Consider the following 57671-nt stretch of genomic DNA (forward strand, 5'->3'; position numbering starts at 1 on the left):
GCAAGTAGTCTGAGCGTGCGTTCCTGATTTTTTCGTGGATTCTTGCCACTTCCACCTTTTGTTTTTGGTAGTTTTTTGCATCATCAAGTTTGCATGTTCTCTTTAATGCTGATTCTTTTCGTCTTTTACTAGTTTCTTTTCCAGTTTGCGGAAGTGTTTTTGATTTTCGAATACGGTTCCGTCAGAAAGGATCGCAAAGTGTTTTAGCCCAACGTCAACACCAACAGAGGAACCCGTTTTCGGTTTTGGCAGAACCTCTGTTTCTGTCAAAACCGAAACAAATTAGTTACACTTGGATGACGTCTAACCGTCGCATTAAGAATACGTCCTGTTACTTCACGGCTTTTTGCAAATCGGACAAGGCCAAGTTTAGGCAGCTTGATTTTATTTTCAATTATCGCAATGTTTCCATTGGTATGTTTTGTTGTATAGGACTGCACGCTATTCTTTTTAGACTTAAAACGTGGTGCTTTGTTCTGCTTTTTAAAGAAACGTGTATACGAATCAGAAAGATTTTTTAGTGATGTATGCTTTGTTTACGATCAACGATAGTGCCTCCTTTGACAGGAACGTATGTTCTTATAATAACATAAGAGGGAACGTTTTGGCTACCTCCAACCGAAATTCATCTCCCCCTTATCGTTGGGCTAAGCCCTTCTCACGATTGAAGAGGGAGTCTTCTTTCGGGATGAAGTCCATAATAAAATGGAACTGACAAAATAAGATGAAATAAGTGCAGTCGCAAGCTGTCTTCATCTTAAGTTTGTCAGTTTTTTTATTGGCCGAGAAACATATATTTGTCTTCTTAAGCATAAGTTGTGATGAAGAAGAATGGCATAATTGCCTGCTAATCATATGCGATAAAGTTTCAAGCATAGGAGGGGGAAAGGTTGAAAATCCACATTGTTCAAAAAGGCGATACGCTTTGGAAAATTGCCAAAAAATATGGGGTAGATTTTGAAGAACTGAAAAAGATGAACTCTCAGCTAAGCAACCCTGACTTAATCATGCCTGGAATGAAAATAAAGGTTCCAAGCGGCGGAGTTCCTGTTAAAAATGAAACACAGGTTAACTTTTCAGGGAAAAAGGAAATGCCGAAATCCGAGCATCCTTTTGCAAAAGAAAAACCGAAACAAGTGATGGATGTCACAGATACCAAACCGAAGGAAGTTCCGAAAGAAAAGCCTTCGGTGCCATATGTTCCTCCAGTGCCGAACATTAAACAGCCAGCATATCCAGAGCTAGATATTAATAACTACTACATGCTGAATATGGCGATGATGCCGCAGGCACCGCAGCCGCAGCTTCCGCCAAAGCCGTCAAATGTTCTGCCTGAGATGATGAAGCCAGCCGAAAAGCCAGCTCAAAAACCGGCTGAAAAACCGGCTGAAAAGCCAAAATCAGTTTCACCTGCTAATAAAGAGGAGGCCACAAAGGATATGGAAAATAAGCCGAACATGCCGCAGCAAGGAGTGATGGGGGCTTATCAGGGCGGTCAGGGTCCACAAGGATTTCCTGGCGGCCAGGGCGGAGCTCCGTATCAGAACCCTGGTGCAGTCGCCGGTGCCCAGGATCAGGCACCTGGAGGTCCAGGCTTCCCGGGCGGGGATGACTGTTATCCAGTTTCACCAGTGATGCCGGGACCAGGATTCGGTCCAGGATTTGGCGGTCCGGGATTTGGCGGCCCAGGATTTGGAGGGCCAGGATTTGGCGGACCTCAAATGCAGCCATATGGTATGCCGTTTCAGCAGGGCCCTGGCATGGGAATGCCGCAGCAAATGCCATTTGATGAAGATGATGATGACGATGATGACGTAATGGGAGCATATATGCCTCAGCAGCAAATGCAAATGCCGTATGGTCAGCAGGGGTTCGGAGGCCCTGGATTTGGCGGTCCGGGATTCGGTGGCCCAGGATTTGGAGGCCATGGATTTGGCGGTCCGGGATTCGGTGGCCCTGGTTTTGGAGGCCCTGGATTTGGGGGGCCAGGAGGATATCCGCCGGGCTGCTATCCGATGTCTCCGCCGATGCCGGGTCCGGGATTTGGATTCCAGCCTCAAGTTCAAGGAGCGTTCAGCGGCGGTCCAAATATGCCGCATGGTGTAGCCGGTGCATGGGATCAAGGGATGATGAACAATATGCCTCCGCAAGTAAGCCCTGCAATGGATAAAGAAGATTGCGGATGCGGCGGACCTGGGCAAGGCTATGGCGGGATGCCGGGACAATTTGGTCAGGGCGGTCAATTCGGCGGAATGCCAGGACAGTTTGGTCAGGGCGGTCAATTCGGCGGAATGCCAGGACAATTTGGTCAGGGCGGTCAATTTGGCGGAATGCCGGGGCAGTTAGGTCAGGGAGGTCAGTTTGGCGGAATGCCGAGACAGTTTGTCCAGGGCCAATTTGGCGGAATGCCGGGACAGTTAGGTCAGGGAGGTCAGTTTGGCGGAATGCCGGGACAGTTTGGCCAAGGCGGCCAGTTCGGTGGAATACCGGGACAAAACGGCGAGGATGGTCAATTTGGGATGCCGAGATTTGATGATGAGGACGACGACGATTGATATAGATCTAAGAGACGAGACATATTGTTCGTCTCTTTTTTTTATTGTTAATTCCGTGTGCACGTCCAGGCGCTTTGAGTCCACTTTTCACGCTCTTTCATGAAATAGAGGAATCATACAGGGGCTTTAAGTCCACTTTCCACGCTCTTTTATGAAATAGAGGAATCATACATGGGCTTTGAGTCCACTTTTCACGCTCTTTGATGAAATTGAGGAATCATACATGGGCTTTGGCTGAACCACCTGGTAGAGAATTAATCAAAAATCGTTTCGCGATTAAGCTTTATAAAAAGGTATTTTACAAACAAATGTGGGTTTATTGCAAAAAAGCTGAAGCCGCAATTAAAAGCAGGCTGGCCGAAAAAAATTAATTGATGGACCTTGCATGCAAAATAAGATTAGATCCTTGAAAAAGATTCTCCATTTATTTTTCCCCAATTCCATTCAGGTCACCCTCAAATAATAAATTGTCTCCATTATTTTAAGAACTTACCGTTAACTAACAGATTAATGCTTCTCTGAACGAGCAACCTATACAAGAGCGTAATTTGCTCGCTACAGGAAAATCAGGGGGGTTTTAATATTGAGGCATAAAGTTACTGCATTTGCTGCAATTGCAATAGCTGCGACTGGGCTTGCAGGCTGCAACAATAATGAAGGCGCACTTGACACGAGATATGATGATTCAACAAGACCTATCGGTTATTATTCAGATGAACACCGGAATAACAACAACGATGGCGTGGATAACGTGGATAACGATGGACCTCTGACAGAAATGATGGAAGGCGACATGAATGATAATTACTTCACTAAAGTAAATGATCGTGATACCGCTTTTCATAATGGAAGAATGGATAATCCAACAGCCCCGCTTTCTAATAAAGACGGCATGATTGAAAAAGACAATCGTTTCAGCAGAACAGATGAAAATTATCATGGTCAGGTAAAGCAAGTCAATTATTACAATGACCAAGATGAAGCAATTGCAAAAAATGTTTCTGAAAAAGCTGCAGATGTCAAAGATGTCGATGATGTCCGCACGGTTGTAAATGGTGATCAGGTGCTTGTTGCCATTGATACGGATGATAAAAACGACAAAGACATTAAAAATGCCGTTTTGAATGCAGTGCGTCCGGCAGCTGAGGGCAAAGATATTAAAGTTGTCACTGATGAAGGCACATTTACACGTGTCAGAACGATTAATGACAACATTGAAACAGGACAGCCGAAAAATACAATCAATGAAGATATTAGAGATCTTTTTGATGATATGGGCAATGTCATGAAAGAGCCATTTCAGCAAGCAAGATAATGAATCAAAGGGGGTATCTTTTACAGATGCCCTCTTTTTTATTTTTCGTAAACTTGCTGCCATTAAATAAAATTGTTTATACCCTAAGAGGATCTGCGCTGAAGGAACTTGACTCCTGCGGGAAATAGAGGGAAATGGGAGACCCCGCAGGCAAAGCCGGAACGCGGAAAGCAAGTTTCTGTAGCGAAAAGTAACGGACACCATCTATAATCCAAAACAACAATCTATGCGAAAACAGCCTTTATTTTTCCACGACTTGAAGAAAGAAAAAAACATGAAAGGTTAAAATTTCTATTTTTGGTCAAACTAGAAATGACGAATACTTGCCTTTATGGTAAATAGCTCATGATATGGGGTGTATGTGATGATGTCGTCTCATCGTTTACTGATTGGTGCCTTTGCCTGCGTCATAGTCACATTATTTTTCATCATTCCTTCTTTCCATCAGAAAGAATCCAGTGCATCAGAGAATGCAGCAGAAACGGAAAATGAAGTCTATGAAGTAAGCGGTCCGCTGACCGTTACAGTGGTGCTCGAACGAATCTATTTGGATGGTGAAATCAGTGAAGAAGTGAAAAACGAAACCATTCTGGCAATGGAGGATTTTTGGGCGAAATATGAGGATTGGCAATTAATTGATCAGGACGATCATCAGATTATTTTTCAAAAAGAAGTGGATGATATCTCCCCTTTACTAAAAGCAAACGGGTATTTCGGCATTTCATCAGAAGGTGTCTTTTCTATTTTTAATGGAAAGCCTGATGATGCTTCGGAAATTATTCAGTCATTCTTTCAAATTGATGTTAAAAAACTTGAAACACGAAAGCATGATGAATTAAGGCAGGGAATTCGCATAGAATCAAAAGATCAGTACTTAAAGGTCATTCAGTCATATAAAGCCTATTCATCACCAGCAGATGTGAAATAAAGAAAGCTAGTGCAAAAGCGCTGGCTTTTTCTGTGTTTTTAAGGATTTTCATTTTTGGGGATTATTGCTGACAGATAGATAGTCATTAATGGGTTGCTTGCCCCGTTTTGTTGCATCAGAAAAATAACAATCCATAAGAAGACTGCTTTTTTAATGATTTATACTACAGGCAAAAGAAAAAATTATGATACAATGAGGTACAGTTGTAAAGAGGTGACTAACGTTTTGATTGAATTTATAAAAGGCTATATTGATTTTGTTACTCCGGAATATATTGTCATTGACCATGGCGGAATCGGTTATCAGGTGCACACTCCAAATCCATTCAGCTTTCAGCGCAATCGATCTTCAGAAGTGACGATTTATACATATCAGCATGTCAGAGAAGATATCCTCGCATTATATGGTTTTCATACAAGAGAAGAAAAAGCATTATTTATGAAGCTCCTGAACGTTACAGGAATCGGACCAAAAGGAGCGCTTGCCATACTTGCTTCAGGAAATCCTTCGCAAGTAGTCGGGGCGATTGAAAATGAGGACGAGAAGTTTCTTGTTAAGTTTCCTGGCGTAGGGAAAAAGACTGCGAGGCAGATTATTCTTGATCTAAAAGGAAAGCTTGCCGATGTAGCAGGGGAGCTTGCTCCGGATTTGTTTACGCATGAAGAGCATGAACAAAAAGAAACAGCATCAAAAGCCCTGAATGAGGCACTTGAAGCTCTAAAGGTGCTGGGATATGCTGAACGCGAAATTAATAAGGTTATTCCGTCTCTTATGGAAGAAGAGCTATCAACAGATCAGTATGTGAAAAAAGCTTTGCAAAAGCTATTAAAGTAAGGTGAAAAGACATGGATGAACGTCTTGTATCAAGTGAAGCGGACTTAGATGAAGGTGCAATCGAGCTAAGGTTAAGACCTCAGACTTTATCTCAGTATATTGGACAGGATAAAGTAAAAGAAAACTTGAAAGTCTTTATTGAAGCCGCTAAACTCAGAAGCGAAACACTGGATCACGTCCTTTTATATGGTCCTCCGGGTCTTGGAAAAACAACGCTTGCAACGATTATCGCAAACGAAATGGGCGTAAATATCCGCACAACATCAGGACCAGCTATTGAAAGGCCGGGAGACCTCGCTGCCATTTTAACAGCTCTTGAGCCCGGGGATGTCTTATTTATTGATGAAATCCATCGTCTTCAGCGCTCTATTGAAGAAGTACTGTATCCGGCGATGGAGGATTTCTGTCTTGACATTGTGATTGGAAAGGGCCCATCTGCCCGTTCTGTCCGCCTTGATCTGCCGCCGTTTACTCTTATAGGGGCCACCACACGCGTTGGCTTGCTTACGGCTCCGCTTAGAGACCGGTTTGGTGTTCTCAGCAGGCTGGAATATTATAATGAAGAGCAGCTGTCTCTCATTGTTGAACGGACCGGAGACATATTAGGGATTGGCATGGAAAAAGAAGCTTCGCTGGAACTTGCAAGAAGATCAAGGGGTACGCCTCGAATAGCAAACAGGCTATTAAGACGGGTAAGGGACTTTGCCCAGGTGCTTGGCGAGCCGACTGTATCGGGGAGCCTTGCTAAAGAAGCATTGGAAAAACTTCAGGTCGACAGATTGGGCCTCGATCATATCGATCACAAGCTTTTAATGGGGATAATTGAAAAGTATAAAGGCGGTCCAGTCGGAATTGATACGATTTCAGCTACAATCGGAGAAGAATCACACACGATTGAAGATGTATATGAGCCGTATCTTTTGCAAATCGGTTTTATACAACGCACTCCAAGGGGTAGAATGGTAACGGAAGCAGTTTACCATCACTTTCAAATGGAGGCTCCAGAAAAATGACCCAATTCCCCAAAATCCTGATGATGATGGGCGCCGTTCTTTTTTTCGCAGGATTATTCATGCAGCTCATTGGAAGGCTGCCTGGAGATTTTGTCTTTAAAAAAGGCAGCACAACGTTTTATTTTCCGATTGTTACATCAATTGTAATCAGTATCTTGCTGACGATCTTGTTTAATGTTTTCGGACGGTTTAAATAATAGAAAAGGTGAAAAACAATGAAAGTAGATTTATTTGATTTTAACTTGCCAGAGGAACTAATAGCACAAGTGCCGCTTTTAGAAAGGGATGCTTCTAAACTGATGGTCCTGGATAAAGAGACTGGCTCGATTCAGCATGAACAATTCAGATCAATCATTGATTATTTTCATGAGGGAGACTGTCTTGTTCTGAATAATACCCGTGTTCTGCCTGCCCGTTTAATTGGGGAGAAAAAAGACACGGGGGCTAAAATTGAACTGCTTTTGCTTAAGCAAGAGCAAGGAGATGTTTGGGAAGTTCTCGCGAAACCGGCAAAACGTGTGAAAATCGGCACGGAGATTGTATTTGGAGACGGTATTCTGCATGCTGTTTGCACAGGGGAGTCTGAACACGGCGGGAGATTGCTTGAGTTCAAGTATGAAGGGATTTTTTATGAAGCTTTAGATTCTTTAGGGAAAATGCCGCTGCCTCCATATATTAAAGAGCAGCTGGATGACCAGGAGCGGTACCAGACTGTCTTCTCTAGAGAGAGAGGATCAGCTGCAGCCCCGACTGCAGGACTGCATTTTACAGAGCATATCTTAAATCAATTGAAAGATAAAGGTGTTCATATTGTCTTTATCACTCTGCACGTCGGTCTTGGAACATTCCGGCCAGTAAACGCTGATGTAGTTGAAGAACATGAGATGCATGCTGAATTTTATCAAATGAGTGCAGGAACAGCCCAGCTGCTTAATCAAGTGCGCGCTGAAGGCGGAAGAATTATTTCGGTAGGGACTACTTCAACACGCACTCTTGAAACCATCGCTTCAAAAAATGATGGAACATTCATCGAGGACAGCGGATGGACAAACATCTTTATCTATCCCGGCTATGAATTCCGTGCAATTGATGGAATGATAACAAACTTCCACTTGCCTAAATCATCTTTGATTATGCTGGTAAGTGCGCTGGCTACAAGAGAGCATGTCATGAATGCCTATGAAACGGCAGTCAAGGAAAAATACCGATTCTTCAGCTTTGGCGATGCCATGCTTATCATCTAAAGAAAAACAGCCTTGAAGGAGGAAAAAAGGTGTCATCACCAATACGTTATGAATTAATTAAAACCTGTAAACAAACCGGTGCAAGACTCGGCCGTGTTCATACACCTCATGGGTCGTTTGAAACGCCTGTGTTTATGCCGGTAGGGACTTTGGCTACTGTAAAGACAATGTCTCCGGAAGAACTCGTGCAGATGGGTGCAGGCATCATCTTAAGCAATACGTATCATTTATGGCTGCGTCCTGGTCATGAGATCGTCAAGGAAGCGGGCGGGCTTCACAAATTCATGAACTGGGACCGTGCGATTTTAACGGATTCTGGCGGCTTTCAGGTCTTCAGTTTGAGCGAATTCCGCAAAATAGAAGAAGAAGGCGTGCATTTCAGAAATCATCTGAATGGCGACAAATTGTTTTTGTCTCCGGAAAAAGCGATGCAGATTCAAAATGCTCTTGGTTCTGATATTATGATGGCATTTGATGAATGTCCTCCGTTCCCTGCTGAATATGACTATATGAAAAAATCAGTAGAGCGGACAAGCAGATGGGCAGAGCGATGCCTGAATGCTCATGAGCGTCCGCAAGATCAGGGGTTATTTGGAATTGTACAGGGCGGAGAATACGAAGAATTAAGAAAGCAAAGTGCCCGAGACTTAGTTTCAATGGATTTCCCTGGCTATGCTGTCGGCGGTCTTTCCGTTGGAGAACCCAAAGACATTATGAACCGTGTGCTGGAATCAACAACTCCATTGCTTCCGTCCAATAAACCTCGTTATCTGATGGGCGTCGGCTCGCCGGATTCTCTAATTGACGGGGCTATCAGAGGAATTGATATGTTTGACTGCGTACTGCCGACGCGAATTGCGCGTAATGGCACATTGATGACAAGCAGCGGGCGTTTAGTTGTAAAAAATGCTAAGTATGCGCGTGACTTCGGTCCGATTGATGAGAATTGCGACTGCTACACTTGCCGCAATTACAGCCGTGCTTATATCCGACATCTAATGAAGTGTGACGAGACTTTCGGGATCCGATTAACTTCTTACCATAACCTTCATTTTCTGTTAAAATTAATGGAGCAGGTCAGACAGGCAATCCGTGAAGACCGATTAGGCGATTTCAGAGATGAATTCTTTGAACAATATGGGTTTAACAAGCCGAATGCTAAAAACTTCTAACACTTGAAAGGGGTGAAAAATATGGAATTATTGACTACGGTTGGCCCGTTAATCTTAATGTTTGCGATCTTTTACTTTTTATTGATTCGTCCTCAGCAGAAACAGCAGAAGAAAGTGCGTGAAATGCAGGACAGTCTTTCAAAAGGCGACAAAGTCGTAACGATTGGCGGTATGCATGGCCACGTTGATTCAATCGACGAAGAAAAAGTAATCATCAAAGCTGGTGATGGCTCACGCCTCACATTTGACCGCCGCGCTATTCGCGACGTTGTTGAACAAAAAGGCATCACGATGGAAAAAGCCTAATACATAAGGCATGAACAAAAAGAAGCGCAGTCTTTGCGCTTCTTTTTACTTTTTCTGCTTTATTTCGAGGAACCCGACAAATTCACTCCCATTACTCCGCCGAGCATGGCTATAGCAAGGAAACCGCCATGATACATCGTCTGCTCCATTGTAAATGTTTTTCCGTAGCCTAAAAATTGAAATAAAAAGATAATTAATGTATAAAGGACGGCTGTTGTGCCCCCAACCAGCCATCCGCGCTCTTTTCCTTTTCCTCCGGCAATAAAACCTCCGATGAAAACGGCTAAGAATGAGAGGCCCAGTATAAACCATTTAATGGAATCTTCCGTTAAGCCAGTGAATTTAAGCAGCAATGAAAAAAGTAAGCTTGTTGCAAGTGCTGCCAATAAAATGCTGGATAATCCGTAAAGAATGGCTTTACCCCATCTTCGCGTTTCGATTGCAATCTCCCCCTTATCCCAGTCAGCTTGTTTTTGCTCGTCTTATTACCATCCTATTCACATCAAAAGAAAATAGAATCAATTTGCTTTACATGAAAATGATTTATCCGTTCAAAATAAACCTATCTATGTGAAGCAAAGGGTGATATTTGGTGGAAGAGTCATTAATCATAATAGCAAGGACGTTTTTTTTATATTTCATGATTGTTATTATCTTCAGACTGATGGGGAAAAGGGAAATTGGCGAATTAAGCATTCTTGATCTTGTTGTCTTTTTAATGATCGCTGAAATGGGAGTCATGGCCATTGAAAATACGGAGGATCCGTTAATACATACCATCATTCCCATGTTTCTGCTGCTGGGCATTCAGATTGGCCTTGCCTATCTATCACTAAAAAATCATAAAGTAAGAAAACTGCTGGACGGAAAGCCGACAATCATCATAGATAGAGGCAAAATCAATGAACATGCCATGAAAACGCAGCGCTATAATTTTGATGATCTTCTCATCCAGCTTAGGGAGAAGGAAATAAACGACATCAGCGAAGTGGATTTTGCCATTTTGGAACCATCAGGAAAGCTTTCAGTTATAAAAAAAGAACATGATCATGAACATCAAGAGCTGCAGCTGCCGTTAATTATTGACGGATTGATTCAAGAAGAGAACTTATTTCGGATTGGCAAGACTAACTTGTGGTTAAGGCAGCAGCTTAGAGATCTTGGCTATATAGATTTAAAGAATATTTCCTTGTGTACACATAATAAGGGTGCGTTTTTTATCGATTTGGTAGATGAAAAATAACGATTAACGCCGCGGTACCAGCTTAGAAAGTGTGTTTCCCAAATAGGGAATTCTCTCTAAGTCTTCTTTGTGAACTAAGCGGAAGATGATCAGAAGGATGCAGTAAACCGTAAAAGTGAATATAACCGAAATAATTAATTTTTTCCCCATGCCGAGAGACAGCAGCCGGTAGAAATAAAAGCCTGCTATGCCGGAGAGAATCATTGTCAAAAAGCACTTGGCATATTCTCCTATCCGAATAGAGAGAGAGATTACCTTCATGACGGTTGCTAAATGAAGCAGCGTGACAAGCATAATCCCTGCTACAATGGCGAGGGCGGCTCCCATGATTCCAAGAGATGGCCGCGTTGCTAAAAGAAAGATCAGGGCTGTTTTAATAGCAGATCCGACAAAGCTGTTAATCATAGCTGCTTTTGCCAAGTTTAGAGCCTGCAAAACGGCTTGAAGAGGTCCCTGAAAATAGTAAAAAATAAAAAAGGGAGCCATAACCTGAACAAAGATGGCGGCGTGGCTGCTTCCGTACATAACCGTCATCATTGGCCCCGCATAGATATATAAAATAACTACGGCGAACCCGCCTGTCACAAGAGACAGTCTGAATGCCTGCTGAAGTCTGTGCTGGACAATGTGCAGCTTTTTTTGTGCCATGGCCTCGCTGATTGCAGGGACAAGTGCAGTAGACAAGGAATATGTAATAAATGACGGAAGCATAAGAAGCGGTAGGGCATACCCTGTCAATTCACCGTACTGTTTGGTTGCCATCGCTGCTGTAAATCCTGCTATAGCCAAGCTTTGTGCCACAACAATCGGCTCAAAAAACCAGGCAATGGAACCGATCATGCGGCTTCCGGTTGTCGGGAGCGCAATGCTCATTAAGTTTTGGAAGGTATCTTTTCCGTCGTGCAGAGATTTAAAGAACTTCCTTCGGATTTTAAATTTCTTTTTCATTTTAAACATTGAGAATAAATAGAGGAGGGAGATCAGTTCTCCAATGACGGCAGATGCCATGGCTCCTGCTGCTGCGTACTCAATTCCATATGGCAGGAATGTTTTTGTGAAAACCGCGATTAATGAGATTCGGACGATTTGTTCAAGTACCTGTGAGATCGCTGCAGGACGCATATTCTGCTTTCCTTGAAAATATCCTCTGAGAACGGATGAAATGGCGATAATTGGAACAACCGGTGTTATGGCAAGAAGAGGATACAGTGTTCTTGGGTCAGTCAGTAAAGAATTTGATAAATAGGGAGCGAGAAGAATGATGGCCGGAGTAAATAAAAGACTGAGTGTTCCTGTTATGGCAAGAGACACAATCAGGATTTTTTTGATTTTCCGCTGATTTCCCTCAGCTTCTGCTTCCGCAACTAATTTTGATATCGCAACAGGCAAACCGAACTGGGTAATCGTAATAATCAGAACCAGTGTAGGCATCGCCATCATATACAGCCCAACGCCTTCCTCCCCGATAAAACGAGCCACAACAATCCGGTTTATAAAGCCAAGAACCCTTGTAATCAGACCGGCCGCAATCAATATTAACGTTCCCTGTAAAAATGTTTGCTTTGACATGGCTTTCCCTGCCTTCTCAAATAGCTTGTAATCATATACAATTACTATATGCGCTATGATTGGCCAAGCATGACAAGTATGTTCAAGCAGAGGCTTATTCAAAATAAATTATCCCGCAAATGTTCAGGTAAAGGAGCGTGTCATGATGGAAAAAGATGAAATCGAAAAATACCGCCATCACGTAAAGCCGGCGCTAGTCAGCAAAGCAGAAGAATTTAAAATCCTTGATTACGGCGAGGTGACAGTAGAAGAGCTTTGGAATTTCCTAAGAAATAAAAAGTGGAAGAAAAAGAGTGAGCTGATGGTATATGAAATGGTTGCTGATATTATGGCAATCAAGCCAAACGAATTCATGACATTTGCTACGATTGAATCTTATAAGGCGGGCAGCTGGTTTGAAAGCGAAGAAGGCAAAAAGCTTGGTATAAGTGAAGGATAATACATATTCAATGGTTTTTTTTTTAAGGAGGAAACAACATGATAAAAAAAGGACGCATTATTGCTTTTTTCTTACTCGTCCTTTGCGTAGGCAGTTTGATTGGGGCTTTTGGAAACAAAGCCGCAGATAATATTTTGCTTGGACTAGATCTGCAGGGCGGATTTGAAATTCTTTATGATGTAGAGCCTGCTAATGATGGCGACAAAATTGACCGCAATGCTCTTGTCAGTACAGTGAATGCTCTGCAAAAGAGAGCGAACGTGCTTGGAGTCAGTGAACCGAACATTCAGATTGAAGGCGAAAACAGAATCAGAGTCCAGCTTGCCGGTGTAAAGGATCAAAATCAGGCAAGGGAGATTCTTTCAACACAGGCAGAACTGACATTCCGTGATGTAAACGATAAAGTCATGATGAATGGTTCGGATCTTGTGGAGGGCGCGTCTAAGCAGACGTTTGATCCCGATACACAAGAACCAATCGTGGCAGTTAAACTGAAGGATGCTGCCAAGTTTAAAAGCGTAACAGAAAAGATCGTAGCTATGCAGCCTGAAAATCAGCTTGTCATCTGGCTTGATTTTGAAGAAGGCGACTCGTATAAAAAAGAAGTTGTAAAAGAATCACCTAAATTCTTATCTAATCCGAATGTAGGCGAAGTCTTCAACACAACTGATGTAACCATTACTGGACAATTCACAGTTGAAGAAGCCAAGGATTTGGCGAATCTTCTAAATGCAGGATCTCTTCCTGTTAAACTCGATGAAACGTACTCTACTTCCGTAGGAGCTCAGTTTGGTGAAGAGGCACTGCAGAAAACGGTTCTTGCCGGTATTGTCGGCATTGGCATCATCTTTGCCTTTATGCTGTTTTTCTACAGATTGCCTGGTATTATCGCAGTTGTTACACTAAGTACATACATTTATCTCATTCTTCAAATATTCGATTGGATGAATGGGGTATTAACATTGCCTGGTATCGCTGCCTTAATTTTAGGAGTAGGGATGGCGGTTGATGCCAACATTATTACTTACGAGCGGATTAAAGAAGAAATCAAGCTTGGCAAATCAGTCCGATCTGCTTTCAGAGCTGGAAGCAGACGTTCATTTGCAACCATCTTTGATGCAAATATTACAACGATGCTTTCAGGAGGGGTACTGTTCTTCTTTGGAACAAGCTCGGTTAAAGGCTTTGCAACAATGCTGATATTAAGTATTCTTTTGAGTTTTTTAACATCTGTCTTTTTATCAAGAATCCTGCTGTGGCTCCTTGTAGAAAGCAGATGGCTGGATAAGAAACCGGGATATTTCGGCGTAAAAAAGAAAGATATTATTGATTTGAGCAAGTCCACTGAAGATGTAGACGCTCCTACAAGCTTTGATAACGTGGATTTTATTAAGCATCGCAAAAAGTTTTTTGCTCTATCTGGCCTGCTCCTTGTAGCCGGAATTGTTCTTTTGCTTGTAATGAGGCTGAACCTTGGCATTGATTTTGCCAGCGGCACACGTATTGAGGTGGGCTCAGATCAATCATTAACAGCTGAAGAAGTGGAAAAGGAATTTGCTGAACTTGATCTTGAAGCAAAAGACATCGTTCTCTCAGGCAATAATAATCAAATTGCTGTTGCAAGACTTATCGGCGTCCTTGATAAAAATGAAATTGCCGAAGTGAAGGATCATTTTAACAAAGCATACGGAAAAGAACCGAGCGTTAGCACAGTTTCGCCGACAGTCGGAAAGGAACTCGCCCGAAATGCAATGTACGGAATTTTAATTGCATCAATCGGCATAATCATTTATGTTTCTATCCGCTTTGAATTTAAAATGGCACTTGCATCGATTATCGCGCTTTTACATGACGCATTCTTTATTATTGCTTTCTTCAGCATAACGAGGCTTGAAGTGGATATCACTTTTATTGCAGCCATTTTGACGATAGTAGGATACTCGATTAATGATACGATCGTTACCTTTGACCGGATACGCGAGCTTTACAAAAAGACAAAAGTGAAAACATACGATGATTTAAAGAGCATTGTAAACCGCAGCTTGCAGCAGACGTTTACGCGATCTTTAAACACTGTTTTAACAGTTGTTATCGCAGTAATTGCTTTGCTGATTTTCGGCAGTGAGTCGATTCTGAACTTCTCAATTGCCTTATTGGTAGGGTTAGTTTCAGGAACATATTCCTCCTTATTCATCGCATCGCAGCTTTGGATGATCTGGAAGTGGAAAGAGATTCAAAAGAAAAGCAAGATGAAAAAAGTGCAAGAACATGATGAACCAGTCGTATAAATAGGGGTTATCCGATAAGTCTTTAATATGAAGCAGGCAGGAAAACAAATGTTTTTTCCTACCTGCTTTTTTCTGTAGGCTCTTTTCGTAAACTTTGTTGTCCTTAGACTAAATGTTATAAAACATAAGTGGATTGTAGCGGAAGGCACTTGACTCCTGCGGGAAAATAGAGGGAAATGGGAGACCCCACAGGCAAAAAGCCGAGGAGGCTCCCACCCTCCCAGCGGAAAGCAAGTGACTGGAGCGGAAAGGAACGAGCAATATTTATAATCAAAACCAACAATATATGCGAAGACAGACTTTCTGGAGAGCCCCTTTAATTTTGACCGTAACTGGTTAGGATAAGAACATGCTAAAGAACATCCCTTTATCATAATTTGTTTTAATGAATGCCAAAAAAGGGTAAATGAAAAGAGATTTTTCAGAAGGGGGAAAGAAAATGAAGAGACAATGGAGCTTTATATTTGCGATCCTTTTTGCACTTATTGTTGCAATCTTTGCTGTCATAAATGTGGATCCTGTTGAAGTGGACTATTTATTCGGCGAGGCCGAATGGCCGCTGATTCTAATTATTCTCGGTTCCGTTCTGCTTGGAGGCCTAATGATTGCTTCTGCAGGATTAACAAGAATTTACGCTCTACAGCGCAAAGTGAAAGTCCTTGAAAAAGAAAAAACAGAATTATTGAATGAAAACGAATCGCTGAAAAAAGATCCGCGTGTTCATGAAACGAACAGCAGTGCACATGGCGCCAAGCAAATTGGCCAAACATCTGAGGAATTATAATTTCCAGTTTGTCACCCCTTACCTACTCTAGTATAATAGTGTGGTTAAGGGGTGATTTTTTTGCTGAAAGCGAAGACTAGATGGGATGTTTCCAAACCCCATCCGGATAAAGCTGATGAATTGATGAATACAATGAAAGTTACGCCTCTGGTTGCTTCCCTGCTGCTAAATCGCGGAATTGAGACTGCTGAACAGGCCGACCAATTCCTGAATATTGAAAAGCATGGTTTTTTTGATCCATTTATGCTCCTTGGAATGGACAAAACGATTAAGCGTATAAACGATGCGATTGCAGATCAAGAAAAGATTTTGATTTTTGGAGATTATGATGCAGATGGAGTGAGTTCTACGACCGTTCTGCTTGAAACGCTGAACTCCCTCGGAGCTAATGCTGATTTTTATATACCTAATCGATTTACTGAAGGCTACGGTCCTAATGAGATGGCTTTCCGACATGCTCATGATGAAGGCTTTTCTTTAATCATTACTGTGGATACAGGGATCTCGGCCGTGAATGAAGCGGCTCTTGCAAAAGAGCTTGGAGTTGATCTGATCATAACCGATCATCATGAACCAGGACCGGTTCTTCCTGATGCGTACGCGATCATCCATCCAAAGCAGCCTGACTGCCAATATCCTTTTAAAGAGTTAGCTGGTGTTGGCGTTGCTTTTAAGCTTGCCCATGCACTGCTTGGGCAAGCTCCGGAGCATCTGCTTGAAATTGCTGCAATAGGAACCATCGCCGATCTTGTTCCGCTTCATGGAGAAAATCGTCTGATTGCACGTCTTGGAATTCAGCAATTAAAACGAACAGAACGAAAAGGCTTAAAAGCGCTGCTCAAAGTAGCAGGAGCTGAAGGAAAAGATGTCAATGAAGAGACGATCGGATTTGCGATCGGACCGCGGATAAATGCCGTAGGAAGGCTTTCGTCTGCTGATCCGGCCGTTCATCTCCTTATGACAGAAGACGCTGAGGAGGCTCAAAGTCTTGCAAAAGACATTGACCTTCTCAATAAAGAAAGACAGAAAATTGTCTCGCAAATTACCGAAGAAGCAACCCAACAGGTAGAATCCATGTATCCGATTGAGGAAAATCCGGTGCTTATTCTTGCAAAAGAAGATTGGAACCCCGGGGTTGTCGGGATAGTAGCTTCGAGAATGGTAGAGAAATATTATCGGCCTACAATTATCTTAAGTATTGATCACGGCAAGGGAATTGCTAAAGGATCTGCAAGAAGTATAGCCGGTTTTGATTTATTTGCTAATTTGTCAGCGTGCCGGGAGATACTGCCGCATTTTGGAGGACATCCAATGGCTGCTGGAATGACTCTTAACATAGAAGATGTTGATCAATTAAGACAGCGTTTGAATGCTCTTGCAGCTGAGAAGCTGACAGAAGAAGACTTCATTCCCCTTAAAAAAATTGATGCGGAATGTGCTTTAACCGAAATCACTACGGACTCCATCGAAGAAGTCGGAATGCTTGCTCCATTTGGAATGAGCAATCCCAAGCCTCTCTTCCTGCTTGACTCCGTTCAACTGGGATCAATGAGGAAAATAGGTTCAGATCAAACACATTTAAAGCTTGCGGTGGAACAAAATCATCAGCAGCTCGATTGTATCGGATTTGGATTCGGGCATCTGCACGATCATATGGCACCTCTTGCAAAAGTGTCAATGGTTGGAGAATTATCCATCAATGAATGGAATAACTTCCGAAAACCGCAATTCATGATCCAGGATCTAGCTGTCAATGAATGGCAGCTGTTTGATGCTAGAGGAACCCGCAATCTTCAGAAAGCTGTTGAAAAAATGAATGACAAAAAAAATGTCCATATTGTTTTCCAAAAGGAAACACTCACTTTGCTTGAAGGGCTGGACCTTAATCTTTTATTTTTGGAAAACGGCCAAGAAGCAGAAGGTTTGGATTTAAAGGATAAATATGTCACGTTCATTGATACGCCATCTTCAATAGACCATTTGAATGTTCTTTTTGAACAGACGCGTCCTGACCGGATATATGCTATTTTCCATCAGCATACGGAACATTTTTTTGCCACAATCCCGACAAGAGAACACTTTAAATGGTATTATGGATTTTTGAAACAAAAAGGGACATTTGACTTAAAAAAACATGCAGAAGCGCTTGCCAGACATAAAGGCTGGTCAAATGAAACAATAGATTTCATGTCACAGGTGTTTTTTGACTTGGAATTTGCTACAATAGAGAATGGCATTATTTCTGTCAATCATCATCCGCCAAAAAGAGATCTAGCCGAATCTACTGCGTATGCTTCCAAGCTTCAGCAATTAGAGCTTGAAAATACGCTGCTATATTCGTCATACCAGGATTTAAAAACATGGTTTGATGAAAGAATGAAAATATCGTCAACGCTTGTCAATGCATGAGGAGGACAAACTTAATATGGATTTAAAGAAATATGTAACAGTGGTTCCGGATTATCCGAAGCCGGGCATTCAGTTTAAAGATATTACAACACTAATGGACAATGGGGATGCTTACCGCTATGCAACAGATCAAATTGTTGAATATGCGCGCAAGCAAAACATTGATATAATTGTAGGACCGGAAGCACGCGGATTTATCATCGGCTGTCCTGTTGCTTATTCGCTTGGAGTAGGCTTTGCGCCTGTCCGCAAAGAAGGCAAGCTTCCCCGCGAAGTTGTTCGCGTAGAGTATGGTCTTGAGTATGGCAAAGATGTGCTTACTATGCATAAAGATGCCATCAAACCAGGTCAGCGCGTGCTGATTACAGATGATCTGCTTGCTACAGGCGGAACAATCGAAGCAACAATTAAATTGGTAGAAGAGCTTGGCGGAGTCGTTGCCGGCATTGCTTTCTTAATTGAATTAAGCTACCTTGACGGACGCAGCAAATTGGATGATTACGATATTTTGACACTGATGAAATTTTAATCACATAGGGAAAAGCACTCGGGAATGGGTGCTTTTTCTATATTAAGGCACGTACCAGCCATTAATTGGGCACAGAAAAGTCAGTATTTCTCTTTACTTCTTCTGTGTTTTTCATGATAATAGGTACAATAAAGTTTTCATTGTAAAGGTGATTCCATGGCTAATGAACAAGTACTGACTGCTGAGCAGGTCATAGAGAAGGCAAAACGATATTTAACGGATGAAGACTTGCTTTTCATTCAGAAAGCCTATGATTTTGCGGAAGAAGCGCATCGTGAACAATACCGTAAATCGGGTGAACCATATATAATTCATCCTATACAGGTCGCAGGGATTTTAGTTGATTTGGACATGGATCCGTCGACAATCGCGGGTGGATTTTTACATGACGTCGTAGAAGATACGGACGTCACACTTGATGACTTGAAACAAACATTTAATGATGAAGTCGCCATGCTAGTGGACGGGGTTACAAAGCTCGGAAAAATTAAATATAAATCTCACGAAGAACAACAGGCTGAAAATCATCGTAAAATGTTTGTCGCAATGGCACAGGACATTCGTGTGATCTTAATTAAACTTGCTGACCGTCTTCACAATATGCGCACACTTAAGCATTTGCCGCAAGAAAAGCAGCGGAGAATCTCTAATGAAACGCTTGAAATTTTCGCACCGCTTGCACACCGTCTGGGGATTTCAAAGATAAAGTGGGAGCTTGAGGACACAGCTCTGCGCTATTTGAATCCGCAGCAGTATTACCGCATCGTGAATTTGATGAAGAAAAAGCGTGCTGAACGCGAGCTTTATTTAGAAGAAGTCATTGGCGAAGTGAAAAATCGGGTACATGAAGTAAATATTAAAGCTGATTTTTCAGGCCGTCCAAAGCATATATACAGTATTTACCGAAAGATGGCCCTTCAAAATAAGCAATTCAATGAAATATACGACTTACTTGCTGTTCGGATTGTTGTAAACAGCATTAAGGATTGTTATGCGGTCCTGGGCATTATCCACACATGCTGGAAACCGATGCCAGGCAGATTCAAAGATTATATTGCCATGCCGAAGCCCAACATGTATCAATCCCTTCATACTACAGTGATTGGTCCTAAAGGGGATCCTCTTGAAGTTCAGATCCGCACGAATGATATGCACACGATTGCAGAATACGGGATCGCTGCGCACTGGGCTTACAAAGAAGGCAAAGAGACAGAAGAGCAGTCAACACTTGAACAAAAATTAACATGGTTCCGTGAAATTCTCGAGTTCCAAAATGATACAACGAATGCGGAAGAATTTATGGAGTCATTAAAAATCGATTTGTTTTCTGATATGGTGTTTATTTTCACGCCTAAAGGCGATGTGATTGAAATGCCTTCAGGCTCTGTTCCGATTGACTTTGCCTACCGCATCCATTCCGAGATCGGCAACAAGACAATCGGTGCAAAAGTAAACGGCAAAATCGTTACCCTGGATTATAAATTAAAAACCGGCGATATCATCGAAATCATGACATCGAAACATTCTTACGGCCCTAGTCAGGATTGGCTTAAGCTTGCCCAAACGTCTCAGGCGAAAAATAAAATCCGCCAATTCTTCAAAAAGCAGCGCCGCGAGGAAAATGTAGACAAAGGCAAAGAGATGGTAGAAAAAGAAATTAAAAATCTCGAATTTGAATTAAAAGAAGTCTTAACGAGTGATAATTTAAAGCGTGTAGCTGAAAAATTCAATTTTTCAAATGATGAGGATATGTATGCAGCTGTAGGCTATAACGGCATCACGGCTGCACAGGTTGCGAATCGCCTGACTGAAAAATGGCGCAAAAAACGCGATATGGAACAAGAGAAAGATATTTCAGAAGTCATTTCTGAAGTGCGTCCATATTCATCTAAAAAGCGTGACAGCGGGGTCCGCGTAAAAGGAATTGACAACCTGCTGATCCGTTTATCAAAATGCTGCAATCCTGTACCAGGTGATGAAATCGTCGGTTTCATTACTAAAGGACGAGGAGTATCTGTTCACCGCGACGACTGTCCAAATGTGCATACAGAAGAAGCACAAGCCCGTCTGATCCCGGTTGAATGGGAAACACAGCTTGATGGCCGCAAAGAGTACAACGTTGAAATCGAAATACTCGGCTATGACCGAAGAGGACTTTTAAATGAGGTCCTTCAGGCTGTCAACGAAACAAAGACCAACATTTCGTCTGTTGCAGGCAAATCTGACCGCAACAAAGTAGCTACAATCAACATGGCAATTGCCATTTCCAACATAAGCCATCTTCACAAAGTTGTGGAGAGAATTAAGCAGATTTCTGATATTTATTCTGTAAGAAGAATCATGAACTAGAAAGGGTTTTTCTGTCTTGAAGATTGTTGTCCAGCGCGCTAAAGATGCAGAAGTAAAAGTAAATAACGAAACAGTCGGCAAAATTTCTGAAGGATTTATGCTTTTAGTAGGAATCACACATGAGGACTCTGAACAGGATGCTGACTACCTTGCAGATAAAATTGCCAATCTGAGAGTTTTTGAAGACGCGGAGCAAAAAATGAATCTTTCCCTGATTGATGTGGGGGGACAAGTCTTATCCATTTCTCAGTTCACTCTCTACGGAGATTGCAGAAAAGGAAGAAGGCCGAATTACATGGCAGCTGCCAAGCCTGATCAAGCAGAGCCTTTATATGATTACTTCAATTTAAAGCTTCGTGAAAAAGGCATTACCGTTCAAACTGGGGAGTTTGGCGGCATGATGGATGTTTCATTTACAAATACCGGTCCTGTTACATTGATTCTTGAATCACAGGCGAATTAAGAAAACCGCCGGGCACAGTGTGCCTGGCGGTTTTTCTTTTGTTTTAAAATGGAAAAAATGAAGAACGATATTAGTTCAATATTGGCACCCGCAAAAAAACACTCAAGACAGAGCCTGAGTGTTTTTTCATGCTTATTTAAAATACTGCGCCAGTCCGTAATAAATCCCTTGTGCCACTCTTTCCTGATAGGCATTTGAGCGTACAGTCAGCTCCTCTGTATTGTTGCTGACATAACCAAGCTCGAGGAGAACAGAGGGCTGGTTATTTTCACGGATTACATGATAATCCCCAAATTTTGTTCCGCGGTCTTTTAACTTCGTTTGTTTCATTAATTCTGAATGAACAGGTGAAGCCAGGGGCTTATCTTTAGACTCACTGTAGTAATAAGACGTCATTCCATTAACGCTTCTATTATTGATGCTGTCAAAATGGAGACTTATAAAAGCGTCCGCATTTCTGTAATGAGCCGTGCTGACACGTGAGCTTAAACTAATGTAGCTGTCACTGCTGCGCGTTAAGTGCACGTCCGCTCCTGAAGCTTTCAGCTTATCGTACACGAGCTTGGCGGTGGACATCGTGAGATTCTTCTCAAGTGTGCCTCTAGTGCCGATTGCTCCTCCGTCACGTCCGCCATGTCCCGGATCAAGAACAATGGTTTTATTTTTCAAGTAAGAGGTAACATCGCCGCCAGGTCTTGAGACAGAATTGCCTTCCCCTGATTGTGATACTACCCATCCTGCTACATAACCTGCAGTATTGCCTGAGAGCTGGATCTTAAACCAATCGCCTTCTTTGCTGATAACAGAAAATTGTTCTCCTGCATTAGCGCGTCTCAGAATGCTTTGATTTGTAGATGGGCCTTTTCGAATATTTGTCCCATCCTGCAAAATGCTGACTTTAGATTGGCTTGTTGTGTTTCCTTTACCTGTATTTCCCTGTCCGCTTGCAATCGAAATATAGGAACTGGAAACCCAGCCTTTTTTATTTCCTGAGTATTTAATATGATGCCAGCTGTTCTTTGTTTCAAGAATGGTGACCTCTGCATCTTTTGAAATGGAACCAACTACAGAGCCATTTAAGCTGCCGCTGCTTCGTACATTCAGGGAGCTTGCTGTTACTTTTCCTTTTTTGCCGCCGCTTACAGGCGCCTGCACGGAATTTGCAGAAATGAAATCACTATGTACCCAGCCTTTTTGACCATTAAATTGAATTTCGTGCCATTTATCCTGTGTCTTAGTAATCGAAACAGAAGCATTTTTTTTCAAGCTGCCGATAGTGGCGGCTGATGTTGAAGGCTTGTTGCGCACGTTCAGTGAAGTCGCAATGACTTTTCCGCTCCTAGACCCTGATGAAGCAGGAGCTTTAGCTTGTTCCTTTTTTTGTAAGGAAACAAACTGACTGGAAACCCAGCCTCTTTTCCCGTTATAAGAGATTTCGACCCAATTTGAATTTTGCTGAACAAATGCTGCCGTTTGTCCCTTGTCAAATGTGCCTGTTACCTGAAAGCTTGTGCCGGGGCCGCTGCGTATTCTCAAGTCTTCGGCATTTGATTTGACAGTATCAGAAGAACTGCCTGAGCTTGTTTTTGGTGCTTGGGCGGATTGCTGTAGAGTTACCAGCCATGAGGCTACCCAGCCCTTGTTATTGCCTGATAATTGGATTTGGTACCAATCTTTTTTCTGGTCTGTGATGGAGTACACAGCCCCTTTTTTTACACTGGCGATGACAGAATAGCTTAGTCCAGGGCCGCTTCTGATGTTTAATCCATCAACTGCAATGACTGCTTTTTTCGTTTCAGCTGATGCAGACTTGGGCATCATTTGAAGCTGACACATGATAAGCAGGGTGCAAATAATGGAAATGAGTAGTTTTCGAAACAATGACCGATCCTCCTTTTTCATAGATAACTTATAGTACATTCGCTTTTTATATCGGCTATCCCTTGTGACATTTGATATATTTTTTCGGGAAAAAGGCAATGCTATGGGATAGACAGTTAAAAAGGAGCAATGATCATGAGGCACAGTGATAAAGGCGAGACAACTCATTATAACAATAATGATGTATTTGGAGTTAATTTTCATGAATTTGCTGAAAAAGAACAGAATTCTAATTTGTATGAGCTTGCAAGCGAATATGGTTTAAGTTTGAGAGAAGTGAAGAAATTAAAAAAACAATTAAATCGCTCTTGACACATAGCCTGAAACATTCGTATGATAGTATATAAATCTTAGCAAGAACTACATAATTTTGAACCATTGATGGAGAAGAGTAGTCAAGATGACACATGATAAGAGAGGAAAAGCCGTGGCTGAAAGCTTTTCGCATGATGACTTGATGAAGAGAACACTCCTTAGGTTTCCCTCTGAAAGATGCTGCTTGCATTTAATAGGAGGTGGACGTGACAGGCGTTAACTGTCTTGAGTGGGAGCATTTAATGCTTCAACTAGGGTGGCACCACGGGATCTAACTCTCGTCCCTACATTTTTATGTAGGGGCGGGAGTTTTTTGTTTTCAAAATTTTTGAAGGTTTATGAAAATTGGAGGAGTAAAACATGTCATTTCAAATTCCGAGAGGCACTCAGGATATCCTTCCTGGAGATGTTGAACGCTGGCAATATATCGAAAACACAGCGCGTGAAATTTGCAGATACTATCAATATAAAGAAATCCGGACGCCAATCTTTGAACACACTGAGATTTTTCAAAGAGGAGTAGGTGAATCAACGGATATTGTCCAAAAGGAAATGTATACATTCCAGGACCGAAAAGGAAGAAGCATGACCCTCCGACCGGAAGGAACGGCTTCAACTGTCCGTGCATTTGTTGAAAAGAAATTATACGCACAGCCGTCTCAGCCGACAAAACTTTACTATATTGGACCAATGTTCCGCTATGAACGCCCGCAGACAGGACGTTTCCGTCAATTCGTTCAGTTTGGGGTTGAGGCGCTTGGAAGCAACAGCCCTGCAATGGATGCAGAAGTCATTTCTCTTGCAATGGAGCTTTACCGTACTGTTGGATTAAAAAAGCTGAAGCTGATTATCAACAGTCTTGGAGATGCGGACAGCAGAAAAGCTCACCGGGAAGCTTTAATTGCTCATTTTGAACCAAGAATTGGTGAGTTTTGCTCGGATTGCCAGAAACGATTGCAGCAAAACCCGCTTCGGATTCTTGATTGCAAAGTAGACCGGAATCATGAGCTTATGGCTACGGCCCCTTCAATTATGGATTACTTAAATGAAGAATCAAGAGCTTATTTCAATAAAGTCCAGCAATATTTAACGGATTTAAATATTGAGTTTACAGTTGACCCTAATTTGGTGCGCGGACTGGATTACTACAACCACACGGCATTTGAGATCATGAGCGACGCAGAAGGATTCGGTGCGATCACAACTCTTTGCGGAGGCGGCAGATATAACGGCCTTGTGAAAGATTTTGGAGGCCCTGAAACACCAGGAATCGGATTTGCACTCAGTATTGAAAGGTTTCTTGCTGCTCTTGATGCAGAAAACGTTGAGCTTCCAATCGAACAGTCGATTGATTGCTTCGTTGTAGCTCTTGGCGAGAAAGCGAAAGACCGTTCTGTATCTCTCGTATATGAACTCAGAAAAGCAGGATTAACTGCAGAAAAAGATTACGAGGATAAAAAAATGAAAGCTCAATTTAAAGCAGCTGATCGCTATAAAGCTAAATTTGTTGCTGTATTAGGCGAAGATGAGCTTGAACGGAACATCATTTCCGTGAAAAACATGGAAACAGGCACACAAGTAGAAGTATCAATAGATGAGCTTACAGCCTATATAAAAGCATAGCCAAAAGGAGAGAGACAAACATGTTTGGACGAACATATTATTGCGGTGAAGTAACAGAAGCAGCAATCGGGGAAAAAGTAGTATTAAAAGGATGGGTGCAAAAACGCCGCGACCTTGGCGGGCTCATTTTCATTGATTTAAGAGACAGAACTGGAATTGTTCAAATCGTGATCAATCCTGAAGTTTCTGAAGATGCCCTGAAAATCGCAGAAAAAATCCGCAGTGAATATGTATTGGATATTGAAGGCACAGTAGTCGGACGTACAGAGGGAACAGTAAACCCTAATCTTACGACTGGGAAAATTGAAGTGAAGGTTGAACATGTCACAATCATCAATGCTGCAAAAAATCCGCCTTTCCTGATTGAAGATAAATCTGAAGAAGTATCAGAAGATGTCCGCTTAAAGTACCGTTACCTGGACTTAAGAAGACCAGCTTTGCTTGATACATTCAAAATGCGCCACAACGTTTCAAAATCCATCCGGAATTTCTTGGATGAAAAAGGATTTTTAGATGTAGAAACGCCGATTTTAACGAAAAGCACTCCAGAGGGAGCACGTGATTATTTAGTGCCGAGCCGTGTGCATGAAGGCGAATTCTATGCTCTTCCTCAATCACCGCAAATTTTCAAACAGCTGCTGATGGTTTCTGGATTTGACCGTTACTACCAAATTGCACGCTGCTTTAGAGATGAAGATCTCCGTGCTGACCGTCAGCCTGAGTTTACACAAGTGGATATTGAAATGTCATTTATGAGCCAGGATGAAATCATGACCTTGATGGAAGAGATGATGACGCGCATCATGAAAGAAACAAAAGGCGTAGATTTAACCCTTCCTCTTCCACGCATGACGTTTGACGAAGCAATGGGCCGTTATGGATCTGATAAGCCTGATACACGATTCGGACTAGAACTCGTCAATGTTTCTGAACTTGTGAAAGACAGCGGCTTTAAAGTGTTCAGCGGTGCCGTGCAAAACGGCGGAGAAGTAAAAGTGATTAACGTTAAAGGAGCAGCTGCTTCTTATTCAAGAAAAGATATTGATGCCTTAACAGAGTTCGTTTCTCAATATGGTGCAAAAGGCCTTGCGTGGCTCAAAGTAGAGGAGCAGGAGCTAAAAGGCCCTATTTCTAAATTTTTCCCTGCTGAAGAACAGGAAAGCTTGAAAACAGTGACTGAAGCAGAGACGGGAGACTTATTGCTTTTTGTTGCCGACAAAAAGCAAGTCGTTGCAGATGCACTTGGTGCTTTGCGTCTAAAGCTGGGAAAAGAGCTGGGATTAATCGACGAAAGCAAATACAATTTCCTTTGGGTAGTTGACTGGCCTCTAGTTGAATATGACGAAGAAGCGGGACGCTACTTTGCTGCGCATCATCCATTTACAATGCCGGCACGCGAAGATCTTGAGCTGTTTGAGACGAATCCGGCAGGCATGAAAGCTCAGGCTTATGACCTTGTTTTAAATGGATACGAGCTTGGCGGGGGATCAATCCGTATTTTCGAAAAAGACATTCAGCAAAAAATGTTTAAACTGCTTGGTTTCTCTGAAGAAGAAGCAGTTGAACAATTTGGCTTCCTTTTAGAAGCGTTCGAATATGGCACCCCTCCTCATGGCGGAATTGCCCTTGGACTTGACCGTTTGGTTATGCTTTTAGCTGGCAGAACGAACTTGCGCGATACCATTGCGTTCCCTAAAACGGCAAGTGCAAGCGACCTTCTGACACATGCTCCAAGTGAAGTAAGCACAGAGCAATTAACAGATCTTAACCTTGCATTAAAACTGAAAAAGAGTGAATAATGCCCAGAATGATTTACTTGAAAACCGCACCTTGTTGTGGTAATCTTTTTACAAGATAAAAAGAAGTCCTGATGTGTACGTCGTACACTTAGTTTTGATCCAACATTACTTGATCCGGGAGTTCACGTTTTCAGCGTTATGTAAATGCCTCATCATTCGATCAGAGGACTTATCATACATGAAACAGGACACCCACCTGCTGTGAGCGGGTTCAAAACCAAGATAGCAGCGACGGCACAATTGGGACTTCTTAACGAACGAGAATTCAGCCTGCATAAGCTTTCTGCTTATGCAGGTTTTTATTTTGTTTAAAAATAAATTTTGATTTACTGTGTACTATTTTGTCTGACTGGCTACCTAAAAAAACGAAAAGCGAGAATATAGGAACAATCCTGTCCCAACGGCAGCTGAAATGCTTCAAAACAATTTCTTCGCTTTCGTCAATCATTAACGGCATACTCCTCGTTATAAATATTGTTTTGCAGAGAGGGACTGCCTTAAACAGAGAAACCAATGAAGTAAATGTTTAGAATTAGCTCTTGTTTTTCACAGAAAGTATGATATATTCATTTTCAGGAAAAATACAGTCATGGATTAAATAAATGGAGTTGAGAGTTTTGCTGAATCAATTTTCCCGCAATGAACTTGCGATAGGCAAAGAAGGCATTGAAATTTTAAAAAACAGCACAGTTGCAGTCCTTGGAATTGGCGGGGTAGGGTCTTTCTCTGCAGAAGCACTTGCACGTTCCGGAGTAGGACGAATTTTGCTTGTAGATAAAGATGATGTAGATATTACTAATGTAAACCGCCAAATTCATGCGCTCGTCTCAACTGTCGGTCAGCCAAAAGCTGATTTAATGAGAGACCGCATTAAAGAAATTAATCCAGAGTGCGATGTCATTGCACTGAAGATGTTTTACACAGAAGAAACATATGAAGAGTTTTTCAGCTATGGCCTTGATTATGTCATTGATGCTTCTGATACGATTTCATATAAAATTCACTTAATGAAAGAATGTTTAAATAGAGGCATTCCGATTATTTCAAGTATGGGCGCGGCAAATAAAACGGATCCGACAAGATTTCAAATTGCCGATATTTCCAAGACCCATACAGATCCAATTGCAAAAGTGGTCAGAACCCGCCTTCGCAAAGAAGGAATCCGAAAAGGCATTCAGGTTGTTTTCTCTGATGAAAGCCCGATTGTTATTCGCGAAGATGTACGTCTGAAGGTAGGAAATGCCGCAGCGCCGATCCGCAAAGCGAAAATGCCGCCATCCTCTAATGCGTGGGTTCCGTCTGTAGCAGGTTTGATCATGGGCGGACATGTTATCATGGAGCTTTTAAAAGATATTAAAATTGCACGTGTAAACGACTAAATAATAAAAAAAGCGGCATGATTTGAAATCATGCCGCTTTTTTTATTGTCTTCTTTCGCATTCTTATCTGTCTGCCTGCGCTAACCGGGTGATTCCGCTTTTCGTCTTGTCTAGCTCCACCACCTCCTAGCTCCTCGGCCAGAACGGCTCCGTCTGTAAAGGCAAAAAGCGCCTTTTCAGCCGGATCCTTATCTGTCTGTCGGAGCTAACCGGGTGATTCCGCTTTTCTTTATTGCTGTTTCATCAGCTTTTCATAGATTTGTGAAAGGGAAAGTTCGAATTTTCCTGTTTGTTTAGGGTCATAATACTTTTTCTTTTTTAGTGAATTCGGCAGATACTGCTGTTTGACCCAGCCATTTTCGAAGTCATGGGGATATTGATAGTTAATGCCTCTGCCAAGCTTTTCTGCTCCCTTGTAATGTGCATCCTTCAGGTGAGCCGGGATTTCACCGCTTTTCCCGGCGCGGATATCTGCAATTGCAGCATCCAGTGCAATGTATGCGCTGTTGGATTTTGGGGAGAGACAAAGCTCTATGACTGCATTTGCAAGCGGGATTCGAGCTTCAGGCAGTCCAAGCCTTTCTGTTGCTTCAATGGCTGCCAATGTCCTGGCACCAGCTTGAGGGCTTGCAAGTCCAACGTCTTCATATGCAATGACCAGCAGCCTGCGGTTAATGCTGATCAGATCTCCAGCTTCTATCAGTCTGCCGAGATAATGCAGAGCTGCATTTACGTCGGATCCGCGGATCGATTTTTGAAATGCGGAAAGGACGTCGTAGTGGGCATCTCCATCTTTATCATGGACAAAGCTCTTTTTTTGAAGACACTCTTCTGCTGTTTCAAGTGTTACGTGAATTTCGCCATTTTCATCTGGATCTGAAGAGATGACCGCAAGTTCCAGAGCATTAAGAGCAGACCGGACGTCACCTGCACAGCTTGAGGCAAAGTGCATGAGAGCTTCCTCGGAAATAACGGCACGATAGTTGCCAAGTCCTTTCTTTTCATCCTTTAAAGCCCGTTCAAGTGCTGTTTTTATATCAGCAGCTTCTAAAGGCTTTAATTCGAAAATTTGGCATCTGCTTCTGATGGCAGGATTGATGGCATGATAGGGATTGCTTGTCGTTGCTCCAATTAAAATGATTTTTCCATCCTCTAAATAAGGAAGGAGAAAATCCTGTTTTGCTTTATCCAGACGATGGACCTCATCAAGAATTAAAATGACCTTTCCGGACATTTTAGCTTCTTCTGCGACGATTTCCATATCTTTTTTATTATTCACAACTGCATTCAGCTTACGGAAAGCGGTGTTTGTGCTTCCTGCAATCGCTGTGGCTATGGATGTTTTTCCTATTCCGGGAGGGCCGTACAAAATCATCGAGCTCAAGTGTTTTGCTTTTACCATCCGCTCAATCATTTTTCCTTTGCCGACTAAATGTTCCTGCCCGATTATTTCATCAATGTTTTCTGGTCTCATTCGAAATGCCAGAGGTTTCATGTTATCACTCCCAAGACGAAGCACTGATCTTATTTTACTAAGCTTATCATGACTTTTCCTCTTAGTCATATGAATTGATTTATATCTTTAATAGGAAACCGGCGAGTTAATTTGAATGCTCTGGTGAAGGATAATATGCTATAATGGCATAGGTTCATTTAAGGAAAAAACAAATTTTAACAGCGGAAAATAGATTGTTTCAGATTTTTAATGATGAGAGGCGAAGTGAAGAACGATGAATGCTTTGCGCAATAAAAAGAATCAGGAGCTCAGTATGAGATGGGGCATTTATTTCTTGGGCCTGCTCATCATGTCTTTCGGCATCGTCCTTACGATAAAAGCTGAACTTGGCACATCTCCATGGGATGTACTTCATATAGGATTATATTACCAGCTTGGTTTAACGATTGGATCTTGGGCAATTATTGTAGGAGGAGCCATTCTTCTATTGTCCTCCATTTTTACAAGAAAGGTGCCTCAGGCAGGTGCCTTTGTCAATATGCTGACTGTAGGTCTATTTATAGATTTATACTTATCATTGCCGTTTATGCAGACACCGTCAGGATATGCCGGGAAAGCACTGATGCTTTTACTTGGTATTATTGTGATGGGGTATGGAATCGGCTTGTATATTTCGGCAGGCTGCGGTGCAGGACCTCGTGATACATTAATGCTTGCTTTGGTTGAAAAAACCGGCATAAAGGTATCAAGGATTCGCGGAGGGATTGAAGTCATTGTTCTTTTTTTCGGCTGGATTTTGGGCGGACCGGTTTTCGTTGGAACAATCGTCTGTACACTGTCTATTGGGTATGTCATCGGATTTACCCTTCCGCAATGCCAGAAAACAACCAATGCCCTGCTGGAAAAGACAATAAGAAAAGAAGCGGATGTTCACCAAGTTAGCTAGAATTATAGGGGTGTATATATGAAAATTTCAACTAAAGGCCGCTATGGTCTTACAATTATGATAGAGCTTGCAAAGAAACACGGTGAAGGGCCAACCTCATTAAAAAGCATTGCCCAGACGCATGATTTATCTGAACACTATTTAGAGCAATTGATCGCACCGCTCCGTAATGCCGGTTTAGTCAAAAGCATCCGCGGAGCATACGGAGGATACGTTCTTGGAAATGAACCTGATGCCATTACTGCAGGGGATATTATCAGAGTTCTTGAAGGGCCGATCAGCCCTGTAGAAGTGCTTGAAGATGAAGAGCCTGCAAAGCGTCACTTATGGATTCGCATACGCGATGCAGTAAAAGATGTGCTTGATAATACAACTCTTGAAGATTTAGCAAACTACTCAGATGGCGAGCAGGAATCTTATATGTTTTATATTTAAAAAGGAGGGAGTAAAATGGAGCGAATTTATTTGGACCATGCTGCCACATCCCCAATGCATCCGGAAGTAATTAACGCGATGCTTCCTCACATGCAGGATGTATTCGGCAATCCCTCAAGCATCCATTCATTTGGAAGAGAAAGCAGAAGACTGCTGGATGAGGCGAGAGCGGTAATTTCGCGGAGTCTGCATGCAAAACCGAAGGAAATTATTTTTACGGGCGGCGGAACGGAAGCTGATAATTTAGCGATAATCGGCTCCGCTCTTGCAAACCAGCATAAAGGCAGGCACATCATTACGACACAGATTGAACATCATGCGGTCTTAAATACATGCAAGCATCTGGAGAAACAGGGGTTTGATGTTACCTATTTGCCTGTTGATCAAAATGGCATTGTTTCAATTGATGATCTTAAACGGGAACTGACGCCTGAAACCATATTGGTTACGATCATGTATGGAAACAATGAAACTGGATCGATTCAGCCGATTGATGAGATCGGCAAGGTTCTGAAGGATCATCAGGCTCTTTTCCATACAGATGCTGTACAGGCATTCGGAATCCTTGATTTGAATGTGAAAGAGAGCTATATAGATATGCTCTCTGCTTCTGGCCACAAGATTAATGGACCAAAAGGGACCGGTTTTCTTTATGTTAAAGAAGGACTCTCGCTTAAACAGCACTTTCACGGCGGAGAGCAAGAACTGAAACGGCGTGCGGGAACGGAAAATGTACCCGGCATTGCAGGATTTAAATCCGCAGTTCAGCTTGCACTTGAAACAAGAGAGCAAAAAACTGTACTTTACAAAGAGTTTAAAGATAAAATAATTGATATTTTAAAGACGGAAGATGTTTCTTTTGAAATAAATGGAGAGATAGACAGCAGTCTGCCGCATGTTTTAAATCTTTATTTTCCAGGGACAAATGTGGAGTCGATGCTTGTGAACATGGACATTGCAGGAATTGCCGTATCAAGCGGATCAGCATGCACAGCAGGTTCCATTGAGCCTTCGCATGTCCTGACTGCCATGTACGGGCAGGGGGCTGAACGGACAAAAGCTTCCATCCGCTTTAGTTTTGGTCTTGGAAATACGGTGGAGCAAGTTGAGAAGGCCGCTTTGGAGACAGCGCGAATTGTAAAAAGATTAACAGCTTAGAATGATTGACACTTGGAGGTGAAAAAGATGCAAAAAGCACCTAAAGACACTCGTGTTGTTGTTGGAATGTCAGGAGGGGTTGATTCCTCTGTTGCGGCACTTCTTTTAAAACAGCAAGGCTACGATGTGATCGGCATCTTTATGAAAAACTGGGACGATACAGATGAGTTCGGAGTCTGTACCGCTACTGAAGACTATGATGATGTAATTCAGGTCTGCAATCAAATCGGAATCCCTTATTACGCAGTGAATTTTGAAAAACAATATTGGGACAAAGTGTTTACTTATTTTTTAGATGAGTATAAAGCAGGGAGAACCCCGAATCCCGATGTTATGTGCAATAAAGAAATTAAGTTCAAAGCATTTTTAGAGCATGCGATTTCTCTTGGAGCAGATTATCTTGCAACGGGGCACTATGCCCAAGTTGAATACCGCGACGGGGAATACAAAATGCTCAGAGGCGCTGATGAAAATAAAGATCAAACTTATTTCCTCAATCAGCTGACTCAAGAGCAATTATCAAAAGTGATGTTCCCAATCGGAAATATTCCGAAATCAAAAGTGCGCGAGCTTGCTAAAGAAGCGAATCTTGCGACTGCTGCAAAAAAAGACAGTACGGGCATCTGCTTTATCGGAGAGCGCAACTTTAAAGAATTTTTAAGCGGCTATCTTCCAGCACAGCCCGGTTTAATGCAGACTCTTTCAGGAGAAGTAAAAGGCAAGCATGACGGCCTGATGTATTACACCATCGGACAGCGCCATGGTCTTGGCATCGGCGGCAGCGGAGATCCTTGGTTTGTGGTAGGGAAAGACCTTGAAAAAAATGTCTTGTACGTGGATCAGGGCTTTGACAATGATCTGCTCTATTCGGATTCGATTACAGCTACAAACATCAGCTGGGTTTCAGACAAACTCCCTGAAGGAGAAGTTGTCTGCACGGCAAAATTCAGATATCGTCAGGAAGATCATGCTGTTACAGTGAAAATGATCGATAAAACAACTGCACAAGTGATTTTTGATAAACCAATCAGGGCCATTACACCTGGACAGGCTGTTGTTTTTTACAAAGATGACGAATGTCTTGGCGGCGGGACCATTGATGAAGTATTTAAAAAGAATGATAAAATCTGGTATGTTGGTTAAAGATGCAACCTTTGTTAAAACCTCAACGTCAGTTGAGGTTTTTTCTTTAAAAATTTGTTACCGGGAGTGCTACTGATCATGAGCGATAAAAGTATATTAGGAATAGAAGCCATGCAAAAGGGCGATTTTGAAAAAGCGGCAGGATATTTTTCAGAGGCTATTGAAGAAAATCCAAAGGATGCTGTTTGTTATGTGAATTTCGGAAATTTATTGGCAGCAGTAGGAGAATTTGAAAAAGCCATTACCTTTTTTGAAAAAGCGATAGAACTTGATGCAAAGACGACTACGGCTTACTATGGTGCCGGAAATGTTTATTACAATAGCGAGCAGTTTCAAGCCGCACAAAAAATGTTTTTAAAAGCGATTCAAAAAGGGATGAATCATTCAGATGTCTTTTTCATGCTTGGAATGAGCTATGTCCAAATGGATCAGCCGCTGCCTGCCCTTCCATATTTACAAAGAGCAGTTGAATTAAATGAAGAAGACACGGAAGCGCGCTTTCAATATGGATTATGTTTAGCTCAGCAGGAATCACTTGATGAAGCGATTCGTCAATTCCAGATTGTAGTGGAAAAAGATCCAGGTCATGCGGACGCATACTATAATTTAGGTGTAGGCTACGCATTTAAAGAGGACGCAAAAAAGGCCATGGAAATGCTCGATCAAGCTCTGAGCATTCAGCCGGACCATGACATGGCGGCTAATTTGAAGCAGCTGATGCAAACACTGTAAGAATCAGGCAATCAGGGGGAGGAGATCTTGTGCAGCAAAAGGCGGACCTGTTTCAAGAGCAGGAACGGTTTTTAAAAGGAAAGATCATCACGGTTATTTATCAGAATGACCAAAACCATTATACCGTTTTAAAGACGGAGGTTCTTGAAACGAGCGAAAATTATGATCAAAAAGAAATAACCGTGACGGGCTATTTTCCTCTTCTGCATGAAGATGAAACATATACCTTCTTTGGGATGCTTACGCAGCATCCTAAATTCGGACAGCAATTTCAGGCTGAGCATTACCGCAAGGAAATTCCCAAAACGCGCGATGGTGTCATTCAATACCTTTCAAGTGACCTGTTTAAAGGGATCGGCAGGAAAACAGCTGAAGCGATAGTCGATGTTCTCGGAGAAGGCGCCATTTCGAAAATGATGGAAGATCCTTCTGTACTGGATAAGGTGCCGAAACTCGGCAAAGACAAAGCAAAACAGCTGCTTGATCAGCTGAAGGAGCATCAGGGTCTTGAGCAGGCAATGATTATTTTAAATCAGCTTGGCTTCGGTCCTCAGCTTTCTATGAAAATTTACCAGGCCTATCAGGATAAAACCATCCAGATGATTCAGGAGAATCCTTTTCAGCTTGTTAAAGATATCGAAGGAATCGGGTTCGTGCGCGCTGATGAGCTTGGCGGCCAAATGGGCCTCGGCGGAAATCACCCTGAGCGGATTAAAGCTGCCTGCTTTTATACAATTGAACATCTTTGCCTTCAAGAGGGCCATACATATGTATCACTTGAGCAGTTAATTATAAAATCAATGGAATTGCTGAATTCATCAAAGAATTCAGGAATTATTGAAACCGATATTTCAGAGCAAGTGATCAAACTTGCAGAAGATAAAGGAATTATTATTGAAGAAGACAGAGCCTATCTGCCCTCTCTCTTTTTTGCTGAACAGGGACTTGTGAAAAGTATCCAGCGTGTCCTTTTGCAGACAGAATATGAGAGTATTTTTCCTGAATCAGAGTTTTTGCTTTCACTCGGAAAACTGGAAGAGAGAATGAACGTGCAGTACGCCCCGACTCAAAAAGAAGCCATTCAAACGGCTCTGATGTCGCCAATGCTTTTGCTGACGGGAGGACCTGGTACTGGAAAAACGACCGTTATTAAAGGGATCGTAGAGCTTTACGCAGATTTGCATGGCTGTTCCCTCGAGCAAAAAGATTATAAAAAAGAAGAGCGTTTTCCAATCTCGTTAGTTGCCCCGACAGGACGGGCTGCAAAAAGAATGACTGAAGCAACAGGCCTGCCTGCTGTAACGATTCACCGGCTGTTAAAGTGGAACGGTGCAGAAGGATTTGATCACGGGGAAGATAACCCGATCGGTGCAAAACTGCTGATTGTCGATGAAATGTCGATGGTAGACACTTGGATTGCCAATCAGCTGTTTAAAGCTCTTCCTGAACATATACAAGTCATCATGGTTGGTGATGAAGACCAGCTGCCTTCTGTAGGCCCTGGTCAAGTGCTGCGCGATTTACTTGAGTCTCAGGCAGTTCCTGTTGTAAGGCTGACGGATATTTACAGACAGGCTGAGGGTTCATCCATTATAGAGCTTGCCCATGATATTAAAAAAGGAAGGCTGCCGGATAACTTGACTGCGCCTACTAAAGACAGATCCTTTATTCGATGCAGCGGTGCACAGGTAAAGGAAGTAGTGGAGAAAGTCATTTCGAGCGCCATTAAAAAAGGATATACAGCCCGTGATGTTCAGGTGCTTGCCCCGATGTACCGCGGGCCTGCAGGCATAGATCAGCTTAATATTATGCTGCAGCAGCTGTTTAATCCTAAAGCTGAAAATAAAAGGGAAATGAAATTCGGAGATACGGTATACAGATCCGGCGACAAAGTGCTCCAGCTTGTAAATCAGCCTGAGAGCAATGTGTATAACGGCGACATCGGAGAGATTGTTTCCATTTTTTATGCCAAGGAAAACACTGAAAAAGAAGATATGATCGTCATCTCCTTTGATGGGAATGAGGTCACGTATACAAAATCTGATTTCAATCAATTCACGCATGCCTTCTGCTGTTCCATTCACAAATCACAGGGCAGCGAATTTCCGATTGTTGTTGTGCCTGTTGTCAAAAGCTATTTCAGAATGCTTAGACGGAACTTGATTTATACGGCTATTACTAGAAGCAAGCAGTTTTTAATCCTTTGCGGGGAACAAGATGCCCTGCTGCGGGGAATTGAAAACAGAGATCATTTAAGCCGGCAGACCTCTTTAAAAATGAAGCTATCTGAAAAACAGCAAGATCTTGAAGAACTGACAGAAGAGCTTCCCTTTGCCCTTGCTGATGCCATGATTGGAATGGAAGGCATTACCCCGTATGACTTTATGGAAGACAACAAAATCTAAGAATGTTCGGAAAGGGGGAGTTTCTCCTGCGGACATTTACAGAGCTCAGAGGCATGCCGGTAGTTGATGTAGATGACGGATTAATCGCCGGTTTTGTATCTGATGTTTGTTTTGATGCAAATGGCTCTTTTATCGGGCTGTTAATAAATGAAAAAGGCATATTCAGGAAAGGGAGCATAGTACCTGCAGAAACGATTTGTACGATAGGCAAGGACGGAATAATGGTTAATGGCAGAAGCAGTCTGAAATCGATGTCTGAATTTAGAGAAGCTTATTTCCTGCAATCACACCGCCGGATCCAGTACAAAGCCGTCTATTCTACAGAAGGCGAGAAGCTTGGACTTCTTGCTGATGTATACTTTTCTGAACAAGTGGGCACCATTGTAGCATATGAACTGACGGACGGATTCTTTGCAGATATGATGGAGGGAAAAAGAATGATTGATCCTCCAGGGTCTTTAACCATTAGCAAAGATGCAATCGTCATGGATTTTATTCATTAGCGAGGTGCACCGCATTGTTAAAATGCCCGAATTGTAAAAGTAAGGATATTGGGAAGATTGGCGTGAATCAGTATTATTGCTGGGGCTGCTTTATCGAGCTGTCCATATCCAAAGGCCAGATCTTTACCCATCAAGTGGAAGAGGACGGTTCTCTGAGTTCTCTTGATGATCTTTTCACAGATGATGATCGAACAATCAGCATGTAGACAGTTATGAAGGGGGAATACGCCATGAACCGCAAAATGTCCTCAATGCTTTCAGATCTGATAGGACGCATTCCGATGTCCAAACGTTCGATGAAAAAAATGCGAAAACGAATAATGAAAAAGTTTTGATCAGTGTCCTCTGCTTAATAAGGCAGAGGATTTTTCATTGTTTAGAAAAAAATCGTTTTGTAGAACTGTTATAAAGCTTATGTCTAGAAGAAAGTGCTTCATAGCGGGTGAATGGAACAGTAAAATTGTCTTACTGAAGAAAAAAGTGAGTCTAAACGCTGAATGACCATAACCAGCTGATTTTCCGCACGATCCTTCCTGTCTTTCATAGCTGAGCTTGGCATCTTCCGCTTTTATAATTTCAATGCATATTTCATCCGCTCCTCCCCAAACTAAAGGTGAGGAGGGATGCTCTTTGAAGGAACGTTATTTTAAATGGCTGATGAGAATTGGTATTTTTCTATTGTGTTTGCTTTCCATTTATCTATTTTTGAAGCTTAGAGTCCTTTGGGATCCTTTTTTTATTATCATCAAAGCTATCCTTCTTCCTTTTTTAATCGCTGGTTTCATTACGTATTTGCTGCATCCGGTCATTGAGAAACTGCATTCCACCGGGGTTCCGCGCACACTCTCGATCTTAATTATCTACACTCTTTTCTTTGGAGGAATCGGTTACGGATTATACAAGGGGATCCCGGTCATCATTGCACAGCTTAAGGATCTTTCTGAAAGTTTTCCGGTATTTGAACAAAAATATCAGGGATGGCTATCTACGGTTCATGATCATACTGACAGGTTCCCAGAAGAGGTTCACACAAGAATTGAAACAGCTTTTCAAAATATTGAAGCCTGGTTTTCTTATTGGATTGACAAGATCTTAAATAGCTTAGGAAGAGTTTTCGATTATCTTTTAATCATAGCTCTCATTCCTTTTCTTGTATTTTATATGCTAAAGGATTATGAACAAATAAAAAAAGCCGCCTGGTATTTAACTCCGAAACGGTGGAGACCTGAGGCTGTCATTTTTGTCCGCGATGTCGATCAGTCATTGGGTAATTACATAAGGGGTCAGCTGCTTGTCTGTTTCATCATCGGTTTTCTGGCATTTATCTCGCTTTGGTTTTTTGATATTAAATATCCTTTAGTCATAGGGATATTAATAGGGATAACGAACGTCATACCGTACTTCGGACCGATTATTGGTGCGGTTCCGGCAGTTATTATTGCAGCATCCATGTCAATGGATACTGTTCTGATTGTGATCATTATTATCTTTTCCCTGCAATTTATCGAGGGGAATATCCTTGGACCCTTAATCGTTGGAAGAAGTCTTCATATGCATCCGATTGTCATTATGCTTGCCCTGCTTGCAGGAGGAGAAATAGCAGGGATTATCGGAATGATTTTAGCTGTTCCTGTATTAGCTGTCTTAAAAGTGACAATGATGCATCTCGTGCATTTGAGAAGACAGCATTGACATTGGTATAGCCTATGAACTATAATTCTGCGTAGACACTGCATATTTTATAAAAACGATGAAGGAACGAGTACGTTTCAGACCATCTGACAAGAGAGGAATTTCCAAGGCTGAGAGGAATTCCGGGATGAAGGGAAGCAGAAGGCTATTCCAGAGTGCAGGCAAACCCTGCCGTCTTAACCCCGTTACGGTTAAATGAAGCTGATGGACAGTAAGTCCATAATCAGGGTGGTACCGCGAGCAATCTCTCGTCCCTGTGAAAATCTCTATGATTTTCACAGAGACGGGAGTTTTTTATTTTGTAAGAGGCTTTTTTTCTGAGAGAAGGTGTGTGCCGCAGCTTTCATCAGGAAGACAGCCGCAATACGAGGAGGAAAAAAGATGAAAACACTAACTTCAGCACAAGTTCGTCAAATGTTTTTAGATTTCTTCAAGGAAAAAGGCCATGCAGTTGAACCAAGCGCTTCTTTGGTTCCTCATGAAGATCCATCCCTGCTTTGGATCAACAGCGGAGTAGCAACGCTTAAAAAATACTTCGATGGCCGCGTTATTCCGGCAAATCCAAGAATTTGCAATGCACAAAAATCAATCCGTACAAATGATATTGAAAATGTCGGCAAAACAGCCCGTCACCATACATTTTTTGAAATGCTTGGAAACTTTTCAATCGGTGATTATTTTAAAGTAGAAGCGATCGAGTGGGCATGGGAATTCTTAACGAGTGAAGATTGGATCGGCTTTGATCAGGAAAAACTGTCCGTTACGATTCACCCTGAAGATGATGAAGCTTTCTTAATCTGGAAAGATAAAATTGGTGTACCTGAAGAGCGGATTATTCGTCTTGAAGGGAACTTCTGGGATATCGGAGAAGGACCAAGCGGACCGAATACAGAAATTTTCTATGACCGCGGCGAGGTTTATGGAAATGATCCGAAAGATCCTGAGCTATACCCGGGCGGAGAGAATGAGCGCTATCTTGAAGTCTGGAACCTCGTATTCTCAGAGTTCAATCATAATTCAGACGGTACATATACACCTCTGCCAAAGAAAAACATTGATACAGGAATGGGCCTTGAGCGGATGGTATCTGTTATTCAGGACGTTCCGACCAACTTCGATACAGATTTGTTTATGCCGATTATCGAATCAACTGAAACAATTTCTGGCGAAAAATACGGAACTGATCAAGAAAAGGATGAAGCCTTCAAGGTTGTAGCCGATCATATCCGGACAGTTACATTTGCTGTTGGAGACGGCGCCCTTCCTTCAAACGAAGGACGCGGATATGTACTTCGCCGTCTTTTGCGCAGAGCAGTAAGATATGCGAAAAAACTTAATATTAACCGGCCATTTATGTATGAGCTTGTCACGGTTGTCGGAGAAATTATGGTTGACTTCTACCCGGAAGTAAAAGCTAAAACGGAGTTTATTCAAAAAGTTATAAAAAATGAAGAAGAACGCTTCCATGAAACATTAAATGACGGTTTGACCATCTTGGCTGAAGTTGTGAAAACGCAAAAAGCTAAAGGAATCAGCATCATTCCTGGAACAGACGTTTTCCGTCTATATGATACATACGGATTCCCTGTTGAACTGACAGAAGAGTATGCACAGGAAGAGCAAATGGAAATTGATCATGATGGCTTCAAAAAAGAAATGGAAGGCCAGCGCGAACGTGCACGTGCTGCAAGGCAGGATGTTGATTCTATGCAGGTGCAGGGCGGAGTGCTTGGCGAAATTACAGCCGAAAGCACATTCGTCGGTTACTCTCAGCTAACGGCAAAAGCTTCAGTAGCCGTTCTTCTGAAAGACGGCGAGCTGACAGACGAGGCAAATGCAGGAGATGAAGTGCAGCTTATTTTAAATGAAACGCCATTTTACGCTGAGAGCGGCGGGCAAATTGCAGATGAAGGCACTATTGAAAATGATGCAGTCAAACTTCAAGTAAAACATGTACAAAAGGCTCCAAATGGACAAAATCTGCATACTGCAGCCGTGATCAGCGGCACAGTGAAAACAAATGATGAAGTAACTGCAGCTGTTAACGAAACAACCAGGAGTGCAGTCATTAAAAACCATACTGCGACACATCTCTTGCATCAGGCACTTAAAGATGTGCTTGGCGGACATGTCAATCAGGCAGGATCTCTCGTAACATCTGAAAGACTTCGATTCGACTTTTCACATTTTGGGCAAGTTCAGCCTGAAGAACTTGAACAGATTGAGCAAATTGTAAACGAACAAATCTGGAAAAGCAACAGCGTCAATATTGAGCTAAAACCAATTGCTGAAGCGAAGGAAATGGGAGCTATGGCTCTTTTCGGCGAAAAATACGGAGATATTGTCAGAGTCGTTCAAGTAGGAGATTACAGTCTTGAATTGTGCGGAGGCTGCCATGTTGACAACACTTCTTCTATCGGGCTGTTTAAAATTGTAACCGAAACAGGAATAGGTGCGGGTACACGAAGAATCGAAGCAGTTACCGGTCAAGGCGCTTATCAGCTGATAAAAGACCAGCTTTCCATTCTTTCTGACGTCTCATCGAAGCTGAAATCAAATCCTAAAGATGCAGCAGGCCGTGTAGATGCTCTTCTTGGTGAAGTTCGTTCTCTCCAAAGAGAAAATGAATCATTAACAGCTAAATTGGGTAATGTAGAAGCTGGAAGCTTACTTGGAAGCGCTGTTCAAATTGAGGGTGTTACACTTCTTTCAAGCAAAGTAAATGCTAAAGACATGAACAGCCTGAGAACAATGGTTGATGAATTAAAGCAAAAATTAGGTTCGGCCATTGTCATCCTTGGAGCAGCTCATGACGGAAAAGTAAGCCTGGCAGCAGGAATTACAAGTGATTTAGTCGAAAAGGGTTACCACTCGGGGAAATTGATTAAAGAGGTAGCTGTAAGATGCGGCGGCAGCGGAGGCGGCCGTCCGGATATGGCACAGGCTGGCGGCAAGGATCCTGAAAAACTTGAAGAAGCTTTGAAGTATGCATTAGAATGGGTGAAAACCATCTAGAATCAGCATTATGAACCTTTTGCTTACTGGAGGAATTTCTTTAAAGATTTCACCAGAAAGTGAAATCCGTTTTATAATTTCGATAGTTAGTGTAGAATGGTAGTATGAATGGACAAGCAGATTCCACAGGTGAATCTGGGAAAGAGGTGCGAGTGATGAGTTCCTTTGATAAAACGATGAAGTTTAACTTTTCTGAGGAAGCAGTTGAAACGAATGTGAATGAAGTCCTGTTCACTGTATACGATGCTTTGAAAGAAAAAGGCTATAATCCGATTAACCAAATCGTTGGATACCTGCTCTCTGGAGATCCTGCATATATCCCCCGTCATCGCGATGCAAGAAATTTAATCCGCAAGCTTGAACGGGATGAACTCATTGAGGAATTGGTTAAATCGTACTTACACCATCATAGAGAGGATTAATATGCGAATTATTGGTTTGGATTTTGGCTCCAAAACTCTTGGAGTTGCTGTCAGCGATGAATTTGGCTGGACAGCACAAGGGCTTGAGACGATTAAAATTGATGAAGAGGGCGGCAACTTTGGGCTCGAGCGTCTCGCACAAATTGTGGACGCACATCAAGCAGAAAAAATCGTTCTCGGATTCCCAAAGAATATGAATGGAACGGTTGGACCAAGAGGAGAAGCAAGCCAGACGTTTGCTTTGAAGCTTGAGAAAAAATTTGGAGTCCCTGTTATACTCTGGGATGAGAGATTGTCAACTATGGCAGCTGAACGAGTACTGATTTCAGCAGATGTCAGCAGAAAGAAAAGAAAAAAAGTAATTGATAAAATGGCTGCAGTGATGATTTTGCAGGGATACTTAGATAGCCTGAATTAAAACTGACAGCAAACTATAGATGAGGTGACTGCAATGGAACACGGAGAAAAACAAATTACAGTAGTAGACGAAAATGGAAATGAACAGCTTTGTGAAATTCTTTTCACATTTGCTTCTGAAGAATTCGGAAAATCATATGTGCTTTATTACCCGCTTGGCGAACAGGACGATGAAGAAGAAATTGAAATTCATGCATCAAGCTTTGAGCCGACAGCTGACGGTGTAGACGGAGAACTTGCACCGATTGAAGCAGAAGAAGAGTGGGATCTTGTAGAAGAGATGCTGAATACATTCCTTGATAATGAAGAAGAGGAAGAAAAGTAAGAAAAAACCGTCTTAGGACGGTTTTTTTTTTTGCGGTAAAAAAGAAAAATATCTTCAGAGGAGATAATAGTTCTATGGTAGGATTGTCAAACATGGAACACTAATGATAAATTTTCATTCTTAAAGCTGCCTTTCCTTAAAAATATGCTGGATTTTGGCGAAAAAACAGCGATTATGTAGTATAATCATTTTGATGAAAGGGGGATACATCCGATAATGTCAGAAGCTGATTCGAACAAACATTCAATCCAAAATAAACTCCTTGAAAAACAGCAGGAAGCTAAAGTCATCCGAAAAATCGTCCTGGTGATTTTTGTTGTTTTAGTCATTTTGATGACAGGATTAATCGGTGGCGGCTATTTATATATAAAGTCTGCGCTGCAGCCTGTAGATGAAAAGGACAAAAATGCAATTAATGTAAACATTCCAATAGGATCATCCGTTTCCACAATTGCGGCCATTTTAGAAGAAAAAAAGATTATAAAGGATCAAAGAGTCTTCAAATACTATGTGAAATTTAAAAATGAGTCAGGATTTCAGGCGGGAGACTACAAATTAACACCTTCGATGGAAATCGAAGATATTGTGGCCAGTCTTAAGTCCGGAAAAGTGATTACGGATGTCGTATTTCAAATTCCAGTTCCCGAGGGAATTCAAATAAGGGACATTGCTAAATCAATTGCCAAGCATTCAGGATTTACCGAAAAAGAAGTCCTGGACAGGATGAATAATAAAGAGTTCATAGCTGCGATGCAGAAGAAATATCCGGAAACCGTAACAAAGGATATCTATGGCAAGAATATTAAATATCCTCTTGAAGGCTATTTTTATCCTGCGACTTATCCTTTTTATGAGAAAAAGCCTTCTCTTGACTTTATTTTAGAAGAGATGATTAAAAAGACACATACTGTTGTCATTCCTTACCTTCCGCAGCTTGAAGAAAAGAAAATTTCCGTCCATCAATTTATTACAATGGCATCTTTGATTGAAGAAGAAGCCACAAAATCAGTTGACCGGAATAAAATATCAAGTGTATTCTACAACCGGATAGAAAAGCAAATGCCTCTTCAGACAGATCCTACTGTGCTGTATGCACTTGGGGAGCATAAGGACAGAGTTTATTACAAAGATCTTAAGGTGGAATCACCCTATAATACGTATAAGGTGAAGGGACTCCCTCCAGGGCCGATTGCGAATCCTGGAGATCAATCCATGAAAGCGGCGCTGGAGCCTGAAAAAACAGATTTTCTCTATTTTCTGGCCACTAAAAAAGGTGAAGTCATTTTCACCAAAACACTTGAAGAGCACAACAAAGCTAAAGCAGAGCATATTACCAATAAATAAAGAACAGAAGGGAACGTGAAAATATTCGCATTCCCTTTTCTGTTGTGGTAAAATATATCGAGTTGTGTAGAGAAAGATAAACGAAATAACAAATAATGACAAGAGTTCTCCGAAGAACTCTTATTTTCATGACTTAAGATACACTTTAACGGTGAACAAAGCACCGTTTGAAGGAGAAGACAATGGAAAACGACACGATTTTATCATATATAGAGAGCCTTCTTCCTGATCAAGACGAAGCAGTCACACAGATGGAGCAATATGCGCTTGATCACGCCGTTCCCATTATGGAAAAGACAGGGATAGAAGTTCTAATTAGTCTGCTTGTGCTTAAACAGCCAAAAAAGATATTAGAAATCGGCACTGCAATCGGCTATTCAGCGATTCGTATGTGCAAAGCTCTCCCGGAAACAGAAATTGTAACGGCTGAGAGAAATGCTGAGCGATTTAAACAAGCAGCCATTAATATCGAAGCGAATGCATTGGCAGACCGAATCACGGTTTTGCATGGTGACGCATTGGAGCTTAAGGAACAAATAGAGGAAAAAGGTCCTTATGACGTGATTTTTATTGATGCAGCTAAGGGTCAGTATATGAGATTCTTTAAAATGTACGAACCAATGCTTTCAAAGAACGGCTGCATTATTACAGACAATGTCCTATTCAAAGGTTTAGTTGCATCTGAAGAAGAAGATATGTCTTTTCATCGCAGACGGCGCGCGCTTCTTAGAAAAATACGGACATACAATGAGTGGCTGATGTCAAATAAAGCCTATCACACAGCGATTTTCCCTGTTGGTGATGGAATGGCTGTAAGTATAAAACGAGGTGAAAAAGATGAATAAACCAGAATTAATTGTTACACCTACAAAAGTTGATGATATTCTTCCCCTGGCGGAAGCAGGCGCTACTGCGGTCGTTATTGGAGAACAGCATTATGGGCTGCGTCTTGCAGGTGAATTTAACCGCGATCAAATGAAAGAAGCGACAGTTCTTGCTCATTCAAAAAACGTAAAAGTATATGCTGCAATGAATGCCATTTTCCATAATGAGAAAATTGAAGAATTGTATGACTATCTTCGTTTTTTAAGTGAGATAAAAGTGGATGCGGTCGTCTTTGGAGATCCGGCTGTTTTAATGGCTGCTAGAGAAGCAGCTCCTGAAATGAAGCTTCATTGGAATACAGAAACGACAGCAACCAACTGGTATACGTGCAATTACTGGGGCAGAAAAGGCGCTAAACGCGCTGTTTTGGCACGTGAATTAAGCATGGAATCAATTATTGAAACAAAAGAAAATGCAGAAGTGGAAATTGAAGTGCAGGTTCATGGGATGACATGCATGTTCCAGTCAAAACGCTCCCTGATAGGCAACTACTATGAATACCAGGGTAAAGCTATGAAAATTGAGAGCATCCAGGATGAAAAAACGATGTTCCTCCATGACAAAGAGCGCAGCAATAAGTACCCGATATATGAGGATGCCAATGGCACCCACATTATGAGTCCTAACGATATGTGCATTATTGATGAACTATCAGATATGATTGATGCCGGAATTGACTCATTTAAAATCGATGGTGTCCTGCAGACATCTGAGTATTTAATTGAGGTTACAAAGAAATACCGCCAAGCCATTGATTTATGCGCAGAAGACCGTGAACAGTATGAAGATGTAAAAGATCAGCTGCTTGCGGACATAGAAGAAATTCAGCCTGAGAACCGGCCTTTAGATACAGGATTTTTCTTTAAGGAAACAGTGTACTAAAAAATAAAATGAAGGAGGAAATAGTATGTTGACTGTTAAAGATAACATCTCACAAATCATAGACGGTAAACGTGTGATTACGAAAAAACCTGAGCTGCTGGCTCCGGCCGGAAATTTAGAAAAGCTTAAAATTGCCGTGCATTATGGGGCTGACGCTGTTTTTATCGGCGGAAAAGAATTTGGCCTGCGATCAAATGCAGACAACTTTTCACAAGAAGAAATGGCCGAAGGTGTTCAATTTGCAAACAAGTACGGTGCAAGAATTTATGTAACGACAAATATTTTTGCGCATAATGAAAACATGGACGGTCTTGAAGAATATTTAATGGGTCTGCAGGATGCAGGAGTCGCCGGCATCATTGTAGCTGATCCGATGATTATTGAGACATGCCGCAAAGTAGCGCCAAAGCTTGAGGTGCATCTGAGCACACAGCAATCTCTCTCAAACTGGAAAGCTGTCCAGTTCTGGAAAGAGGAAGGTCTTGAGCGCGTGGTGCTTGCCCGCGAAACGAGCGCTGAAGAAATTAAAGAAATGAAAGAAAAAGTGGATATCGAAATTGAAACGTTTATCCATGGGGCAATGTGCATAGCATATTCCGGCCGCTGTGTACTGAGCAACCATATGACTGCAAGGGATTCAAACCGCGGAGGCTGCTGTCAGTCATGCCGCTGGGATTATGATCTCTATAAACTTGCTGATAACGGTGAAGAAGCACTGTTTGGCGCGGATGATGCAGCATTTGCAATGAGTCCGAAAGATTTAAACTTAATTCAATCTATTCCAAAAATGATCGAGCTTGGAATTGACAGCCTGAAAATTGAAGGACGCATGAAATCCATTCACTACGTAGCAACAGTTGTCAGTGTTTATCGCAAGGTAATTGATGCATACTGTGCGGATCCTGAGAACTTCGTGATTCAAAAAGAATGGCTTGATGAGCTTGATAAATGTGCTAACCGTGACACTGCGCCTGCATTTTTTGAAGGAGTTCCTGGTACTGAGGAGCAAATGTTCGGAGTTCATGGAAAGAAAACGACATTTGACTTTGCAGGACTTGTCCTTGATTACAATGAGGAAACAGGTATGGTTACCCTTCAGCAGCGCAACTACTTTAAACCGGGGGATGAAGTTGAATTCTTCGGACCTGAAATTGCGAACTTTACACAAACGATTGATAAGTTATGGGACGAAGACGGCAATGAGCTCGATGCTGCCCGTCATCCTCTGCAAATTGTGAAGTTTAAAGCAGATCAAAAAGTCTTCCCAAATAACATGATGCGAAAGGGGAAGTAATTATGGGGAAAAAGCCCATTGTAATCGGAGTTGCAGGAGGCTCCGGCTCAGGTAAAACAAGTGTTACAAAATCAATTTACGAGCATTTCAGAGGTCATTCCATCCTGATGCTTGAGCAGGATTTTTATTATAAGGATCAAAGTCATCTTCCATACGAAGAGAGACTGAATACGAATTATGATCATCCGCTTGCTTTTGATAACACGCTTTTAATTGAGCACATTAAACAGCTTCTGAACTATGAAGCGATTGAGAAGCCGGTTTATGATTACAAGCTTCATACTCGTTCGGAAGATGTTCTTTTAGTAGAACCTAAAGATGTGATCATTCTTGAAGGCATCTTAGTTTTAGAAGACGAGAGACTCCGCAACCTGATGGATATGAAACTGTATGTTGATACAGATGCCGACATCCGCATTATCAGAAGAATGCTGCGCGATATCAAAGAACGCGGAAGAACCATTGATTCTGTGATTGAGCAGTACGTTTCGGTTGTAAGGCCGATGCACAATCAATTCATTGAGCCTACTAAGCGTTATGCGGATATCATCATACCAGAAGGCGGTCAAAATCATGTCGCGATTGACCTTATGGTTACAAAAATTCAAACAATTCTTGAACTAAATGCAATTTTGTAATAACATAGCATAGATAAAGAGTACTGTGACCATATTATGTATAGGCTGTTAAAGTTTCTCAGGGTTCATCATTGACTGAGTAAAAATTCTCATTTAAAGTAAACTTGAGCATTCTATGCTCTATGAGGAAAGCAAGCCGCAGGCTTGCTTTTAAGCTACATTCAAGGCTATTTCCTCACAAGATCACCTGAAAAGTTCAGCATATGCATATTGCAGTGTGAGGGCTGAAGCTTTCAGCCCTCCCCATTATCACAGTGCATTTTACATACCATATTTTTTTAGGGGACAGTTATACTAGAAGGAGTGAGATCATGGCACAAGAAAAAGTATTTCCTATGACAACTGAAGGTAAAGAAAAGCTTGAACAGGAATTGGAATATTTAAAATCCGTTAAGCGCAAAGAAGTAGTCGAAAGAATCAAAATTGCCCGCAGCTTCGGGGATCTTTCAGAGAACTCTGAGTATGATTCAGCTAAAGAAGAGCAGGCTTTTGTTGAAGGCCGAGTGACTACGCTTGAGAACATGATCCGCAATGCGAAGATCATCGTAGAAGATGCCGATACAAATGTTGTAACACTGGGCAAAACAATCTCATTTGTTGAACTTCCAAATGGCGATGAAGAAACATATACAATCGTAGGAAGCGCTGAAGCAGATCCTTTCGAAGGCAAAATTTCAAATGACTCTCCAATCGCAAAAAGCCTGATGGGCCGTCAAGTTGGAGATGAAGTGAATGTGCAGACTCCCGGCGGAGAAATGCATGTAAAAATTACAAACGTTAAATAATATAGGTTTAATAAAAAAACACCTCGTCGACACTAGTCACAGACGAGGTGTTTTTCTATGAAAACAAAAAAAAGAATGAAAATAATTGCGATAGGCATTTTTTTATCGATGCTTGCGTTAATTTTGAGACTTGCAGATATCCAGATGATTCACACGGAATCATTTACAGACAGGAACATCAATTTGATTGAGGAAAGCGTCAGCCAGCGGACACAGGAAGTCATGATTGATGATGGACGGGGACGCTTTGTAGACAGAAATGGAACTCCTCTTGGACACGATCAGGAGGCTAAGCTTGTATTATTTCCTTTTCTGAAGAAGATTGACTGGCCACTCAGCAAACTCTCAGAGATTGTCAATGTTCCGCCTTTCAAATTGGAGCGATTATTAGAAGAAGCGGATAAACCGCTGCTACTTGGATCAAATGAAGGATTCGAGCTGTCTGATTCTGCTATAAATAAAATCAATGACTTGGAGATTCCAGGAGTATTTGCCATTTATCAGCAAACAAAAAAGAAAGGTCAGGCAGCTGATCATTTCATCGGAATAACAGGTGAAAATGCTGAAGTGCTAAGAGAAAAATATCCCGAAAAGAAAAATTTATCCTCGAAGACTCAGATCGGGATTACAGGTCTCGAAAAGGCATTTGATGAATTTCTTCTTCCCGACGCTGAAACGAAACTTCTTTACCACGTTGACGGAGACGGAAATCCGCTGTTTGGCATTAATGTTAAATACATTGCAGATGCCAATCCTTTTTATCCCGTAAGCGTTAAGACAACCATTGACAGCACTATGCAGGATATGGCGAATGAGGTGATGAACCGGTATAAGGTGAAAAAAGGAGGTTTAGTGCTGCTGGATGTGGATACAAGCGAAGTACTTGCTATGGTCAGCAAACCTGAAATGAACCGTTCAGAGCATGAAACCTATGCGAATCTGATGCTGACTCCAATTGCTCCCGGTTCCGTGTTTAAAACAGTCATTGCTGCAGCAGGGATCGAAAACGGAATAGATAATAACAGAAAATATAACTGCAGTCTGAATATGTACGGTAAACCTGATAAAGAGCACGATAAAGGCATCTTGAATGTAGAAAGAAGCTTTGCGGAAAGCTGCAACTATACATTTACTACAATAGCAGGCGAGTTAATGGATAAAAATCCTGACACAATTGAGGAATACGCAGAAAAATTGGGATTAACCGAAAAAGCCGGCTGGAGTGGACCTGTGTATCATTATGAAGATTTTAAGCAATTTCCTGAAGAGAAAACTCCGCACATATGGGGAGATAAGACGGATAAATCTGCTGAACGGGCAATTGCTCAAACAGCTATTGGACAAAAAAATGTACGGGTCACACCGCTTTCAGTGGCAAATATGATGGCGGCAATCGCCCGGGGCGGCGAAAAAAAACAAGTGAAAATTGCAGATAGTATATTATATAAAAATGGAACTACCATGTTTAAGTTTTCCGATTCAGAACCGGAAAGCGACAATATTTCACCTTATACAGCCGCAAAGCTTCAGCACCTGCTTCGTTTAGTCGTAACGGATCAGGAAGGAACCGGCAGAAGGTTTCAAAGTTTGCCTTTTGAGGTATCAGGTAAATCAGGGACTGCAGAAACAGGAAAAGGTACAGTACATAAATGGTTTGCAGGCTTTTTTCCTTCTCATCAGCCTAAATATGCCATGGTTGTGGTAGAGCTTGATACACAGAGTGCACAATCTTCTGCGAATAGTATTTTTTATGACATGGCAAATGAATTAGGCCGGCTAGAAAATGCTTCTACTAGATAGAAATTCATTCTAATGATAGAATAAAACAGAATGTTAGAGGGATAAAGGAGTGTAATGCACTTGAGCAAACTAAGTAAAGGATCACGTTTTGAAAATCGTGATAAGCGCCGAAAAGCAAATGTTGTCCTGAACATTTTAATTGGCATCGTCGTCATCCTCATTCTCGTTATAGGATCACAGCTGATGCTTGGCGGAAATGACAGTGAACAGGCTTCAAAAGGCACGAAAGAAGAAACGGGATCAAATCAAATCGAAAACGAAAAAAATAAAGAAGAAAAAGATAAAGAACAAACAGCAAAAGAAGACGCTGAGTCTGATCAAGAAAGCAGCGAAGAAGCGGATGCTGCCAAAGAAGATGAAAATGTAAAAGAAGAGCCTGAAGAATCAGAAGCAGGGAAAGAAGTGATCACAGAAGGTGATCCAAATTCCAATGTTGACCAGATTATAGAAAATCCGGGCTGGAAGCCAGTAGGCACTTCTCAATCTGAGCCCCATGCTGCTCAGTATGACGAGAGTTCACAGGATTGGGCTGAAATGATTCAGGCGATGAGCTATGCAACCGGCTTAAGTGAATCAGATATGACAATCTGGTTTATAGGCAACAATGGAAGTCCTAACGATGCTAAAGGAACCATTTCATCCAAGGATAAAACACAGAACTACAAAGTAGAAATTACCTGGGTTGAAAATGAGGGCTGGAAGCCTGTTAAGGTGGAAAAATTAAAGCAAACAGAAACAAGGTAATGCAAAAAGATGAGACCCATTTTGTCCGGGTCTCATCTTTTTTTAAGGCTCTTTTCGTAAATATTGTTGCTATTAGATTAAATGTTAAAAAACTTGAGTGGATTGCAGCGGAAGGAACTTGACTCCTGCGGGAAATAGAGCAAATTGGGAGACCCCACAGGCAACGCCGAGGAGGCTCCCATGCTCCCCGCGGAAAGCAAGTTCCTCTCGCTGCAAGGAACGGACAACATTTATCATGAAAAACAACAATCTATGCGAAAACAGCCTTTTTTAATTAAAGATAAGAAAATATACAATTTTGCGCTTCGATGGCAAGCGGAATCGCTCAGGCTCCTCGGCCAGAAAGGATCCGAAAGTATTGGCAAAAAGCGCCAATACTTTCGGATCCTTATCTGTCATGCCTGCGCTAAACGGGCGCTTGCGCTTTACTTAAGTAATATCTACTTAGCCTTAAAATGTACTGCAGCACTATAAAACCTTCTGCCTTCCTCTGTCACATGCATTTGATGAGATACAGAATGAAGCTCCAGTAATATGGCTTTATTTACCTCAATTTGCTCATTAATCTTTCTTTCCAAATCTTTGATTTTCTCTGCTTCAAAAAATTCTACTTTATCTTTTATAAAATCCAGTTTAAACATAAAGCGAGCCTCCCATCTCATGTACTCTTATTTTACCAAAATGTACGTTGGAAAGTCTTTTCATTGCCTAATTGAAATGGATTATGGTAAATTAAGAACAGTTCATTTTTTAATTCATAGTATACAGATAGGAATTATTAATTTTAAAGCATCTAATGGAGAGTGGCATAAATGGGGAGAGAATTTGTAGAGTTATTTGAGGATTGGGCACATTCGTATGATTCAACTGTCGGTGGACATGATGAAGAATACAAAGAAGTTTTTGCAGGCTATGATTACATTCTTAAGGCTGTCACTCAGCTGTCTGGGAAAACGGTTCTTGAATTTGGTGTCGGCACCGGGAATTTAACGAATGAGCTTTTAAATAAAGGGAAAAAAGTATATGGAATTGAACCTTCGAAAACAATGCGTGAAAAGGCTGCAGAAAAGCTTGGCAGCGCGGTTCAAATCAGCGATGGAGATTTTCTGACATTTCCTGTTCCTGAAGAACAAATTGAAACAATTGTAAGCACGTATGCTTTTCATCATCTGACAGATGATGAAAAAGAGAAAGCTGTCCGAATCTATGGCAGTCTTCTTAAAAAAGGTGGTAAAATAGTGTTTGCTGACACTGTTTTTACCGATCAGAAGGCATATATGGCCATGATCGAAAAATCAAAAAAGCAGCATTTCTTAAACCTGGCAAATGACCTTGAAACAGAATATTACACAACACATTCTGTCATGCGCCTTATTTTTGAAAGCAACTCTTTTGAGGTTACCTTCACACAAATGAATGAATTTGTCTGGTTAATGGAAGCAGTGAAACAATAATTCGCCTTTTGGAAAGGATTTGACTAAATAATGAAAGCAGCAATTATCGGAGCAATGGAAGAGGAAGTTTCAATACTAAGAGAACAGCTTGAAAATCCTTCTTCTGAAACAATTGCAGGCAGTGAATTTACAACAGGAACATATAAAGGAATTGAAGTGATATTATTAAAATCGGGAATCGGAAAAGTAAACGCAGCAGTGAGCACAACGATTCTGCTTGACCGATTTAAGCCTGATTATGTCATTAATACAGGATCAGCAGGCGGTTTCCATCAATCATTAAACGTCGGGGATGTTGTCATTTCATCTGAAGTGAGACACCATGATGTTGATGTTACAGCATTCAATTACGAATACGGGCAGGTGCCGGGAATGCCGCCAGCCTTTTTGCCGGATCCAAAGCTGGTTGAAATCGCATTAGAACAAGCAGAAGGTCAAACAGGCATTCAAGTGGTAAAAGGACTGATTGCGACTGGTGACTCATTTATGAATGACCCTGAAAGAGTGGCATACATCCGTACAAAATTTGACAGCCTTTATGCAGTAGAAATGGAAGCAGCCGCTATTGCTCAGGTATCGCATCAATTTGGTGTCCCATTTGTCATTATCAGATCGTTGTCTGATATTGCGGGCAAAGAATCGGATGTATCTTTTGAGCAGTATTTAGATACTGCAGCGAAGAACTCTGCGCAGCTTGTTTTAAGTATTGTGAGTGCGTTAAAAAGCTAATAGACAGGGATCACATCTTTGATCCCTTTTTTTAAATTCTTGGGAGTGAACAACATGAAAGTTGTAAAGGGCATTGAAGAACTTATTGGGCATACACCGCTGATGGAGATTACACAATTTGAACTGCCTGCAGGAGTGCGCCTTTTTGCAAAACTTGAATTTTTTAACCCTGGCGGCAGCATTAAAGACCGTCTTGGAGTCGAATTAATAGATGAAGCAATTAAAACCGGCAAAGTAAAAGAGGGCGGAACCATTATTGAGCCAACAGCAGGCAATACCGGAATCGGTCTTGCTCTTGCTGCGATAAGCCGCAAGGTCAATGTTGTCGTGTGCGTTCCGGAGAAATTCAGCATGGAAAAGCAGGATATTATGAGAGCTCTGGGTGCAAAGGTAGTCGGTACACCCACGAGTGAAGGGATAAAAGGAGCTATTAAAAAAGCGCAGGAACTGCTGAAAGAGATTCCTGATTCTTATTGTCCGCAGCAATTTGCAAATCCTGCAAACCCTCTTACCTATTACAAAACGCTCGGTCCAGAGCTTTGGGAGCAGCTGGATGGACGCATCGATGTTTTTGTGGCCGGAGCGGGGACTGGCGGCACGTTTATGGGCACCGCTCAATATCTAAAAGAAAAGAATGCAAAGATCAAGACAGTCATAGTTGAGCCAGAGGGCTCCATCTTAAATGGCGGTGAATCAGGACCGCATAAAACAGAAGGCATCGGCATGGAATTCCTGCCGGGTTATATGGACGAGTCATATTTTAATAGTATTCATACCGTTTTAGATAAAGACGCATTTGACCGTGTAAAAGAACTTGCTTTAAAAGAAGGTCTGCTGGTCGGAAGCTCAGCGGGAGCAGCGCTTCATGCAGCACTGTCAGAAGCGGAAAATGCTGAACCGGGAACGAATATCGTCACCATTTTCGCTGACAGCAGTGAACGTTATTTAAGTAAAAAAATCTATGAGGGAGGAATTTAGAATGAAACGCAAAACAAAGATGATTCACGGCGGTATTGTCGGTGATCCTCATACAGGAGCCGTATCGACGCCAATCTATCAAGTCAGCACATACAAACAAGATGGAGTCGGCAACCATAAAGGATTTGAGTACTCCAGAACAGGCAATCCAACAAGGCATGCTTTAGAAGAGCTGATTAAGGACCTTGAAGAAGGGCACGCAGGCTTTGCATTTGGTTCAGGCATGGCTGCCATAACAGGAGTTATGATGCTTTTAGGCAGCGGAGATCATGTTATTTTAACAGATGATGTTTACGGGGGAACATACCGTGTTATGACAAAAGTGTTAAACCGTCTTGGCATTGATTCTACTTTTGTTGATACAAGCGATCTATCAAACATTGAATCAGCGGTTAAAGAAAATACAAGAGCGCTCTTCATTGAAACTCCGACAAATCCGCTGCTTAAAATTACGGACGTAGAAGCTGCTGCTTCCCTTGCTAAAAAACACGGACTGCTTACGATTGTAGACAATACATTCAGCACTCCGTATTGGCAGACTCCTCTTTTGATGGGAGCGGATATAGTTCTTCATAGTGCAACAAAATACATCGGCGGACACAGTGATGTTGTAGGCGGGCTTGTAGTTGTTAATTCTGAGGAGCTGGCTGAACAGCTTCACTTTGTCCAAAACTCCACTGGAGGAGTGCTGGGGCCGCAAGATTCGTGGCTGCTCATTCGCGGAATTAAGACCCTTGCACTGCGCATGGAGGCACATGAAAGAAATACTGCTGCGATAGTTGATTTCCTTGTTCAGCATCCAGCCGTTGAGAAGGTGTTTTATCCAGGTCTTGCTGATCATCCAAACCATGATATTGCCAAAAAACAGGCAGCAGGTTTCGGCGGAATGGTTTCATTTGATGTAGGAAGCGAAGAGAAAGCAGAAGAAGTCCTGTCAAAAGTGAAGTATTTTACATTAGCTGAAAGCTTAGGTGCTGTTGAGAGTTTAATTTCTGTTCCTGCAAAAATGACGCATGCTTCGATTCCTGCAGAACGCCGGATGGAGCTTGGCATAACAGATGGTTTAGTAAGAATATCTGTCGGTATTGAAGATTCAGAGGATTTGATTGAAGACTTAAAAAATGCTTTAAACTAATTCCTCTTTTGCCGGAATTTACATGCATAAATCACCGCTGGTATATGTTATCGTTTTATTAGAGACGCATTTATGGCAGGTGATACTAAGATGAATAAAAAAGATGTGAAGCACCTAATGACAGATTACAAGAGATACGCATTCGTGCTGCTTGCAGTCAGTGTCTTTTTATATATCGGCATGCTGATTCCTGCAGAGGGGCAAGAGCCCACTCCCATAAAAGAATATGTGATGATGGGTACAACTGCTGTCTTCTTGGCTGCATCCTTTTACTGCATTAAACGCTCCATCACATATAAGAAACGATTAGATGAGCAGGAAGACGCTTAAAAAAGAGTGTTTATAATTTTATATAAAAAGAAGAACCCATTCCAGCTTTAGGATGGGTTCTTTTACTTTGGACCAAGTACTTTGCTTTCAAGGATAGATAAATAAATAAGTTCTGCTCCCTGCGGTGTCATATGATTGCCTGATGGATCAATGATTCCTGATTTTAATAACGCTTCATCTGAATCCCCTCCGGCAAACTTCACCATATTTGTCCAGTTATCTATTAGCGTAATATCATTTTTAAATGCGACTTCGCGGGTAATATCGTTGTATGAGTTATGCCAGTTTCTGGCTCCGTCAGTATGAGCATAAAGCTTCTTAGGATAGCGGGTGTAATAGAGTTTATCATTTCCATTTCCTTCTACAATAGGCAAACAGGTCATTAAGACAGGTGTGCCTCCTGCATTTCTTACTTCACGTACATAGTAAAGCAGATTTTCTTTAAAACGGGCCCGGTCTACTTTAGGTTTTCCATTCGGCAAAATGACTGCATCATTTGTTCCAAACATAATGAAGACCAAATCAGGATCCATTTTCAGTACATCGCGCTTAAAGCGTTTCCTTGCATCCTCCGTGGTTTCACCGCCAACTCCGGCATTATGGATAAAAGCCTGCCCGTCATTAACAGGCAATGTAGATTTTATCAAATTCACCCATTTGTCTGTATCCTGATAATTGCGGATGGTCCAATTGGCGCCCCGCGTATTGCTGTCGCCAAATGCCACAATTGTATATCTTTCTGAACGATTTCCGCAGCTCACTAAAATCAAAATCAACAGAAAAGCGGCAAGAGATAAATACTTTTTCAAAAAAGCACCTCCAAAATCACTAAAATCCATTATTGATCAAAAATATGGAAGAATCAATAGGGTTTTCAAAAGTGTCACAATGTATGCGTTTTATTCATAAATAAAATCGAGGATTATTCCGTACAATCTTTCTTAGTACAGACACAAACATGCACCCCAATACATACAAATGTTTTATAGGCTAAAGCCTACATTCTGTACGTGGAGGTGGGTCAATGTCAGGGGTTTTAGCAGCTTTAGGGTACTTATTGAAGGAATTAGTCTTTCTAGTGTCATATGTCAAAAACAATGCCTTCCCGCAGCCTTTGTCAGCAAATGATGAAAAGAAGTATCTCAGGCTTATGGCGACAGGGGATGAACATGCCCGCAATATGCTGATTGAGCATAATTTGCGGCTTGTAGCACATATTGTCAAGAAATTTGAAAACACCGGCGAGGACTCAGAGGATCTTATTTCGATCGGAACCATTGGCCTGATAAAAGCAATTGAAAGCTACTCAGAAGGAAAAGGCACAAAACTTGCGACTTATGCTGCCAGGTGTATTGAAAATGAAATTCTCATGCACCTCAGGGCACTGAAGAAAACAAAGAAAGATGTTTCCCTGCATGATCCTATCGGACAGGATAAAGAAGGGAACGAGATAAGCCTGATTGACGTCTTAAAGTCTGAATCTGAAGATGTCATTGATACCATTCAGCTGAATATGGAGCTTGAAAAAGTGAAGGAATTCATTGATATTCTTGATGAACGTGAGAAAGAAGTGATTGTCGGAAGGTT

55 protein-coding genes, 1 other RNA gene, 1 pseudogene and 1 other annotated feature (1 of these 58 running past the window's edge) are annotated in these 57671 nt (G+C 41.8%); of the genes and pseudogenes, 49 read left to right on the plus strand and 8 right to left on the minus strand.

From position 1 onward, the window contains the following. Positions 1–527 (minus strand): annotated as a pseudogene (locus tag GJU41_RS25075) (RNA-guided endonuclease TnpB family protein); the annotation flags it as partial. 363 nt (positions 528–890) lie between these two features. Between GJU41_RS25075 and safA the strand changes: the two are divergent. The 9 genes from safA (at position 891) to yajC (ending at position 9367) form a co-directional block, all read left to right on the plus strand. Then, on the plus strand, positions 891–2555 hold the full coding sequence (gene safA / locus GJU41_RS18040; protein ID WP_154319223.1) for a SafA/ExsA family spore coat assembly protein: 1665 nt from the start codon (positions 891–893) through the stop codon (positions 2553–2555). Between the two features lie 583 nt (positions 2556–3138). Then, a complete protein-coding gene (locus tag GJU41_RS18045) occupies positions 3139–3870 on the plus strand; it encodes a YhcN/YlaJ family sporulation lipoprotein (RefSeq protein WP_154319224.1) in 732 nt (243 codons plus the stop codon). Between the two features lie 364 nt (positions 3871–4234). Next, positions 4235–4798 (plus strand): intercompartmental signaling factor BofC, encoded by a 564-nt coding sequence (locus GJU41_RS18050; protein ID WP_224771109.1) that lies wholly within the window; start codon positions 4235–4237, stop codon positions 4796–4798. A 225-nt stretch (positions 4799–5023) separates the two neighbouring features. After that, a complete protein-coding gene (gene ruvA / locus GJU41_RS18055) occupies positions 5024–5632 on the plus strand; it encodes a Holliday junction branch migration protein RuvA (protein ID WP_070879760.1) in 609 nt (202 codons plus the stop codon). An 11-nt stretch (positions 5633–5643) separates the two neighbouring features. Continuing rightward, positions 5644–6645 carry a Holliday junction branch migration DNA helicase RuvB gene (gene ruvB, locus GJU41_RS18060; RefSeq protein ID WP_154319225.1) on the plus strand — a complete coding sequence of 334 codons (1002 nt, stop codon included), beginning with the start codon at positions 5644–5646 and terminating at the stop codon, positions 6643–6645. Further along, positions 6642–6842, plus strand: a complete 201-nt coding sequence (locus GJU41_RS18065) for a DUF2905 domain-containing protein (RefSeq protein WP_070879762.1) — start codon at positions 6642–6644, stop codon at positions 6840–6842. The genes ruvB and GJU41_RS18065 overlap by 4 nt, the downstream gene beginning before the upstream one ends. An 18-nt stretch (positions 6843–6860) precedes the next feature. Further along, the gene (gene queA, locus GJU41_RS18070) at positions 6861–7889 is read left to right on the plus strand and encodes a tRNA preQ1(34) S-adenosylmethionine ribosyltransferase-isomerase QueA (RefSeq protein WP_070879763.1); all 1029 of its coding nucleotides are present in this window, start codon (positions 6861–6863) and stop codon (positions 7887–7889) included. A 29-nt stretch (positions 7890–7918) separates the two neighbouring features. Continuing rightward, positions 7919–9061: a tRNA guanosine(34) transglycosylase Tgt gene (gene tgt, locus GJU41_RS18075; RefSeq protein ID WP_070879764.1), complete on the plus strand. Its 1143-nt coding sequence runs from the start codon at positions 7919–7921 to the stop codon at positions 9059–9061. Positions 9062–9082: 21 nt separating this feature from the next. Next, positions 9083–9367 carry a preprotein translocase subunit YajC gene (gene yajC / locus GJU41_RS18080; RefSeq protein ID WP_070879765.1) on the plus strand — a complete coding sequence of 95 codons (285 nt, stop codon included), beginning with the start codon at positions 9083–9085 and terminating at the stop codon, positions 9365–9367. 59 nt (positions 9368–9426) lie between these two features. Here the strand turns inward: yajC and GJU41_RS18085 are convergent, their stop codons facing one another. After that, complete coding sequence (locus tag GJU41_RS18085; RefSeq protein ID WP_070879766.1) at positions 9427–9807, minus strand: TIGR04086 family membrane protein; 381 nt, start codon at positions 9805–9807, stop codon at positions 9427–9429. Between the two features lie 152 nt (positions 9808–9959). On the opposite strand from GJU41_RS18085, the gene GJU41_RS18090 reads away from it, so the two are divergent. Then, positions 9960–10610, plus strand: a complete 651-nt coding sequence (locus GJU41_RS18090; RefSeq protein WP_070879767.1) for a DUF421 domain-containing protein — start codon at positions 9960–9962, stop codon at positions 10608–10610. Positions 10611–10613: 3 nt separating this feature from the next. Here the strand turns inward: GJU41_RS18090 and spoVB are convergent, their stop codons facing one another. Further along, the gene (spoVB, locus tag GJU41_RS18095; protein ID WP_070879799.1) at positions 10614–12179 is read right to left on the minus strand and encodes a stage V sporulation protein B; all 1566 of its coding nucleotides are present in this window, start codon (positions 12177–12179) and stop codon (positions 10614–10616) included. 142 nt (positions 12180–12321) lie between these two features. Here spoVB and GJU41_RS18100 point away from each other — a divergent pair, with 142 nt between their 5' ends. The 7 genes from GJU41_RS18100 (at position 12322) to dtd (ending at position 21440) form a co-directional block, all read left to right on the plus strand. Continuing rightward, positions 12322–12618 (plus strand): post-transcriptional regulator, encoded by a 297-nt coding sequence (locus GJU41_RS18100; protein WP_282958550.1) that lies wholly within the window; start codon positions 12322–12324, stop codon positions 12616–12618. 41 nt (positions 12619–12659) lie between these two features. Beyond that, the gene (gene secDF, locus GJU41_RS18105) at positions 12660–14906 is read left to right on the plus strand and encodes a protein translocase subunit SecDF (RefSeq protein WP_170292838.1); all 2247 of its coding nucleotides are present in this window, start codon (positions 12660–12662) and stop codon (positions 14904–14906) included. Positions 14907–15345: 439 nt separating this feature from the next. After that, on the plus strand, positions 15346–15690 hold the full coding sequence (locus GJU41_RS18110) for a LapA family protein (protein ID WP_070879769.1): 345 nt from the start codon (positions 15346–15348) through the stop codon (positions 15688–15690). 60 nt (positions 15691–15750) lie between these two features. After that, positions 15751–18099, plus strand: coding sequence for a single-stranded-DNA-specific exonuclease RecJ (recJ, locus tag GJU41_RS18115; protein WP_070879770.1), 2349 nt, complete (start codon positions 15751–15753; stop codon positions 18097–18099). 16 nt (positions 18100–18115) lie between these two features. Continuing rightward, positions 18116–18628: an adenine phosphoribosyltransferase gene (locus GJU41_RS18120; protein ID WP_070879771.1), complete on the plus strand. Its 513-nt coding sequence runs from the start codon at positions 18116–18118 to the stop codon at positions 18626–18628. A 156-nt stretch (positions 18629–18784) separates the two neighbouring features. Further along, a complete protein-coding gene (locus tag GJU41_RS18125; RefSeq protein ID WP_070879772.1) occupies positions 18785–20977 on the plus strand; it encodes a RelA/SpoT family protein in 2193 nt (730 codons plus the stop codon). Positions 20978–20993: 16 nt separating this feature from the next. After that, positions 20994–21440 carry a D-aminoacyl-tRNA deacylase gene (gene dtd / locus GJU41_RS18130; RefSeq protein WP_154319228.1) on the plus strand — a complete coding sequence of 149 codons (447 nt, stop codon included), beginning with the start codon at positions 20994–20996 and terminating at the stop codon, positions 21438–21440. Between the two features lie 132 nt (positions 21441–21572). On the opposite strand, the gene GJU41_RS18135 is transcribed toward dtd, so the two are convergent. Further along, positions 21573–23321, minus strand: a complete 1749-nt coding sequence (locus GJU41_RS18135; RefSeq protein ID WP_170292831.1) for an N-acetylmuramoyl-L-alanine amidase family protein — start codon at positions 23319–23321, stop codon at positions 21573–21575. Between the two features lie 135 nt (positions 23322–23456). On the opposite strand from GJU41_RS18135, the gene GJU41_RS24730 reads away from it, so the two are divergent. The 4 genes from GJU41_RS24730 (at position 23457) to ssrS (ending at position 27309) form a co-directional block, all read left to right on the plus strand. Next, positions 23457–23633: a hypothetical protein gene (locus tag GJU41_RS24730; protein WP_165970847.1), complete on the plus strand. Its 177-nt coding sequence runs from the start codon at positions 23457–23459 to the stop codon at positions 23631–23633. A gap of 57 nt (positions 23634–23690) precedes the next feature. Further along, positions 23691–23925, plus strand: a binding site (T-box leader). Positions 23926–23996: 71 nt separating this feature from the next. Further along, on the plus strand, positions 23997–25259 hold the full coding sequence (hisS, locus tag GJU41_RS18140) for a histidine--tRNA ligase (RefSeq protein ID WP_070879774.1): 1263 nt from the start codon (positions 23997–23999) through the stop codon (positions 25257–25259). Between the two features lie 20 nt (positions 25260–25279). Beyond that, a complete protein-coding gene (gene aspS, locus GJU41_RS18145; RefSeq protein WP_070879775.1) occupies positions 25280–27058 on the plus strand; it encodes an aspartate--tRNA ligase in 1779 nt (592 codons plus the stop codon). A gap of 62 nt (positions 27059–27120) precedes the next feature. Then, positions 27121–27309, plus strand: a non-coding RNA gene (gene ssrS / locus GJU41_RS18150) — 6S RNA. Positions 27310–27323: 14 nt separating this feature from the next. Here ssrS and GJU41_RS18155 read toward each other — a convergent pair. Continuing rightward, a complete protein-coding gene (locus GJU41_RS18155; protein ID WP_070879776.1) occupies positions 27324–27506 on the minus strand; it encodes a hypothetical protein in 183 nt (60 codons plus the stop codon). Between the two features lie 169 nt (positions 27507–27675). On the opposite strand from GJU41_RS18155, the gene GJU41_RS18160 reads away from it, so the two are divergent. Continuing rightward, on the plus strand, positions 27676–28437 hold the full coding sequence (locus GJU41_RS18160) for a tRNA threonylcarbamoyladenosine dehydratase (protein WP_154319229.1): 762 nt from the start codon (positions 27676–27678) through the stop codon (positions 28435–28437). A gap of 229 nt (positions 28438–28666) precedes the next feature. Here the strand turns inward: GJU41_RS18160 and GJU41_RS18165 are convergent, their stop codons facing one another. Then, entirely contained in the window at positions 28667–29932 is a 1266-nt protein-coding gene (locus GJU41_RS18165) for a replication-associated recombination protein A (RefSeq protein WP_154319230.1), read from the minus strand. A gap of 274 nt (positions 29933–30206) precedes the next feature. On the opposite strand from GJU41_RS18165, the gene GJU41_RS18170 reads away from it, so the two are divergent. The 21 genes from GJU41_RS18170 (at position 30207) to GJU41_RS18270 (ending at position 51458) form a co-directional block, all read left to right on the plus strand. Beyond that, on the plus strand, positions 30207–30839 hold the full coding sequence (locus tag GJU41_RS18170) for a YczE/YyaS/YitT family protein (protein ID WP_170292832.1): 633 nt from the start codon (positions 30207–30209) through the stop codon (positions 30837–30839). 18 nt (positions 30840–30857) lie between these two features. Next, on the plus strand, positions 30858–31274 hold the full coding sequence (gene cymR, locus GJU41_RS18175; RefSeq protein WP_070879780.1) for a cysteine metabolism transcriptional regulator CymR: 417 nt from the start codon (positions 30858–30860) through the stop codon (positions 31272–31274). A 15-nt stretch (positions 31275–31289) separates the two neighbouring features. Continuing rightward, a complete protein-coding gene (locus tag GJU41_RS18180; RefSeq protein WP_154319232.1) occupies positions 31290–32432 on the plus strand; it encodes a cysteine desulfurase family protein in 1143 nt (380 codons plus the stop codon). Positions 32433–32459: 27 nt separating this feature from the next. Further along, positions 32460–33575: a tRNA 2-thiouridine(34) synthase MnmA gene (mnmA, locus tag GJU41_RS18185; RefSeq protein WP_070879782.1), complete on the plus strand. Its 1116-nt coding sequence runs from the start codon at positions 32460–32462 to the stop codon at positions 33573–33575. A gap of 78 nt (positions 33576–33653) precedes the next feature. Further along, positions 33654–34307: a tetratricopeptide repeat protein gene (locus tag GJU41_RS18190; protein WP_070879783.1), complete on the plus strand. Its 654-nt coding sequence runs from the start codon at positions 33654–33656 to the stop codon at positions 34305–34307. Between the two features lie 29 nt (positions 34308–34336). Further along, entirely contained in the window at positions 34337–36712 is a 2376-nt protein-coding gene (gene recD2 / locus GJU41_RS18195) for an SF1B family DNA helicase RecD2 (RefSeq protein WP_170292833.1), read from the plus strand. A 2-nt stretch (positions 36713–36714) separates the two neighbouring features. Beyond that, positions 36715–37215, plus strand: coding sequence for a PRC-barrel domain-containing protein (locus GJU41_RS18200; protein ID WP_083328417.1), 501 nt, complete (start codon positions 36715–36717; stop codon positions 37213–37215). 14 nt (positions 37216–37229) lie between these two features. Further along, entirely contained in the window at positions 37230–37421 is a 192-nt protein-coding gene (locus tag GJU41_RS18205; RefSeq protein WP_070879785.1) for a hypothetical protein, read from the plus strand. A gap of 424 nt (positions 37422–37845) precedes the next feature. After that, complete coding sequence (locus tag GJU41_RS18210; protein WP_070879786.1) at positions 37846–38907, plus strand: AI-2E family transporter; 1062 nt, start codon at positions 37846–37848, stop codon at positions 38905–38907. A gap of 381 nt (positions 38908–39288) precedes the next feature. Beyond that, entirely contained in the window at positions 39289–41922 is a 2634-nt protein-coding gene (gene alaS, locus GJU41_RS18215) for an alanine--tRNA ligase (protein WP_154319233.1), read from the plus strand. A 155-nt stretch (positions 41923–42077) separates the two neighbouring features. Beyond that, complete coding sequence (locus GJU41_RS18220) at positions 42078–42344, plus strand: IreB family regulatory phosphoprotein (RefSeq protein ID WP_029279472.1); 267 nt, start codon at positions 42078–42080, stop codon at positions 42342–42344. A 1-nt stretch (position 42345) separates the two neighbouring features. Then, positions 42346–42762 carry a Holliday junction resolvase RuvX gene (ruvX, locus tag GJU41_RS18225; protein WP_070879788.1) on the plus strand — a complete coding sequence of 139 codons (417 nt, stop codon included), beginning with the start codon at positions 42346–42348 and terminating at the stop codon, positions 42760–42762. Between the two features lie 33 nt (positions 42763–42795). After that, on the plus strand, positions 42796–43086 hold the full coding sequence (locus GJU41_RS18230) for a DUF1292 domain-containing protein (RefSeq protein WP_154319234.1): 291 nt from the start codon (positions 42796–42798) through the stop codon (positions 43084–43086). Between the two features lie 216 nt (positions 43087–43302). Continuing rightward, positions 43303–44430: an endolytic transglycosylase MltG gene (gene mltG, locus GJU41_RS18235; protein WP_154319235.1), complete on the plus strand. Its 1128-nt coding sequence runs from the start codon at positions 43303–43305 to the stop codon at positions 44428–44430. 182 nt (positions 44431–44612) lie between these two features. Then, positions 44613–45275 carry an O-methyltransferase gene (locus GJU41_RS18240; RefSeq protein ID WP_070879791.1) on the plus strand — a complete coding sequence of 221 codons (663 nt, stop codon included), beginning with the start codon at positions 44613–44615 and terminating at the stop codon, positions 45273–45275. Next, a complete protein-coding gene (locus tag GJU41_RS18245; protein ID WP_070879792.1) occupies positions 45268–46197 on the plus strand; it encodes a peptidase U32 family protein in 930 nt (309 codons plus the stop codon). The genes GJU41_RS18240 and GJU41_RS18245 overlap by 8 nt, the downstream gene beginning before the upstream one ends. Positions 46198–46222: 25 nt before the next feature. Beyond that, entirely contained in the window at positions 46223–47491 is a 1269-nt protein-coding gene (locus GJU41_RS18250; protein WP_070879793.1) for a peptidase U32 family protein, read from the plus strand. 2 nt (positions 47492–47493) lie between these two features. Beyond that, entirely contained in the window at positions 47494–48129 is a 636-nt protein-coding gene (gene udk / locus GJU41_RS18255; protein WP_070879794.1) for a uridine kinase, read from the plus strand. A gap of 311 nt (positions 48130–48440) precedes the next feature. Continuing rightward, positions 48441–48914 carry a transcription elongation factor GreA gene (gene greA, locus GJU41_RS18260; protein WP_070879795.1) on the plus strand — a complete coding sequence of 158 codons (474 nt, stop codon included), beginning with the start codon at positions 48441–48443 and terminating at the stop codon, positions 48912–48914. A 57-nt stretch (positions 48915–48971) separates the two neighbouring features. Next, positions 48972–50714 carry a peptidoglycan D,D-transpeptidase FtsI family protein gene (locus GJU41_RS18265; RefSeq protein ID WP_070879796.1) on the plus strand — a complete coding sequence of 581 codons (1743 nt, stop codon included), beginning with the start codon at positions 48972–48974 and terminating at the stop codon, positions 50712–50714. 54 nt (positions 50715–50768) lie between these two features. Continuing rightward, positions 50769–51458: a YrrS family protein gene (locus GJU41_RS18270; RefSeq protein ID WP_070879797.1), complete on the plus strand. Its 690-nt coding sequence runs from the start codon at positions 50769–50771 to the stop codon at positions 51456–51458. A 440-nt stretch (positions 51459–51898) separates the two neighbouring features. Here GJU41_RS18270 and GJU41_RS18275 read toward each other — a convergent pair whose 3' ends face one another. Beyond that, positions 51899–52099, minus strand: a complete 201-nt coding sequence (locus tag GJU41_RS18275; RefSeq protein WP_070874412.1) for a DUF2536 family protein — start codon at positions 52097–52099, stop codon at positions 51899–51901. A 171-nt stretch (positions 52100–52270) separates the two neighbouring features. Here GJU41_RS18275 and GJU41_RS18280 point away from each other — a divergent pair, with 171 nt between their 5' ends. The 5 genes from GJU41_RS18280 (at position 52271) to GJU41_RS18300 (ending at position 56084) form a co-directional block, all read left to right on the plus strand. Continuing rightward, on the plus strand, positions 52271–52912 hold the full coding sequence (locus tag GJU41_RS18280) for a class I SAM-dependent methyltransferase (RefSeq protein ID WP_070874411.1): 642 nt from the start codon (positions 52271–52273) through the stop codon (positions 52910–52912). Between the two features lie 30 nt (positions 52913–52942). After that, positions 52943–53641: a 5'-methylthioadenosine/S-adenosylhomocysteine nucleosidase gene (gene mtnN, locus GJU41_RS18285; RefSeq protein WP_070874410.1), complete on the plus strand. Its 699-nt coding sequence runs from the start codon at positions 52943–52945 to the stop codon at positions 53639–53641. Between the two features lie 54 nt (positions 53642–53695). Further along, complete coding sequence (locus tag GJU41_RS18290) at positions 53696–54619, plus strand: PLP-dependent cysteine synthase family protein (RefSeq protein ID WP_070874409.1); 924 nt, start codon at positions 53696–53698, stop codon at positions 54617–54619. Position 54620: 1 nt separating this feature from the next. Beyond that, on the plus strand, positions 54621–55754 hold the full coding sequence (locus GJU41_RS18295; protein ID WP_070874408.1) for a bifunctional cystathionine gamma-lyase/homocysteine desulfhydrase: 1134 nt from the start codon (positions 54621–54623) through the stop codon (positions 55752–55754). 90 nt (positions 55755–55844) lie between these two features. Further along, positions 55845–56084, plus strand: coding sequence for a YrhC family protein (locus GJU41_RS18300; RefSeq protein WP_070874407.1), 240 nt, complete (start codon positions 55845–55847; stop codon positions 56082–56084). Between the two features lie 62 nt (positions 56085–56146). On the opposite strand, the gene GJU41_RS18305 is transcribed toward GJU41_RS18300, so the two are convergent. Beyond that, positions 56147–56893 (minus strand): SGNH/GDSL hydrolase family protein, encoded by a 747-nt coding sequence (locus GJU41_RS18305; protein ID WP_170292835.1) that lies wholly within the window; start codon positions 56891–56893, stop codon positions 56147–56149. Positions 56894–57108: 215 nt separating this feature from the next. Here GJU41_RS18305 and sigK point away from each other — a divergent pair, with 215 nt between their 5' ends. Continuing rightward, positions 57109–57671, plus strand: partial view of an RNA polymerase sporulation sigma factor SigK gene (gene sigK / locus GJU41_RS18310; protein ID WP_070874405.1) — the 5' portion only. It continues 166 nt past the right edge of the window; only the first 563 of its 729 coding nucleotides appear in the window; its start codon is at positions 57109–57111; the stop codon falls past the right edge of the window.

The sequence above is a fragment of the Metabacillus idriensis genome (assembly GCF_009674765.1).
GTDB lineage: Bacteria > Bacillota > Bacilli > Bacillales > Bacillaceae > Bacillus_P > Bacillus_P idriensis.

Excerpts from the sequence above, each read along its gene's own strand:
- GJU41_RS18200 (WP_083328417.1), top strand. The coding sequence starts at position 36,715 with ATGTTCGGAAAGGGGGAGTTTCTCCTGCGGACATTTACAGAGCTCAGA.
- queA (WP_070879763.1), top strand. The coding sequence starts at position 6,861 with ATGAAAGTAGATTTATTTGATTTTAACTTGCCAGAGGAACTAATAGCA.
- GJU41_RS18110 (WP_070879769.1), top strand. The coding sequence starts at position 15,346 with ATGAAGAGACAATGGAGCTTTATATTTGCGATCCTTTTTGCACTTATT.
- GJU41_RS18295 (WP_070874408.1), top strand. The coding sequence starts at position 54,621 with ATGAAACGCAAAACAAAGATGATTCACGGCGGTATTGTCGGTGATCCT.
- greA (WP_070879795.1), top strand. The coding sequence starts at position 48,441 with ATGGCACAAGAAAAAGTATTTCCTATGACAACTGAAGGTAAAGAAAAG.
- GJU41_RS18170 (WP_170292832.1), top strand. The coding sequence starts at position 30,207 with ATGAGATGGGGCATTTATTTCTTGGGCCTGCTCATCATGTCTTTCGGC.
- ruvX (WP_070879788.1), top strand. The coding sequence starts at position 42,346 with ATGCGAATTATTGGTTTGGATTTTGGCTCCAAAACTCTTGGAGTTGCT.
- GJU41_RS18125 (WP_070879772.1), top strand. The coding sequence starts at position 18,785 with ATGGCTAATGAACAAGTACTGACTGCTGAGCAGGTCATAGAGAAGGCA.
- spoVB (WP_070879799.1), bottom strand. The coding sequence starts at position 12,179 with ATGTCAAAGCAAACATTTTTACAGGGAACGTTAATATTGATTGCGGCC.
- GJU41_RS24730 (WP_165970847.1), top strand. The coding sequence starts at position 23,457 with ATGAGGCACAGTGATAAAGGCGAGACAACTCATTATAACAATAATGAT.
- GJU41_RS18280 (WP_070874411.1), top strand. The coding sequence starts at position 52,271 with ATGGGGAGAGAATTTGTAGAGTTATTTGAGGATTGGGCACATTCGTAT.
- cymR (WP_070879780.1), top strand. The coding sequence starts at position 30,858 with ATGAAAATTTCAACTAAAGGCCGCTATGGTCTTACAATTATGATAGAG.
- GJU41_RS18120 (WP_070879771.1), top strand. The coding sequence starts at position 18,116 with ATGGATTTAAAGAAATATGTAACAGTGGTTCCGGATTATCCGAAGCCG.
- GJU41_RS18220 (WP_029279472.1), top strand. The coding sequence starts at position 42,078 with ATGAGTTCCTTTGATAAAACGATGAAGTTTAACTTTTCTGAGGAAGCA.
- GJU41_RS18230 (WP_154319234.1), top strand. The coding sequence starts at position 42,796 with ATGGAACACGGAGAAAAACAAATTACAGTAGTAGACGAAAATGGAAAT.
- GJU41_RS18065 (WP_070879762.1), top strand. The coding sequence starts at position 6,642 with ATGACCCAATTCCCCAAAATCCTGATGATGATGGGCGCCGTTCTTTTT.
- mtnN (WP_070874410.1), top strand. The coding sequence starts at position 52,943 with ATGAAAGCAGCAATTATCGGAGCAATGGAAGAGGAAGTTTCAATACTA.
- GJU41_RS18245 (WP_070879792.1), top strand. The coding sequence starts at position 45,268 with ATGAATAAACCAGAATTAATTGTTACACCTACAAAAGTTGATGATATT.
- GJU41_RS18275 (WP_070874412.1), bottom strand. The coding sequence starts at position 52,099 with ATGTTTAAACTGGATTTTATAAAAGATAAAGTAGAATTTTTTGAAGCA.
- hisS (WP_070879774.1), top strand. The coding sequence starts at position 23,997 with ATGTCATTTCAAATTCCGAGAGGCACTCAGGATATCCTTCCTGGAGAT.
- udk (WP_070879794.1), top strand. The coding sequence starts at position 47,494 with ATGGGGAAAAAGCCCATTGTAATCGGAGTTGCAGGAGGCTCCGGCTCA.
- aspS (WP_070879775.1), top strand. The coding sequence starts at position 25,280 with ATGTTTGGACGAACATATTATTGCGGTGAAGTAACAGAAGCAGCAATC.
- GJU41_RS18180 (WP_154319232.1), top strand. The coding sequence starts at position 31,290 with ATGGAGCGAATTTATTTGGACCATGCTGCCACATCCCCAATGCATCCG.
- GJU41_RS18155 (WP_070879776.1), bottom strand. The coding sequence starts at position 27,506 with ATGATTGACGAAAGCGAAGAAATTGTTTTGAAGCATTTCAGCTGCCGT.
- GJU41_RS18100 (WP_282958550.1), top strand. The coding sequence starts at position 12,322 with ATGATGGAAAAAGATGAAATCGAAAAATACCGCCATCACGTAAAGCCG.
- mnmA (WP_070879782.1), top strand. The coding sequence starts at position 32,460 with ATGCAAAAAGCACCTAAAGACACTCGTGTTGTTGTTGGAATGTCAGGA.
- GJU41_RS18265 (WP_070879796.1), top strand. The coding sequence starts at position 48,972 with ATGAAAACAAAAAAAAGAATGAAAATAATTGCGATAGGCATTTTTTTA.
- GJU41_RS18240 (WP_070879791.1), top strand. The coding sequence starts at position 44,613 with ATGGAAAACGACACGATTTTATCATATATAGAGAGCCTTCTTCCTGAT.
- GJU41_RS18290 (WP_070874409.1), top strand. The coding sequence starts at position 53,696 with ATGAAAGTTGTAAAGGGCATTGAAGAACTTATTGGGCATACACCGCTG.
- mltG (WP_154319235.1), top strand. The coding sequence starts at position 43,303 with ATGTCAGAAGCTGATTCGAACAAACATTCAATCCAAAATAAACTCCTT.
- GJU41_RS18165 (WP_154319230.1), bottom strand. The coding sequence starts at position 29,932 with ATGAAACCTCTGGCATTTCGAATGAGACCAGAAAACATTGATGAAATA.
- GJU41_RS18250 (WP_070879793.1), top strand. The coding sequence starts at position 46,223 with ATGTTGACTGTTAAAGATAACATCTCACAAATCATAGACGGTAAACGT.
- GJU41_RS18190 (WP_070879783.1), top strand. The coding sequence starts at position 33,654 with ATGAGCGATAAAAGTATATTAGGAATAGAAGCCATGCAAAAGGGCGAT.
- alaS (WP_154319233.1), top strand. The coding sequence starts at position 39,289 with ATGAAAACACTAACTTCAGCACAAGTTCGTCAAATGTTTTTAGATTTC.
- GJU41_RS18270 (WP_070879797.1), top strand. The coding sequence starts at position 50,769 with ATGCACTTGAGCAAACTAAGTAAAGGATCACGTTTTGAAAATCGTGAT.
- GJU41_RS18050 (WP_224771109.1), top strand. The coding sequence starts at position 4,235 with ATGATGTCGTCTCATCGTTTACTGATTGGTGCCTTTGCCTGCGTCATA.
- yajC (WP_070879765.1), top strand. The coding sequence starts at position 9,083 with ATGGAATTATTGACTACGGTTGGCCCGTTAATCTTAATGTTTGCGATC.
- ruvB (WP_154319225.1), top strand. The coding sequence starts at position 5,644 with ATGGATGAACGTCTTGTATCAAGTGAAGCGGACTTAGATGAAGGTGCA.
- GJU41_RS18300 (WP_070874407.1), top strand. The coding sequence starts at position 55,845 with ATGAATAAAAAAGATGTGAAGCACCTAATGACAGATTACAAGAGATAC.